This is a genomic window from Ascidiimonas aurantiaca (genome assembly GCF_037646345.1).
GTDB classification, from domain to species: domain Bacteria; phylum Bacteroidota; class Bacteroidia; order Flavobacteriales; family Flavobacteriaceae; genus Ascidiimonas; species Ascidiimonas aurantiaca.
Genome location: NZ_JBBEWR010000006.1, coordinates 1 through 57,671, shown reverse-complemented (window position 1 = coordinate 57,671; position 57,671 = coordinate 1). Strand labels below are relative to the sequence as shown.

Annotated in this window: 42 protein-coding genes, 1 tRNA gene and 1 pseudogene (1 of these 44 running past the window's edge); 8 read left to right on the top strand and 36 right to left on the bottom strand. The window is 39.0% G+C overall.

All coding sequences use genetic code 11. The annotated features are described in order from the left end of the window. The 9 genes from WAO84_RS07850 to WAO84_RS07810 form a co-directional block, all read right to left on the bottom strand. A protein-coding gene (locus tag WAO84_RS07850; protein ID WP_340064938.1) for a sulfite exporter TauE/SafE family protein crosses the window boundary here: on the bottom strand, positions 1–460 show its 5' end (the start). The gene continues 527 nt to the left of window position 1, outside the view; the window shows 460 of its 987 coding nt (coding positions 1–460); it begins with the start codon at positions 458–460; its stop codon lies off the left edge, out of view. A gap of 192 nt (positions 461–652) precedes the next feature. Continuing rightward, positions 653–1,840: a pyridoxal-dependent decarboxylase gene (locus tag WAO84_RS07845; RefSeq protein WP_340064937.1), complete on the bottom strand. Its 1,188-nt coding sequence runs from the start codon at positions 1,838–1,840 to the stop codon at positions 653–655. Positions 1,841–2,116: 276 nt separating this feature from the next. Further along, positions 2,117–2,686, bottom strand: a complete 570-nt coding sequence (locus WAO84_RS07840; protein WP_340064935.1) for an SRPBCC family protein — start codon at positions 2,684–2,686, stop codon at positions 2,117–2,119. A gap of 72 nt (positions 2,687–2,758) precedes the next feature. Next, entirely contained in the window at positions 2,759–3,211 is a 453-nt protein-coding gene (locus tag WAO84_RS07835) for a DUF1569 domain-containing protein (protein ID WP_340064934.1), read from the bottom strand. Positions 3,212–3,364: 153 nt separating this feature from the next. Beyond that, a complete protein-coding gene (locus tag WAO84_RS07830; protein ID WP_340064933.1) occupies positions 3,365–3,805 on the bottom strand; it encodes a YciI family protein in 441 nt (146 codons plus the stop codon). 7 nt (positions 3,806–3,812) lie between these two features. Continuing rightward, on the bottom strand, positions 3,813–4,160 hold the full coding sequence (locus WAO84_RS07825) for a YciI family protein (protein ID WP_340064931.1): 348 nt from the start codon (positions 4,158–4,160) through the stop codon (positions 3,813–3,815). A gap of 51 nt (positions 4,161–4,211) precedes the next feature. Continuing rightward, positions 4,212–4,565 (bottom strand): YciI family protein, encoded by a 354-nt coding sequence (locus tag WAO84_RS07820; protein WP_340064929.1) that lies wholly within the window; start codon positions 4,563–4,565, stop codon positions 4,212–4,214. Between the two features lie 205 nt (positions 4,566–4,770). Beyond that, positions 4,771–6,498: an MBL fold metallo-hydrolase gene (locus WAO84_RS07815; protein ID WP_340064927.1), complete on the bottom strand. Its 1,728-nt coding sequence runs from the start codon at positions 6,496–6,498 to the stop codon at positions 4,771–4,773. A gap of 176 nt (positions 6,499–6,674) precedes the next feature. Further along, entirely contained in the window at positions 6,675–7,214 is a 540-nt protein-coding gene (locus tag WAO84_RS07810; RefSeq protein ID WP_340064926.1) for a UpxY family transcription antiterminator, read from the bottom strand. Positions 7,215–8,694: 1,480 nt separating this feature from the next. Here WAO84_RS07810 and WAO84_RS07805 point away from each other — a divergent pair. The 4 genes from WAO84_RS07805 to WAO84_RS07790 are packed head-to-tail and all read left to right on the top strand — an operon-like array spanning position 8,695 to position 11,940. Continuing rightward, a complete protein-coding gene (locus WAO84_RS07805) occupies positions 8,695–9,447 on the top strand; it encodes a Type 1 glutamine amidotransferase-like domain-containing protein (protein WP_340064925.1) in 753 nt (250 codons plus the stop codon). 31 nt (positions 9,448–9,478) lie between these two features. Further along, the gene (locus tag WAO84_RS07800; protein WP_340064924.1) at positions 9,479–9,961 is read left to right on the top strand and encodes a hypothetical protein; all 483 of its coding nucleotides are present in this window, start codon (positions 9,479–9,481) and stop codon (positions 9,959–9,961) included. Between the two features lie 4 nt (positions 9,962–9,965). After that, positions 9,966–10,157 carry a helix-turn-helix transcriptional regulator gene (locus WAO84_RS07795; protein WP_340064923.1) on the top strand — a complete coding sequence of 64 codons (192 nt, stop codon included), beginning with the start codon at positions 9,966–9,968 and terminating at the stop codon, positions 10,155–10,157. 25 nt (positions 10,158–10,182) lie between these two features. After that, positions 10,183–11,940: a serine hydrolase gene (locus WAO84_RS07790; RefSeq protein WP_340064921.1), complete on the top strand. Its 1,758-nt coding sequence runs from the start codon at positions 10,183–10,185 to the stop codon at positions 11,938–11,940. Between the two features lie 306 nt (positions 11,941–12,246). Here WAO84_RS07790 and WAO84_RS07785 read toward each other — a convergent pair whose 3' ends face one another. The 11 genes and pseudogenes from WAO84_RS07785 to dnaE all read right to left on the bottom strand — a co-directional run bounded on the left by WAO84_RS07785 (position 12,247) and on the right by dnaE (position 23,288). Further along, on the bottom strand, positions 12,247–12,411 hold the full coding sequence (locus tag WAO84_RS07785; RefSeq protein ID WP_340064920.1) for a hypothetical protein: 165 nt from the start codon (positions 12,409–12,411) through the stop codon (positions 12,247–12,249). A 576-nt stretch (positions 12,412–12,987) separates the two neighbouring features. Next, positions 12,988–13,216: pseudogene (locus WAO84_RS07780) on the bottom strand (helix-turn-helix domain-containing protein); the annotation flags it as partial. 118 nt (positions 13,217–13,334) lie between these two features. Then, a complete protein-coding gene (locus WAO84_RS07775) occupies positions 13,335–13,946 on the bottom strand; it encodes an alpha-ketoglutarate-dependent dioxygenase AlkB family protein (RefSeq protein ID WP_340064918.1) in 612 nt (203 codons plus the stop codon). Further along, positions 13,933–14,178 (bottom strand): Ada metal-binding domain-containing protein, encoded by a 246-nt coding sequence (locus WAO84_RS07770; RefSeq protein WP_340064916.1) that lies wholly within the window; start codon positions 14,176–14,178, stop codon positions 13,933–13,935. The genes WAO84_RS07775 and WAO84_RS07770 overlap by 14 nt, the downstream gene beginning before the upstream one ends. Then, on the bottom strand, positions 14,178–14,885 hold the full coding sequence (locus tag WAO84_RS07765; protein ID WP_340064915.1) for a 2OG-Fe(II) oxygenase: 708 nt from the start codon (positions 14,883–14,885) through the stop codon (positions 14,178–14,180). Before WAO84_RS07765 ends, WAO84_RS07770 begins: the two co-directional genes overlap by 1 nt. Before the next feature lie 354 nt (positions 14,886–15,239). Beyond that, entirely contained in the window at positions 15,240–15,968 is a 729-nt protein-coding gene (locus WAO84_RS07760; RefSeq protein WP_340064914.1) for an alpha/beta fold hydrolase, read from the bottom strand. 42 nt (positions 15,969–16,010) lie between these two features. Then, on the bottom strand, positions 16,011–16,844 hold the full coding sequence (locus tag WAO84_RS07755) for a methylated-DNA--[protein]-cysteine S-methyltransferase (RefSeq protein WP_340064913.1): 834 nt from the start codon (positions 16,842–16,844) through the stop codon (positions 16,011–16,013). A gap of 368 nt (positions 16,845–17,212) precedes the next feature. Continuing rightward, positions 17,213–17,286 (bottom strand) — tRNA-Asp (locus WAO84_RS07750). A 108-nt stretch (positions 17,287–17,394) separates the two neighbouring features. Continuing rightward, positions 17,395–18,324, bottom strand: coding sequence for a DUF58 domain-containing protein (locus tag WAO84_RS07745; protein ID WP_340064911.1), 930 nt, complete (start codon positions 18,322–18,324; stop codon positions 17,395–17,397). An 87-nt stretch (positions 18,325–18,411) separates the two neighbouring features. Then, positions 18,412–18,732 carry a thioredoxin gene (trxA, locus tag WAO84_RS07740; RefSeq protein WP_340064910.1) on the bottom strand — a complete coding sequence of 107 codons (321 nt, stop codon included), beginning with the start codon at positions 18,730–18,732 and terminating at the stop codon, positions 18,412–18,414. Positions 18,733–18,905: 173 nt separating this feature from the next. Then, positions 18,906–23,288 carry a DNA polymerase III subunit alpha gene (gene dnaE / locus WAO84_RS07735; RefSeq protein ID WP_340064908.1) on the bottom strand — a complete coding sequence of 1,461 codons (4,383 nt, stop codon included), beginning with the start codon at positions 23,286–23,288 and terminating at the stop codon, positions 18,906–18,908. Between the two features lie 349 nt (positions 23,289–23,637). On the opposite strand from dnaE, the gene WAO84_RS07730 reads away from it, so the two are divergent. The 4 genes from WAO84_RS07730 to WAO84_RS07715 all read left to right on the top strand — a co-directional run bounded on the left by WAO84_RS07730 (position 23,638) and on the right by WAO84_RS07715 (position 26,776). Then, positions 23,638–24,207 (top strand): 30S ribosomal protein S16, encoded by a 570-nt coding sequence (locus WAO84_RS07730; RefSeq protein WP_340064906.1) that lies wholly within the window; start codon positions 23,638–23,640, stop codon positions 24,205–24,207. Between the two features lie 9 nt (positions 24,208–24,216). Further along, the gene (gene rimM / locus WAO84_RS07725; RefSeq protein WP_340064905.1) at positions 24,217–24,747 is read left to right on the top strand and encodes a ribosome maturation factor RimM; all 531 of its coding nucleotides are present in this window, start codon (positions 24,217–24,219) and stop codon (positions 24,745–24,747) included. A gap of 77 nt (positions 24,748–24,824) precedes the next feature. Then, positions 24,825–25,538 carry a tRNA1(Val) (adenine(37)-N6)-methyltransferase gene (locus WAO84_RS07720; RefSeq protein WP_340064904.1) on the top strand — a complete coding sequence of 238 codons (714 nt, stop codon included), beginning with the start codon at positions 24,825–24,827 and terminating at the stop codon, positions 25,536–25,538. A 59-nt stretch (positions 25,539–25,597) separates the two neighbouring features. After that, positions 25,598–26,776 carry an acyl-CoA dehydrogenase family protein gene (locus WAO84_RS07715; RefSeq protein ID WP_340064902.1) on the top strand — a complete coding sequence of 393 codons (1,179 nt, stop codon included), beginning with the start codon at positions 25,598–25,600 and terminating at the stop codon, positions 26,774–26,776. A gap of 14 nt (positions 26,777–26,790) precedes the next feature. On the opposite strand, the gene WAO84_RS07710 is transcribed toward WAO84_RS07715, so the two are convergent. The 16 genes from WAO84_RS07710 to WAO84_RS07635 form a co-directional block, all read right to left on the bottom strand. Continuing rightward, entirely contained in the window at positions 26,791–27,066 is a 276-nt protein-coding gene (locus WAO84_RS07710) for a hypothetical protein (protein ID WP_340064901.1), read from the bottom strand. Then, positions 27,063–30,065, bottom strand: coding sequence for a DNA polymerase III subunit alpha (locus tag WAO84_RS07705; protein ID WP_340064900.1), 3,003 nt, complete (start codon positions 30,063–30,065; stop codon positions 27,063–27,065). Before WAO84_RS07705 ends, WAO84_RS07710 begins: the two co-directional genes overlap by 4 nt. Positions 30,066–30,073: 8 nt before the next feature. Then, positions 30,074–31,288 (bottom strand): DNA polymerase IV, encoded by a 1,215-nt coding sequence (gene dinB / locus WAO84_RS07700; protein WP_340064899.1) that lies wholly within the window; start codon positions 31,286–31,288, stop codon positions 30,074–30,076. A 202-nt stretch (positions 31,289–31,490) separates the two neighbouring features. Continuing rightward, positions 31,491–32,660 carry an efflux RND transporter periplasmic adaptor subunit gene (locus tag WAO84_RS07695; RefSeq protein WP_340064898.1) on the bottom strand — a complete coding sequence of 390 codons (1,170 nt, stop codon included), beginning with the start codon at positions 32,658–32,660 and terminating at the stop codon, positions 31,491–31,493. 10 nt (positions 32,661–32,670) lie between these two features. Next, complete coding sequence (locus WAO84_RS07690) at positions 32,671–37,011, bottom strand: CusA/CzcA family heavy metal efflux RND transporter (RefSeq protein WP_340064897.1); 4,341 nt, start codon at positions 37,009–37,011, stop codon at positions 32,671–32,673. Between the two features lie 71 nt (positions 37,012–37,082). After that, positions 37,083–37,481 (bottom strand): hypothetical protein, encoded by a 399-nt coding sequence (locus tag WAO84_RS07685; protein WP_340064896.1) that lies wholly within the window; start codon positions 37,479–37,481, stop codon positions 37,083–37,085. A gap of 302 nt (positions 37,482–37,783) precedes the next feature. Further along, complete coding sequence (locus tag WAO84_RS07680; RefSeq protein ID WP_340064894.1) at positions 37,784–40,246, bottom strand: TonB-dependent receptor; 2,463 nt, start codon at positions 40,244–40,246, stop codon at positions 37,784–37,786. 107 nt (positions 40,247–40,353) lie between these two features. Continuing rightward, positions 40,354–40,755, bottom strand: coding sequence for a hypothetical protein (locus WAO84_RS07675; protein WP_340064893.1), 402 nt, complete (start codon positions 40,753–40,755; stop codon positions 40,354–40,356). 38 nt (positions 40,756–40,793) lie between these two features. Beyond that, positions 40,794–42,164 carry a M56 family metallopeptidase gene (locus WAO84_RS07670; protein WP_340064891.1) on the bottom strand — a complete coding sequence of 457 codons (1,371 nt, stop codon included), beginning with the start codon at positions 42,162–42,164 and terminating at the stop codon, positions 40,794–40,796. A gap of 23 nt (positions 42,165–42,187) precedes the next feature. Next, positions 42,188–42,592 (bottom strand): BlaI/MecI/CopY family transcriptional regulator, encoded by a 405-nt coding sequence (locus WAO84_RS07665; RefSeq protein WP_340064889.1) that lies wholly within the window; start codon positions 42,590–42,592, stop codon positions 42,188–42,190. A 236-nt stretch (positions 42,593–42,828) separates the two neighbouring features. Continuing rightward, complete coding sequence (locus WAO84_RS07660) at positions 42,829–43,536, bottom strand: thioesterase II family protein (protein WP_340064887.1); 708 nt, start codon at positions 43,534–43,536, stop codon at positions 42,829–42,831. Between the two features lie 46 nt (positions 43,537–43,582). Next, positions 43,583–45,250, bottom strand: coding sequence for a cyclic peptide export ABC transporter (locus WAO84_RS07655; protein ID WP_340064885.1), 1,668 nt, complete (start codon positions 45,248–45,250; stop codon positions 43,583–43,585). Positions 45,251–45,343: 93 nt separating this feature from the next. Then, positions 45,344–46,993 carry an MBL fold metallo-hydrolase gene (locus tag WAO84_RS07650; RefSeq protein WP_340064883.1) on the bottom strand — a complete coding sequence of 550 codons (1,650 nt, stop codon included), beginning with the start codon at positions 46,991–46,993 and terminating at the stop codon, positions 45,344–45,346. Positions 46,994–47,068: 75 nt separating this feature from the next. Then, positions 47,069–47,443, bottom strand: a complete 375-nt coding sequence (locus WAO84_RS07645) for a hypothetical protein (RefSeq protein WP_340064881.1) — start codon at positions 47,441–47,443, stop codon at positions 47,069–47,071. Between the two features lie 17 nt (positions 47,444–47,460). Then, positions 47,461–49,893 (bottom strand): penicillin acylase family protein, encoded by a 2,433-nt coding sequence (locus tag WAO84_RS07640; RefSeq protein ID WP_340064880.1) that lies wholly within the window; start codon positions 49,891–49,893, stop codon positions 47,461–47,463. 50 nt (positions 49,894–49,943) lie between these two features. Continuing rightward, a partial coding sequence (locus tag WAO84_RS07635) for an amino acid adenylation domain-containing protein (protein ID WP_340064879.1) occupies positions 49,944–57,671 on the bottom strand: 7,728 nt, incomplete at its 5' end.

Sequence of the window (57,671 nt, the reverse complement as noted above, 5' to 3'; positions counted from 1 at the left end):
TTCGGTTTAAAAGAAATAAAGCAAACCCAAAGCTCATCCATAGAGATACAAAGAACATTTTGGTCATAGGTCCGGAGAGATGCTGTACCATAAAGAAGGTACCAAGTATTAACCCTGCCACCCCTCCTAAAGTTGCATAAGTGACTGTTTTTTTCTCTATAGGTATCTTAAGTCCTATGATAAGGAGACTGGCAGCTGTCATCCCTACACTTTGTATGGCAAATGAGAAATTACGTGCTACCTCAGGAGCAATTTTTAACAACAGGGTAAAAACGGGATAGGCTACTGCTCCCCCTCCTTCTGAACTGGCTCCGGCAATAAATGAGCCAAAAACCATGGTAAGTGTAACAGGCCAATGTTTCCCAAATAAATGGAACTGTTGATAAGCCAGCATATACCAAAACCAGCTACTTATTACCAGTAAAAAAAAGACAATATACGCCTTAGGTAACTTTTTCATGATACCTTAAAATCAATTAAAATTTGATATTCAAGCAATACTTTCCATACAATAACTCACAGACAGTGAGTGCTTTTTCCATACAGAAAAAGTATGTGTTGCGAAAGCCGGCTTTTACTTAAAAAGGGAGGGAGGCGCTTATGGGCCGAAAGACCCTAAGGTGATAAAATTAACGATTGTGTACGTTTCCGGCTATCCGGCTGATTTGTGTAGCATAGCCAGCCTCGAGCTCAGCATTCTGGAAAGAAATACCTCAAGGGCTTCTTCCGTAACGTGTTCCATGGTGAAAATATGAGTATATCTGAAACCATCTTTATGCAGATAGAGCGGCAGATGGTATTCCTTAAGTATATTATCATCAGGTGCTTCAAAATACACACAGGGAGAATACGGGTTCTTTATGACTTTTATACCTTCTTCCTGAAGCCTGTTAGCAAAAGAAGTTGCTTTTTTCAATACTTTCTCCGTACGATCTGCCATACCTTCATACCCAATTTTCTTTAGCTTCATTAAGGTGATAAAAGGGGAAAGACCATCACGGGAACCTGGTACAGTGGTATCATGTGATTTATAGTCTTCAATAAAAGGGGCTGACTGCGAAAAATCAAAGCTCGATTTTCTCAGGAGGAATAAAGATCCTGGAACCGGTATGCCCAGTCTTTTATGAAAACTTACCGAAAGGCTGTCTATTTCCGGGATACTAAAATCCAGTTTTAAAGGAGTATTTTCAAGAAAAGGAGTGATCATCCCTCCCAGTGCAGCATCCAGATGAATAAAGCAATTATCTGCTTTAATACCTTTTTCTTTTAGAATGCGTATCAACTCGGGAACATTATCATAGGCTCCTTTAGCAACCGTACCGGAGCAGAAACAAAAAATGAATTTTTCATTGTTATTTCTGCTTTCCAGAAAATGGGAAAAAGCATTCGTATCTATATCTCCGTTTTCTGTAGTTTCAATTTCTTTAAATGCTTTAACGCGGGTAATGGCCCCTGCTTTACAAATACTGTTATGCGCTCCTACAGAAGTTACCAGAGTCACATCCTGGCTCAGTTTTTTAACGCCTAAATGTACTGCCTGTAAATTGGAAACACTGGAGCCACCCGTGTAATAACCCCAAGAATTTTGAGGCGAAAGATGCAATAAGCCAGCCATTAAAGATACCAGTTCCCGCTCGTATTTAAAGGTTTCCAGGTGCCCTCCTTTTCCGGAAAAAGGGTCTCCAAGGTTATTAAGTGTGTGTTTTAGAAAGGGAGCAAAATCCAAACAATCGTCGGCATCCTGGTTAATTTGAATACCTAAACATTTACTTTTCTCATTGTTGAGGTAGCTGAGAAAGCTATTGAGTTCCTCATGATAGGCTTCTTTAGTTATTTTCATGGATGTTGTTTTTATCGGTCAGGTAAAAAAAAGTTGTATAACAAGTAAAAAATGGTTTGTTTTTCAAGGCCTGAATATGGAAAAACAGAAGAGGCCTTTAGAAAAAATAACTTGTTTACAAATTTGCTTTAAGGTAGCAGAATTGTTTAAAATCAATTCTAAAACTTGTAGTTTGTTTTGTGGTAGCTGTAATTCTTTTGGGAAATATAAAGCCAAAATAAAAGCTATTTTGGCTTTATGAAATGGTTTGGTTTATGTATTAACAGGGTGTTTTTACTATGGACGAAGTGAAACCTGTTGTTGTTTGCCTTCTGCCAGTTCTTTAAGAAGATCGAGGCCTTGTTGGTTAGTGGCCCTCATTTCATCTCTCAACCCCAAAAGGTAGGCTATGATGTTTGATGGAAACTTCATCTCAATATCGAAATCAAGTGTAACTTCAGTGCCGCCGTTTTTTGCATCTAAACGATACACGAACTGCGGGTTGGCCTGAAACGGAACTGTAATATCACAATTGACTTTCACTAATTTATTTTTCTTTAATTCGGTAATGGTTTGTGAACCCTTACTTTCTTCAGCTACGCCTTCCCAGTGAAAGGTAGCCCCTACCTGACCATCCTGGCCGGTGACTTTATGTTTCTGCTCGGGATCCTGAACTTTAAAAGGAGACCAGTTAGGATAATTCTCCAGATAACGTATTTCATCGTAAACAACGTCCACCGGTGCATTTACAAATTGTGTGGAAGAGATACTGATATTCTTCTCGTCTTTGGCCAGCAGGGACAAAATACCTACCAGGGCTACCAGTACGATAACCAGGCCCAATACTATTTTTAAAAGTTTTTTCATTTTCATCAATGTTATGTGATTGGTTTTAGTTTTTGAACAGTATGTGGTATAAACTTGTAAAAGAACAGATTTTTACACGCCAAACTGTCTCAGGTGATGATCAGTATGTTTATATACCATTTGCCCTATCTGCTCTTTACTCATAGGACCAAAAAACGGATGTACAAAACCATTAAAAGCACCATTACTCTTGGAAGGGTATGATTCTAAAAGTGATATCCATTTTTCTTTAACTTCTTCAAGATCACCACTACCTGTTATTTTAAAAGTAGAATGTGTAGGCTCGTTCTTCTTAAGGGGAGCTTCGTCTTTTAAGGTAGATTTTAATGCCATTTTTCCAAAAAGCTTTCCTATAAACAGCCTTTTGTATTTAGTTTCGCCCTGGTACATCTCTTCACTGAGTACACAGTGCCTTACCATTTGAAAAGGGGTCATTTTTCCCCATTGGCGTTCTGAGTTATCATTTAAGAGCTGTACTCTCTCTATAAGCGAATTTGTGGTTTCTTTGTTGAAAATACTTTTCATGGGAGTATAGTTTTGTTTGATTATTGTAAATAAATGATGCCTGTTGTTACCGCTGTTCCAGCTTAGGTGGTTTTTTAAGGTTTTTTTCAGGATAACCTGCTTCGCCTAAATACGCCGAAGCAGGTTATTGATTCTTAAAAAAGTAACCGTGGGTTATCCTTCGTGCGGTACTACATTTCGTATCTCTACGGTACCACCCATTAAAAGGATGGGGCAATCACCTGCCATTTTCACAGCTTCTTCCATAGATGCTGCCTTTATGATCATATACCCGCCCACTACGTTCTTTTCAGATACGAAAGGGCCATTTTGAACAGCTTTATCGGCTTTCACTACAGAAGCTTCAAAGCCAAGCTCATTGGTTCTTACCAATTTCCCCTGAGCCGCTACTTTGCCTATAAATCCACCCCATTGTTCAAGCATTTGCTGAACTTCTTCCGGGGTAGGATTATAATCTTCAGACATCTCCATACGGAAAATGAGCATATACTCCTTATCGTCTGAAGAAGGGTTTTCATTACTATTCATTGCAGATGCCGTGAACATAACGGAACCCATCAATACAAAAGCGAATACAAATTTTACAAGACGCATATCTTTCTTAATTAAGGTTAATTTCTACAATATCACGAACTTCTACCTGCCCGCCAATCTCGAATATTGGGCACCCTTTAGCCAATTCTACAGCATTGTCCAGTGTCTCGTCTTTTACGATCATATAGCCACCTACCATCTCTTTTACCTCGGTAAAAGGACCATCTACGATAGAGTTGTCTGCTTTTATTACTTTACCTTCTTCGCCCAACTGGTTGGTACTTACAAACTTTCCCTGGGCGGCAATATTACCGATCCAGTCTTGCCATTGCTTCATGGCTGCAGCCATTTCTTCTTCACTAGGCTGATAATTCCCCATGTCGGGAGCTCTGAAAATCATAAGAAATTCTTTCATGGTTTGAATAGATTAAAAATTAATATTAAGAGATTTTAAAATGTTTACAGATTAGGCCGGTTGTTCATCATATACCATGATGTCTCGTATCTCTACTTCACCGTTTATAAGAAGTATTGGGCAACCGGCTGCGATTTTGGCAGCTTCTTCTGAAGAACTGGCTTTAATAAGCATGTACCCCTGTACAATTTCATCAACTTTATCGAAAGCTTTGTTAAGCACTTCTCCGTTTGATTTTACAACTTTGGCGTCAAAGCCTACCTGATCGGTACGTACAAGTTTTCCTTCTCCTGCAATTCCACCAATCCAATTGGTCCATTGTTCAGTAGTTTCGGCTATTTCCTGCTCTGTGGGCTGGTACTCTCCCATATCGGGGGCTCTAAAAATCATAAGGAATTCTTTCATTTTTTTAAGTTTTTAATTGTTTTTTTGTTTTTAAATTATGACGATCACCAGGACTTATTTTGGACATTTTTTTTAAGAAAAATGAAAACAAATTTTTAAGTGTTTGAAATTCAGGTTTTTACAAAAGAATATAAAAAAATGGTTAGGTTTTTGTGTAAGCGGTTTACCAAAATAAGCCCGGTAATACGAAGGAGATATTAAATGATTATTGTGCCGCATTGGCGGTTAGTTCCAGATCTGAGATAGGCCCTAAGCCTCCATGGGTAGCAATGATCTTGCTTACTTTAAGTTCTTTTTCTTCAATATAATCAAGCAGGTATTTTGCATTGTTTATGATCTCAGGCCTGGCTTCCTGGGTGAATGGCCTGAAAGCAAATCCGTTCCAAACCTGAGTAAAGGTACCGTTCCAGTATTGATCTGACTGGATAAGTACTTCGTATTCGGGTATGTATATTACCAACATATCATCAGAGTGTGGTACGGCAGAGGTATTGGTGGGCTTAAGGCGGTGAATCTCAATGGCGCCATTGTCAAGATAGGTAACATCAGTTACTGCTTCTACATCAACATTTCTGGGGTTATTGGCAAAATTATCGGGTAAAAGTGTATGTGAGCCGTTTAACACCTGATTTACACGACCTACGCTTTCTTCGGCTATATATATTTTACCGGTTTCATAAGCAGCTTCTCGAATTCCTGCAAAGTGGTCATGGTGATGGTGTGTTGCTATAACCGCTTTAATGTCTTCTCCGGGAAAAGCATTCTTAGTACCATTAATAAGACTCCTTGTCCACTTTTGGTTAAGAGGTGCATCTACAATTACAACACCGTCTGAAGTTTTGATAGCTACATTCCAAAGTCTGTTATCTGGCCTGCCTATTATTTTTACCTTTTCCCCAACAAATTGACTTGCCAGCCCAAACTGAGATACATCGAAGCTGCCTAGGTCCAGGGCACCGTCATTTACAGGTTCGGGCCAACCTATGTTCCAGGCATTCCATCTGTGATAGAACTGGGTATGATATATGGCAAAAGATGCCTGCTCTTCGTTATAAGCTATCTGTTTTTCCGGAGGAAACGCTTCTGGTGTGAACGTATTGGCAGCCAATTCAGGATTAACTTTAATATTGGTTAGCTCTTCGCGCTTAAACAATTCATTGTCCAGCATATAGTCAAGGGTTGAAGGATACATGATCCCCCCTACTTCTACCCAGTCTTTGTAATATACTTCAAAAAACACATCTCCTTTAAGGAAATCTGCTTCTACAATTCTGGACTTCTGAGGCATTTTTGTTCTTGAATCAATTACGAGTTCAATATCCAGGTTAGCTACTCTGGTGGGAATACGGTAGCTGTCGTTAATCGTATTTTGATCAAGTCCGCCAGTATTGAGTACTTCTTTTAGAAGTTCAATGGGATTGGCCATTTTTTGGTTTTTGAGATTAAATTCTATCTCTGTGGCATATACGCCTCTTGGGTCGGTAACCCCAAAGTAGTATGAACGCCAGCTAAAATCTTTAGATATAGAACCTTGTTTTCCATTAATAATTAATAATGGCCCACGCGTGTTGTAAGGTGCCGGGTGGTTAAAATAAATGGAATCGTAATCCATTCTTATTTTCCTTTGATTTAGCTCTGTATAAAAATCATACTCATAATAATTACTGGTGAGCGGACTTGAGAGATGCGGAATATCCTGCTCATATTCATATGAGTTTCCTTTAGCAGTGTAGGATATGGTTTTTATATCCTGTAAAACCTGAGTACTGCCCATAACTTCAATCACTTCACTCAGACTAATCCCATCTCCATTATTTATGGGTGAACCATCATCATCGTTTTTACATGACGATACGGCAAAAACGGTATAGGCGGCTAAAAATGTGATTCCCGCCTTTCGCAGCATTGTGCTGAATAATTTTAAATTTTTCATTGGTTTTTAAAAGTTTAATAAATGTTAGATTACTTACATTGGTAATATATTGGTTACGTTTACGTATGGTACGCAACTAATACCGCTTGTTAAAAAGTACTTTGAAAATGTTGAATTGCTGTTTTTCCGGGTATATCGGAAAGGAATTAAGAATTACAAACAGATGAGATCTGCATTCATAAAAGTACAGGTTCTGCCTGCCTGCTCATAGTTAAATACGATTGTGGTAAAGTTACCAGCAAGCTTTGTTTAATAGTGTCTAGCCTTACCAGTATTTTTTGCCGGCAATCTGCTCTTAACACCTCGCATTTGAGGCCTTGTAAAGGCCCCTCTCCTATTTCATAAATACCACCGGGCGCAGGTGGTGGAGTTACTGTTAATTCTATCTGGTAAACATCTTCGCAGTTGAGTAAAAGTTTTATCCTTTCTATTTCCTCATCCCTGGCCTTTAAGTATGTATTTCCCAAATTAATAAAAAAGCAAACGCCGCAAATGTTTTGAACCCGATAAAACTCTTTTCGGCATTTAGGGTTCACAAAGACATACGATTTGAATAGCGGTTCCAGTACCACTTTTTTCCTATCGCTCCATTTGCGCTCCTTTCGAACTAATGGGAGGAATGATTCAATGTTGTGTTCAGATAGGGTTTCATGAACTTTTTTCTCGCAACGCGACCTGACGTAGACCACATACCACCCTTTCTCAAAATCTTTCATAAGAAACATATTGTTTTGGTTAATATTTAAATTAATACTAAAAAAAAGGGGAATTTTGATGTGATAATATAGCTTCGCTTCCTTGACTTACAAGCTTTTATTCCTTTGTAAATCAGCACAAAAACACGCATATTTTAATACGTAAAAACTGATAGCAATTACTTTATTTTTTTTTGAAAATACAAGAAAGAAATTAAGACTTAATATTTTCAAAAAAGAATTTTTGAAATAAAAAATGATATTTGTCATCTTTAAAAAATTGATTTTCAATTAGGTAGCGTCTCTTCCTTTTAAAAAAAATTTGTACTTGTGTTTTTAAATTAACTTTTTCTTAACGGGAAATAACTTGTTCGAACTGAAGGGTGTTTAATTTTTTTAAAAAAACGATTAAACAAAGTATTGATATTTGTTTACCCTAATAGGTTATAAAAGTTAAACAACTTATGCCGGCCTTCTTCAATAATGAATACAAAAGCCATTAAAAAACAGGCAGAAGTAGGTTTTTAAGTTAAAAATTGGTGTAAACAGAACTGCTTAAAACCCATAAATTCTTATTTGAACTTACAGTGTATAAGCATTTTAGTAATATACAATACTCAGTAAAAGGGAGATGGAAAAAGAAAACATTCTAACGGGCAGGAAGTAACGAATGTACAGAATACATTACATAGATAAATAAAAAAGCCCTCCAAATCCCTTAGGTTCGGGAGGAAAGCTTTTCATTGGTTTAACTACTAAACCGCGATGAACATATGTTCATCTAACAACACAACTAAACTTTGCAAAAAAGCTTCCTTGACGAGGAAACTTTTTTTGTGCGGTTTGCATAGAATCCAAACCTTATGCTTGTAAATCATATAACAGTTGATGTTCAACCCGTTTCACAAATTATGTATTAACTTTTGTGAATTTTTATATGATTCTTAGAACGTCAAAATAACTTCAGTCGGCAAATATATAATTTGTAATGTGTCAAAGCAACATAAATCTGTATAAATAGTCAAAAATATATGGTACTTCATATATCTCTAAAAATGAAACTATTCAGGCAATTTTAGTTACTAAATTGTAAGAACTCCATAAGGTTAAAAATCTAACTTAACTTACTCTCCTGATTTCGGGCGAATTATTAAAAATAGTATTCATTTGTTGTCAATGCTAGTGCAGCAGATTATCCATATCCATTGAAATCATTACAAGGTAACTCGAAAGTTGACAAAATTTCAAGTAATAAAACTGACATCACTATGGTATTTGAGTTTGAGTACAAAAAGGCTATAAAGAATGTTTTGGCGTATCCTTTAATGAAATATAAATTCACTAAAAACATATAAAGAGCTTTTGGTAACTGGCAAAAAATGATAGAAGCATCTTAGAGAAATAAATATTCGAATGATTACGCTTACAATAATATAAAATGTAAAATATTTTATACATTTTGTAAAATATTTTATACATTTGATTTAAATAATGAGTTCTCATGAAAAAACTAATGTCGATACTTATCCTTTGCAGTTTTTCATTTTCAGCCTACAGCCAATCAGACAAAATGATTTTTGCCTTTGGCGGTGAGGTGACAGAGGCATTTGTTAAGTACACCATAAAACTTACTAATAAAGAAAATCCCAAAATTTGTTTTCTGCCTACGGCTTTGGCAGACAGCCCATACTATATTAATTATTGGTATGAGATAACCGCAGATTTAAAAATGATACCTAGGGTGATTAGAACTTGGAATGTTTCAAACAGACAAGATAAATCGTTTGAAGAGTTATTTTTAGATATGGATGCCATAATTATTGGTGGTGGCAATGTAGTTAATATGTTATCTATTTGGAAAGGGCAGGAAATAGATAAAGCTCTCAGAAAGGCTTACGACAATGGTATTGTACTGGCTGGAGGTAGTGCAGGCTCTTTGTGTTGGTTCAATAGGGGAATAACAGATTCAAGACCCAAAGAATTGAGCATAGTGGAAGGTCTTGGTTTTTTGGATTATAGCAATAATGTCCATCATGATTCGGGTAATGGCGAAAGAAAAACATTATATCACAATTATATTTTGTCCCAGAAATTAAATAATGGTTATGCAAGTGACGAAAGGTCTGGAATAGTTTTCAAAAATGGTAAAGCACAAGCTAGTGTTTCAATGAATGCTAATTCTTTTTCTTATCATGTTTATGAAAAGAATGGGATCATAGTAGAAGATAAATTAGATACAGAAATTATAAATTAATTCTATTTACAACATATAATAAAAATCAATAATGAAACTACTATTTAACAATAAATACAAGAAAGTATCAGGGTGGATATTCTACTTGTCCCTACCCATTGCATTGTATTCGTTTTTAACAGGTAAATTTAATGACTACCTGGTTTTTCATGTCTTTACCTTGTTTTCTTATGAAAAGACAATTAAAACGGCTGATACTGAAAACGTCATAGGCTCTGAGGGTTTCCGTTGGATTGAGAATGGATTGGTAGATGAAATTTTGATAGCTATCATAATTATAGCTGGTATTGTCAATTCCTTCTCTAAAGAGAAATTTGAAGATGAACTCATCGGTAAGCTTAGAACCGAAAGCTTAACACTATCACTTTACGTAAATTATACGTTAATTCTGCTGGCTACTTTTTTAATTTATGAGCTAACGTTTCTTTATGTAATGGTATTTAATCTTTTTACTATTCTATTGATTTTTAATTTAATTTTTAAATACAGGTTGCGCAAACATTATAACAGTTAAAAAAATGAAGAACAACCTAAAATTACAACGCATTAAACATGGATATACACAGGACGATTTGGCTAAAAAGCTTGAAGCTTCAAGGCAAACCATAAACGCTATTGAGAATAATAAATATTTTCCTTCTCTGGAATTAGGGTTAAAACTGGCAAAAATATTAGAATGTAAGGTTGACGACCTCTTTAGTTTAGACTAACTAAACTTATTAAATTTTAATATATATGAAAAGCATACTAATAATATTAATGACTGTTTTGATTGTCTTACAGGGTTGCAAAAACAACGAAGATACTGAGAGTCTTGATAACACGTTACCTGAAGTGTCCCTGGTTGCCAAAAACATTAACAATTATCTCAGGTATATGGAGTCTTTAGGTTTTTCAGGTGCGATAGTAGTTAATCATAAAGGCGAAAAAATTCTGAGTGAAGGTTATGGATTTGCAGACCGAAAGAATAAGATCCGATTTACACCCCAAACAGTGCAATCTAATGGTTCTAACACAAAACAATTTACAGGAGCTTCAATCTTATTACTAGAAAGTCAAAATAAACTTTCTGTAAATGATAGCCTGCCTGTATATTTTGATAATATACCAAAAGACAAACAGCAAATTACGCTGCACCAACTTCTAACACATTCATCGGGATTAATACAGGGTGTGGGTGATGATAAAGAGCCAATGGAATTTGAGACTTTCTTTAATAAATTGATGTCTGAGCCATTAAGATTTGAACCTGGTAATGCGTATAACTATTCGAATGCCGGATATTCTATTTTGGGAAGAATCGTAGAAAAAGTATCTGGCAAGAATTATGAATCTTTTTTAAAAGAATTTCTTCTTGAACCGTTAGGGATGAACAAAACAGGTTATATTTTACCTAAGTGGGAATCTGAAGAGATGGCGATAGGGTATGAAAAAGGTAAACAATGGGGAAAAGTATATAAAAGAGGTTGGATTGATGATGGTCCTAATTGGCATTTACGAGCCAATGGTGGACTACACACAACAGCAGAAGATATGCATAAATGGTTGCAAAACGTAAAAGGAAATGGTGTTCTTAATAGCGAAGCCGTCGAAAAATGGACCACTGGTTATATTACTGAAGATAATAGCTATTCTAAATATGGTTATGGTTTAGTAAGTTACGTTGATGATAAGTGGGGAAAAGTAATTTCTCACAGTGGAAGCAATGGTATTTTTACTTCACATTTTTTCTGGTTGCCAAATAGTGATTTCTTCTTTTATATTCATGGTAATACTTCCATTTTTCCCACTTATAAACTGGAGTATGATATTCTACGTGCCGGATTTGACAAAACTTTTAACTTTCCCCCAGTCATAAAAACCTATAGCCCTGATAATAAGACGATACTCGAACGAAAAGAAGGAGTTTATAAATCTAAGATTGGAACCATTGAATTAATGACAGATGGCCCAAGGCTTATCGCTAAATTTTCTGGTCAAAAAACACTAGACCTTATGTTCAATTATAATGATGAGCAAAAAGAAAAGGTTTCAAAACTAAATGCCACCGCTAAGAAAATAATGAAAAAACTTGAAAATGGCGATGAAGATGCTTTCGAAAGGATTCGTACTGAGAAATCAGACTCAAAGTCAGTTACACAATCTTTTCTCAATCGAATAATCAATATGAGAAGAAATCTAGAGTCGCTTAATGTTATCGGGACTTTTGAAAACTCACCAGGTTCTCAATTTTATGAATACGGTGCTTACACCACTTTTGTACATGCCAGATTTGAAAACTGGAATCAATATTGGAATTTAATATGGAAAGAAGATGGCACCTACAGCGGAATGTCTGGTGGCCCCTGGCCGGAACTTACTTTGGTACCTGTTGGTAAAAACCAATATAAAGGCTTAAGAGGAACTCAACCTTGGATTACAGTAGATGTGAAATATGATAATGATTGTTTAATAATTGAAAATGAAAAGTTCTGTTTTTTACCAACGGAATGAAAGAAAATATAATATGCTTATAGTATGAAAAAATATCTTACCATAAAATTTATTGCTCTTTGCTTATTTATTTCCTGCTAATATGCATCAGCTCAAGGCTGGAATTTAGAGCCAGGAATAGGGTTAGGCCTTAAATTACCTTCTTATTGGGACAATAGAAGAGGTGGTTTTGGACTTGATTTGGGGTTGGCAAATAGCCTCGATTCTCTAGTTATGACCGGTACCTAAATATGGGAGGAGGTCACGGACAACAAAATTAAAACACAAGCAACAGCATAAGTTAACAAAGTAATACCTTTTTCAGGTTTAGCAACTTGTATGCTGGTCACCTGGCCTTTTAATATCTTTATCAATTCCAAAAGTTTCCCTTTCATAAGGTTCATCATCTACTGAATTTGGTGAACAACCTATGAATGTTGTAGTAGTTAAAAATAATAAAATAATTAACAAGAAAAGTGATTTCGTTTTCATGATCTTTTTTTTTAATGTTCAATATTCTTTTTAAAATTAAATAATTATCACAACTTACTGATAATCAGATTAAAACTACTGATTTTTAATTTTAAAAAATATACCAAAATTCAATTATTTTAACAGTAATTTTGCTCTCTTTTTAATTAAAATAAGCTACTCTTTAGGTAAATAATTATCTGATTTTTAATGAAAAACGTCAGCCTTAAAGAAAAATCCTAAAAAAATCATATATATCTTTAAAAATCAATATGTTAAACCCATTATCAACATGTGGTTTTACCGTAAAAACTATTTTTAATTGTAAGAAAGAGTAAGTTGATTTTAGGAACTAACTTTTATCTCCATAATTTTTATTATTTCTGATAATCAAAAAAGAGACATAAGTGAAAAAATGATCAAGAACCAGAATAAAATTTAGTTAAAAAAGAACTAAATAACTTGAATAATGTGAATTTATATTTTATTTCAAAGCTTATAGGCTAATGTAGCTAACAAGATACGAGGCAAAATAAAAGTACTTTGTTCACTTATCGTAAACTCTGTAAAGCTATTTTGATTTTTTATTTCATTATTTAGAAAATTAGACGCTCTGAGTTGACCATAATAAGCAGGGTATTCAATAGCAATAGCCACTACTACACACTCTACTTCTTCATTAATTTTATTTTTTTAAAACAGGTTTTTTTCTAGAAATTTCCTGGAGAGCCAGCTCTCCGCTCTATTTATAAAGTTCTTTGAATCTATAGAAACTATATCCCATTACTTCACAAGCTTGAGGTACATTGCCTGATTGTTTGGCTAATTATAATAACCCTAACTTATGGTTTATTTATTTTTCTTCTGTGTTCATTTGACAAGTCCTATTTAATAATTAAACTAATTTATTGAAATTGTCAAATTAAGTCTTAACTATTACAATTTTATGTCTCGATAATAGTTCTAAAGGTCAAATTTACTCTAGGGTTACATACGGTTTTAGTTGGAGGTAAACGATGTAACCAATGACTCTGGGTTTCATCTTTCATAACCAATAAACTACCGTGTTCAAGTATCAGGTCAATTTTTTTCTTGGTCCTTTTATGTTTAAAAGCGAATTTTCGTTCTGCCCCAAAACTTAGGGATGCGATGGCGCCATTGCGTTTCAGGTCTTTTTCGGCATCGCTGTGCCAAGCCATGCCCTCTTGACCGTTATGGTATAGGTTAAGCAAACAGGAATTGAAGATTTCTCCGGTAAGTTGTTCCACTTGGTCTTTGAGAAGCAGCAGTTCGTTTGTCCATGGCAGTGCTGTTTTTGTGGTCTTTGAATAGGTGTACGAAAATGGCTTTTCGCCGTACCAAGCCACCTTTCGTTTGGTGATGACCTTTTTTCCAAAAATGATGGCCTCGTCATTGCGCCACGCAATTGTTTTTAAAAGAATCCCACGAAAGGAATCGGCATCGGCCGTACTGAAAATTTTGCCGTAATAATTTACTGTTCCGTCTTGCGGCAGCCAGTTTTTTGTGGGGTTATAAGGAATATCAAACAACTTCATTCTTCCATTTTAAATATTCTGACCGCATGCAATGACCACAGGGCCTAAAGCCGTTTTCCTTTGCCTGCTTTTCGTTTGTAAAAAACACACGGGTATGCATTTTCATTCTTTTGCCAGATTTACAATTTAGTGCACCGTAAATCTTTAACTTTCTATTGCCACCCAAGGTGATTGATCTCGTTTTGATTCCATCTCGAAGCTGTTTCGAAGTTAATTCGGAATGCCGTATCATTAGCTTACGGCATCATGAAAAATTATTCCCATTGTCCAGCGTCTGCCATGACAGACCTCGCTGACACCGTGGCGCATGTTGGCACGGTAATATCCCCGAGTTCCGTGAACAGGCCTAAAATTGGTTGCGAAAAGAACCATGTCGCCTTTTTTGGGGTTGAGCACGATGGCCTTTGATTGCGCCCTTGGCACCTGTTGGGTGAGAACGAACTGTCCGCCCGTATAATCTTTTTCCGGTTCGGTCAGGTTAAAAACCCCCTGTATGGGAAAATATACTTCACCATAAATATCTTGGTGCAAGGTATTGAATCCGCCCACTCCATATTTTAAGAGAAGGGGCGTTGGTTTGTTTTGCCCGTTATCTGAACATTTCTTTTGTAATTCACGATGGGACTCTGGATAGGTCACGTCAATTTTTAAGGCCTTCATCCATGTATTGGCAATTGTGCAGAGCTTTGGATAAAGCGATGTGCGCAATTCTTGTATAATTGGGGGCAAGGGGTAATCGAAATATTTGTATTCCCCCTTGCCGAAACGATGCCGCTCCATGACTACCGTTTTTCTGAATAAATTGGGCTGTTCATATAATGCAATGTGTTCCTCACATTCGATGTCATCCAGAATTTTTGGTACCTGACAGTATCCTTTTGAATGGAGCTCGCCGGTTATGGCATCCCAGTCTAATGCTTTTATTTTGTCTGTAATCATAATTTTTTGTTTTCCATTAATGTTGCGGGGTCATCAACAATAGATGAATTTTGTTTTTTTAGTACTCTGATAATATTTTGAAAATGAGTTGTATTACTATTCTGATCCAACCTGAAAATTCCTTCCATCTTATGTACGGTCACTTTTATACCAGCTATACCCTTCATCAATTTTTGAACTCTGGGCGGCAAATGTTCCAAATTAACAGATGACTGGTTCATTGCCTCATACTTTTAGGTCAGTCGTGCAGTAGTTTCCTATACTTCTTCCCAGGTCATTATTCTCGCTTGGCCCTGCACCTGAACCGAAATATAATTCCATGCCGGAGTGTTGGGGTGAACATAATACTCTTTTCTAAAGTCGTGCGATTTCCATAAAAATGTCAACCAGCTCATTAGGCTTGCTAAAAAAGGGGGAATGGCTGGCAGCCATTTTATACACTTTTAAGCAAGGGGTTTCACTGTACATTTTTTGCTGGATGAAGGGAGTTACCGCCCGGTCATCGGTACATTCGATGTAATATCGGGGTACGCTTCCAAAATTTTCATCGGTCAAATGCAAAGGGGCCACACCAGATTCAATAGGCTCATGGCTTAAGATAACGTTGGCCATTTCGGTAATCTCATCATCGCAATCATGGTACAATCCTTCCTTGAAAATCTCGGTCTGTAGGGTATGTGACTTGGACTCTTCATGAATGTCAACATAACCTTTTAACCATCCCCCGGTGTCTTGAACGGAGTATTCCTTTTGGGTTTTTCCATGGGGAATGAGATAGGCCGCTAAGTAAATTAACTTTTCAATTTTTTCTGGCCGGTATTCCGCCACCTGTGAAATCATAATACCATTTTTACTATGGCCGACCAAAATGACTTTGCCTTCGAGACTATCAATGAGCTCACATAACTTTTGAACAGTGCCTTTAAAGGTGACCTCTTTAATAGGGCTTTTATCCCTTCCCATGCCTGGCAGATCGATGGCGTGGACCGTATGCCCCTGCTGTTCCAAAATTGGGGTCACTTTGTACCAGTTCCAGGCACTGTGCCATGAACCATGGATAAGAATAAACGTCTTTTTTTCCATAGGGTTTGCCTTTACCAATGATGTGATTAAAATGAAGATAACTTATTGGGCGGCCTCCCAACCAATCATGGCGGTTTTACGGGTATTGCCCCAAGCATAGCCCCCAATATTGCCCGAAGCCTGAATTACCCTATGACAGGGTATCAAAAAAGCGACAGGATTGTTGCCAATCGCCGTACCCACCGCCCGAGATGCTCTTGGGGCTTCTATTTGTTTGGCTATGGCCCCGTAGGTGGTCAATTGTCCCTGTGGAATTTTTAACAGCGCTTCCCAAACCTTTAATTGAAAGGGCGTGGCATTCAAATGTAGTTTTATTTGGTTCAGCTTGCTCCAATCGTTTTGGAAAATGAACAATGCGTCTTGTTGCAATTTGTCAACAACCTGATTGTAAGAAGCGTTTGCAAAACGATTTTTTAAGGCTTCCAATGCCTTTGCTTTCTCCTGGATAAAAGCCATATGGCAGATACCTTTTTGGGTAGAGGCTACGATGAGGTTGCCAAACGGACTTTCGGCAAAACTGTAGTTGATGCACAAGCTTTCTCCTGCATTTTTAAATTCTCCGGGGGTCATGCCCTCAATATTGATAAAGAGGTCATGCAACCTACCCGTGCCCGACAATCCCGTTTCATGAGCCGCATCAAACAAGGTGACCTGTTGCTCCTTAAGCAATTGCTTGGCATATTCCACACTTATGTATTGCATGAACTTTTTTGGGCTCACCCCTGCCCAATCACTGAACAGACGCTGAAAATGATACGGACTGAGATGTACACTTTCGGCGATATCGTTCAGTGAGGGCTGTTCCTTGAAATTTTCTTTGATATACTTGATAGCTTCTGCTATGCGACTATAGTTCAATTGTTGCTGTGTATTCATGATGCTTGAATTTACAAGACAAAAGTATGTTGAGATACCAGCCTTAAAACCCGATTCTTGCTAATTTAATTTAAGCCCAACTAAAAATTAGATATTATTGCCCAGAAATACAAGTAAGGGCAAAGAGATAACAATGATTTTCTTCCCCTCACTTTTATTCAAGGAATGATAAAAGCTTTCTTTTTTCTTTAGAAACTTGTAAAAGAACTTTTTAATGGCCTCTATAACTCACTTCATTTTAATGAAAATCACAAGATTAACTTGGAGGTAAACAAAAGAAATTATCTTTGGAAAGTGTTGTACTTATGTTATACCCAAGGGAAAGAAAAAAGGCTCCCGATTTCTCGGAAGCCTCGTGTTTACTGGTGCGGTCTGGACGGGACTCGAACCCGCGACCCCCTGCGTGACAGGCAGGTATTCTAACCAACTGAACTACCAGACCTCTGCTATAACGCGGATGCAAATATACACCGCATTTTCATTTCTACAAACATTTTGAAAAGTTTTTTAGATTCATTTTTTTAAGTGATCAATTATGAATTTTCTGCGCTTATAAGAATTTCTGTCGTTCTATTAGATACGTTAATAGTATTCGGTTTATTCCACCCGCAATATCGGCCTCTACATACTTAATACCGTATTGGGCACACGTAAGGTGTAATTCTTCAAAGAAGCGTTTGGTGGCCTGCTGATATTCACTTTTTATACTATGGGCATATAAATTTACATGCTCTCCGGTTTCAATATCAACAAAACGTTTGGGACGATCATCAAAGTCAAAGTGAAATTCCTTTTCTTTATCCATTACATGAAAGAAGATCACTTCATGTTTATTATATTTTAGGTGACGTAAGGCTTCAAAAAGCTCTTTTTCCCCGGTTTCAGACTGAAGCATATCAGTAAAAAGAAAAATGAGGCTTCTTCGATGTATTTTCTCGGCTATCTGATGCAGATAGGTAAACGTTTTGGTTGTTTTTTCCCGGTTAGATGATACAAGGTTTTTTTCAAGCCTGTTCAACAACATTCTGTGATGTCGTTCACTTCCTTTTTCCGGTGCGTAATACTCATACGTATTTGAATACACGCTCAAACCTACAGCATCTCTTTGTCTTTTTAATAAGTTCATTAAAGCGGCCGCTGCCAGGCTGGCAAAACCAATTTTGTTAAGATGATCAATATCCTGGGCTTTTATGGGCGGATAATACATGGAAGAGGAGTTATCAATGATAAGATGGCATCTTAAATTGGTTTCTTCCTCATATCGTTTTACATAAAGTCGGTCGGTTTTGGCAAATAGTCTCCAGTCTATATATCTGGTACTCTCTCCCGGGTTATATATTTTGTGCTCTGCAAATTCTGAAGAGAAACCATGAAAAGGACTCTTATGCATACCATTTATAAAACCTTCTACCACCTGGCCCGCTAATAACTCAAGGTTTTTAAAAAGTTGAATTTTGTGAACGTTTTCCTGTAGTTTCATTGTGAAAGATTTCCGCTTCGGGTATGCCTAAAATAAAAAAGGTTTGACTATACGCCAAACCCTTAACGATTTATTATAATTAAATGGTTAAACCAAAAGCGTGTCAAGTGCTTCTTTATAAGTATCTTTTGGAGCAACCCCTACTTGTCTTCCTACGATCTCACCGTTTTGAAAAACAAGTACGGTAGGAATGTTACGTACACCATATTTAGCTGCAAACTCCTGGTTGGCATCTACATCTACCTTCCCTACAACTGCTTTTCCATCATATTCCTGACTGATCTCATCAATAATAGGACCTACCATTCTACAGGGACCGCACCATGCTGCCCAGAAGTCAACCATTACCGGTTTGTCACTTTTTAAAACTACTTCTTCGAAAGTAGCATCTGTAATTTCTAATGCCATTGTATTAAGATTTAAATTCACTTCTTTCGTTAACATGCAAATTTAGTCAAATATTTTTCCAAACCTTACAATGCCCGAATTAGTTTTCATTATTTGACAATCAAGAATATCGATAGCATTTTTAAAAAGTTCTGCTATTGAAATCACGGTGTACATACTTGCTTATCAAATGGTTAATTAAGCTTATAATACACTGCTTCTTCATCTAGCAGGTTTAAAAGAGAGCTTGTTATTTTCACTTTCTGTTTACGGCTTGGCATGGTAAGCTTAATCTCGTCTTCCATTTCATATACTACAAAATTAAGACTATGATCTCCTTTATGGCCACTTAGAAGTTCTTTAAGCTTTGTAATATTTTCAGTATTCAGAGAGTTTACGTCTAATTGTATTGTGAGTTTTTTAGCATAGCTTTCCAATACATCCTGTAGCATTTGTAAATGGTTAAATTGCAGGCGCGGATCTCCCTTTTTACCGGTTTCCCGATTTTCCCAACCCTCCCTGACAAATGTTTTTATGTACACAAAAGCATTAGGTATGAGAAAATGCCTGAACTTTAGATACTCTTCACCAAAAATTTTAAATTCAAAAGAATCTGTGTAATCTTCCATAGTGAAAGCGGCCCATCCTTTTCCGTTCTTGGAAACCCGGTGTTGCACATCGGTAATAACCCCGGCAAAAGAAAGTTCTCTGTTTACATAATTCTCCAGTTCGGTAAACATACTTATACCGGCATTACAGAAATATTTCATCTCTACTTTAAAGTCATCAAGCGGGTGCCCGGAAATGTAAATGCCTACTACTTCTTTTTCTCTTCTCAGTTTTTCCATGGTTCCCCATGACTCACAGGAAGGCACTATGGGTTCTGGTATTTGCACTTCGCTGCTTTCTCCAAAAAGGCTTACCTGGGCCGAATTGAGGTTTTCCTGATGTTTTGCACCATAGCGAATGGCCTTTTCCAAAAATGAAATACTGTCTCCGTCTTCAAAAAAATATTGTGCTCTGTGTGTATCGGTAAAAGAATCAAACCCTCCGGCCAGAGCGAGATTTTCAAAGGCTTTTTTATTAGCTGCCCTGAGGTCTATTCTTTTGGCAAGATCAAAAACAGATCTGTATTTGCCATCTTTTCGAAATTCTACTATCGTATCGACCGCACCTCGTCCTACGCCTTTAATGGCACCCATTCCAAAACGAATAGCATTATCCTGGTTTACGGCAAACTTATAGAAAGATTCGTTTACATCGGGGCCCAGTACTTTTAGCCCCATACGTTTACACTCTTCCAGAAAGAAAGATACCTGCTTGATATCATTCATATTATTAGATAGTACGGCCGCCATATATTCTGCTGGATAGTTGGCTTTTAAGTATGCGGTCTGATATCCTATCCAGGCATAACAGGTAGAATGCGATTTGTTAAAAGCATAAGAGGCAAAAGCCTCCCAGTCTTTCCATATTTTCTCCAGTTTTTCGGGATCATGGCCGTTAGACGCTCCTCTTTCAAGAAATGCGGGTCGCATTTTATCAAGTACGTCTTTTTGCTTTTTACCCATCGCTTTTCGAAGTACGTCTGCCTCACCTTTACTAAACCCGGCCAGTTTTTGGGATAAAAGCATCACCTGCTCCTGATATACCGTTATCCCATAGGTTTCTTTAAGGTATTCTTCCATCGCCGGTAAATCATACGTGATGGCCTCTTCTCCATGTTTGCGGCGAATAAAACTGGGAATATATTCAAGAGGGCCGGGACGGTACAGAGCATTCATGGCAATAAGATCGGCAAATACGGTAGGTTTAAGCTCTTTCATATATTTCTGCATCCCGGCAGATTCATACTGGAATATCCCTACGGTCTCGCCTCGCTGAAAAAGCTCATATGTTTTTTCATCATCAAGCGGGAACAGGTCAGGGTCAAGCTCTTTGCCATGCTGGTATTTAATGATCTTAACGGTATCCTTAATAAGGGTCAGGGTTTTAAGCCCCAGAAAGTCCATTTTAAGTAATCCGGCACTTTCTACAACCGAGTTGTCAAACTGGGTTACGTACAAATCAGAATCCTTTGCAGTGGCTACCGGCACAAAATTGGTAATATCATCCGGAGTAATAATTACTCCACACGCATGGATCCCTGTGTTTCGCAAAGATCCTTCGAGTATTCGTGCCTGATTAATGGTTTGTGCCTCAAGATCTGTGCCCTCTGCCAGATTTTTCAATTCGTTTACTTTCAGCAATTCGTCTGAACGTAATTTTTCTTTTAATTCACGGTCATCCAGGTTAAATATTTTTCCCAGTTTCATATTGGGAATGAGCTTGGCAATTCGGTCGGCCTCGCCCAGAGGCAGATCCAGTACTCTGGCGGTATCTCGTATAGAAGATTTGGCTGCCATAGTACCATAGGTAATGATCTGTGCTACCTGGTTGGCCCCGTATTTTTTAATTACATAATCCATTACCTTACTACGGCCTTCATCGTCAAAATCAATATCGATATCGGGCATACTTACCCTGTCTGGATTTAAAAAGCGCTCAAAAAGAAGATCGTACGAAATAGGATCCAGATTGGTAATTCCCAGACAATAGGCCACAGCTGAACCGGCCGCCGAACCCCGTCCGGGCCCTACGGATACTCCCATATCCCTTGCTGCGGCAATAAAATCCTGAACAATAAGAAAATACCCGGGATAACCGGTTCTTTCTATTACTTCCAGTTCAAAATCGAGCCGTTCTTCTATTTCAGGGGTAATTTCATTATACCTCTTGCGGGCACCTTCATACGTAAGGTACCTTAAATACTTGTTCTCACCACGTTTCCCCCCGTCTATATCATCTTCAGCCACCTGAAAGGCCTCCGGAATATCAAATTTTGGCAGTAATACTTCCCTTGCCAATTCAAAAGGTGTGACTTTATCAATTATTTCCTGAATATTATATATGGCTTCCGGAATATCTTTAAAAAGCTCCTTCATCTGGCTGGCACTTTTAAAGTAATATTCCTGGTTGGGAAGCCCGTACCGATACCCCCGACCGCGACCAATAGGGGTAGCCTGCTTTTCACCATCTTTTACACATAAAAGAATGTCATGTGCATTGGCATTATCTTTTTCAAGGTAATAGGTATTATTGGTAGCCACTGTTTTAATACTGTGTTCCTTTGCAAAACGAAGCAGCACATTATTTACACGGTCTTCTTCTTCCTGACCGTGGCGCATCAGTTCTATATACAGATCTTCGCCAAACTGCTTTTTCCACCATAACAAGGCTTCTTCTGCCTGTTTTTCACCAACATTGAGTATTTTAGACGGTACTTCACCATATAAGTTGCCTGTTAAAACAATGAGATCATCTTTGTATTCTTTTATTACCTCACGGTCTATTCTGGGAACATAGTAAAACCCTTCTGTATAGGCTATAGAAGACATTTTTGCCAGATTGTGATAACCTCTTTTGTTTTTCGCCAGAAAAACCACCATGTATCCATTGTCTTTCCGGCTGCGATCTTTATGATTTTCACAAACGTAAAACTCACATCCCACTATGGGTTTAAGAAGTGCTGCCTCAGGGATTTCTCCTTTGGCCTGTGCCTCTTCTATTTGTGCTTTTGCTTTTTTGTTATGGGTATTTACTTCATGTACAAAAAGAAAAGCTGCCATCATATTGGCCACATCGGTAATAGCCACTGCAGGCATTTTTTCACGTACCGCTGCGGCCACCAGTGCCGGAATAGCCGAGGTAGCCTGTAAAACAGAGAACTGTGTATGGTTATGCAAATGCGCAAAACCGGCATCCTCCAGATCTTTTATATTTTGCTTCAGTTCTTCACTCGAAGGTTCATCCGCTACTTGTTCTTTACGTTGTTGTTCACGTATTCTTTCAGAAGCTGCTTTTAGATTAATATGTTTTAACCCTATGAGCTGAATGGTAGCCGGATTCTCCCGGTCAAACTTTTCAAAGAAATCAGGAGACGCATCCAGTTCTTCAACCGTATAAATGCGTTTTCGAATAAGTTCAAAAAAGCAACGGGTAGTAGCTTCTACATCAGCCGTAGCATTATGTGCTTCCTCAAATCCATCTCCAAAAAGGTGTGCATGCAGTTCGGTAAGTGTTGGTAGTTTATATTTACCACCTCTACCGCCGGGAAGCTGGCACAGTTCTGCAGTGGTCTCGGTACACGTATCCAATACTGGAAGTGAAGTGAGTACCGTACCCATACCTTTTCTGAAAAACTCAGCCCCCATTATGTTTACATCAAAACCCACATTTTGCCCGACAATGAATTTTGTACTTGTAAGTAGCTTATTGAACTTTTGCAAAACCTCATCAAGGGAGACCCCTTCCTCCTCCGCAAGCTCTGTAGAAATACCATGTACTTTCTCTGCATCAAAAGGCACATTAAACCCTTCGGGACGAATAAGGTAGTCCTGTTGATCTATCAGTTTTCCTGTTTCATCGTGAAGCTGCCAGGCTATTTGTACGGCTCTTGGCCAGTTATCAGTATCGCTTATGGGTGCATCCCAACGTTTGGGCAAACCTGTGGTTTCGGTATCAAAAACTAAAAACATGTGTAGAGAAAAAGTATTAAAAAACTATATCGATCCTTTAAAAAGTAAGGGGTTATTAAAGCAACTAACAGGAGTTAAAAATACATATTATTAAAGGCTTTCAGGATAACAATTATCAAGAGTTATTAACTGTGATCTGAAAACATTTTTATCCGGCCCGCATACAGGCTTAAGCAATATATACAGATGCGGTTCATTTTTTTATCTGATTTACAGATTAGTTACTCTAAAATAATGGCAAAAAACCGTTTATCAACAGAAAATATATTTTATATTTGCACCCGCCTTTACCAGAGTGGTATGGGGAAATTAATAACCGGGGTCGAGAACCCCACTAATTAATAGTTATATGCCAGTTAGAATACGACTACAAAGACACGGACGCAAAGGAAAACCTTTTTATTGGATCGTGGCTGCAGATTCCCGTTCAAAAAGAGATGGAAAATTTCTTGAAAAGTTAGGCACCTATAATCCTAACACAGACCCTGCACAAATTGATCTTAACATAGACAATTCAGTAAAGTGGCTGCAAAACGGAGCACAACCGTCTGATACCGCCAAAAGGATACTTTCATACAAAGGTGTACTGCTAAAGCATCATTTATTGGGTGGTGTGTCTAAAGGAGCATTAACCGAGGAGCAGGCAGAAGAAAAATTTACTGCCTGGTTAGAAGAAAAAGAAGGTAAAGTAGCTTCTAAGCAAGATACCCTTACCAAAGCTAAAGAAGAGGCAAAAGCGAAACAACTGGAAGCAGAAAAAGCAATAAGCGATAAGCGCAAAGCCGAAGGAACTGTTGTAGAGGAAGAGCAGGAAGGAGCCGAAGCAGCTACTGAGGCCGCTGAAGAAACCGTAGCCGAAGCGGAAGCAACTCCTGAAGAAGCTCCCGAAACAGAAGAGAATAAGGACGCGGAAGCATAACTTCAGACTATGAGAAAGGAAGATTGCTTCTATCTCGGAAAAATAGTAAAGAAGTTTAGTTTTAAAGGAGAGGTTCTGGCAAAGCTAGATACCGACGACCCTGAAGAGTATGAAAATTTGGAATCAGTATTCATCGAATTAGGTGAAACACTGGTTCCATTTTTTATTACAGAGTCTTCGTTACACAAATCGCAGCTCTTAAGACTGCGACTGGAAGATGTAGATACAGAAGCTAAAGCAGATGCGCTTTTAAAACAAGATCTTTATCTACCAAAAAGTATGCTTCCTACGCTCTCAGGTAATAAGTTTTACTTTCATGAAGTAATTGGTTTTACCGTTGTAGATAAAAGTTTTGGAAAAGTAGGGACCATCACCGCTATTAACGACAGTACTGCGCAATCTCTTTTTGAAATAGATCGCGATGGTATTGAGATCTTTATCCCAATGAATGATGAATTTATTGTAAAAGTAGATCGTGACTCTAAAGAAATACAGGTACAAACACCCGAGGGTCTCATTGATCTTTACTTGTCTGAATAGTTTTTAGTAAAGCGTCTTTATCGTATTCCTTACAACCAATCCCGCACTTTTTCATCACTTTTGACATCCTTGTTTTTATGAATGCTCCCTTTGTTTTTAAACAATTTAGTGTACATCAGGATAGGTGTGCCATGAAAATAGGTACCGATGGGGTGCTGCTGGGCGCATGGGTCTCCATACAAGAAGGCCCACAATCTATTTTAGATATAGGGGCAGGCACCGGACTTATTGCAATCATGCTTGCACAACGCAGCAATGCAGATCTTATTGATGCGATAGAGATCGATGCTCAGGCTTATGAGCAATGCGTTGAAAATTTTGAGGCATCTCCCTGGAATGATCGTCTTTTTTGTTACCACGCCTCTCTCGAAGAATTTGCTGCAGAAATAGACGACACCTATGACCTTATTGTCGCCAATCCTCCTTTTTATTCAGAAAATGTAACCTCAGGAGACACCTCTCGAAACAGGGCCCGCCAAAACCATTATCTGCCATTTCATACCCTGATTGAAGCAGTTGGTAAACTATTATCAACATATGGCAGTTTTGCACTTGTTATACCCTTTAAAGAAGAGCAAACCGTTATCTCTCTCGCCAAAGAGAAAAACCTTTTTCCCAGGCGTATTACTCATGTTAAAGGGACCCCTGAAGCTCCAGTAAAAAGAAGTCTTATAGAGTTTGTATTTCAAAACGAAGTTCCTGAAAGAGACACATTGGTTATTGAAAAATCACGCCATGAATATACCGATACCTACAGGTTACTCACACAAGATTTTTATTTAAAAATGTAACTCTACGGCTTTGTTTTGTTACATTTCATTGGTTACCTTTGGGCTTTAATTTTATGTACATGAAACCTGATCTGTTTGAAGCTCCTGATTATTACCAGTTAGATGATCTGCTTACTGATGAACACAAACTGGTAAGAGATGCCGCAAGGCAATGGGTTAAGCGGGAAGTATCTCCTATTATTGAAACCTATGCGCAAAATGCCGAGTTTCCCAAACAAATTATTTCCGGCCTTGCCGAAATAGGTGCTTTTGGCCCTTATATTCCGGTTGAATACGGCGGTGCAGGAATGGACCAGACTGCTTATGGGCTTATCATGCAGGAAATAGAAAGGGGTGACAGTGGGGTACGATCTACCGCCTCGGTACAATCGTCCCTGGTCATGTATCCCATATGGAAATACGGAAGCGAAGAACAGCGAAAAAAGTACCTTCCTAAACTCGCAACCGGAGAATACATGGGCTGTTTTGGACTAACCGAACCCGACTTCGGGTCAAATCCTGCGGGAATGGTAACCCATTTTAAAGATAAAGGAGATCACTTTTTACTAAACGGAGCAAAACTCTGGATCTCTAATGCTCCTTTTGCTGATATTGCGGTAGTCTGGGCCAAAAATGAGGAAGGTCGCATTCATGGGCTCATAGTAGAAAGAGGTATGGAAGGTTTCTCTACCCCGGAGACCCATAACAAATGGTCATTACGGGCCTCAGCCACCGGAGAACTTATTTTTGATAATGTAAAGGTTCCCAAAGAAAACTTACTTCCGAGAAAAAGTGGCCTGGGTGCTCCCCTGGGATGTCTGGATTCGGCACGTTACGGAATTGCATGGGGCGCCATAGGTGCCGCGATGGATTGTTATGATACGGCATTGCGATATGCAAAAGAACGGGTTCAATTTGACAAACCTATAGCCGCTACACAATTACAACAGAAAAAACTGGCCGAAATGGTTACCGAGATCACTAAAGCACAGCTACTCGCCTGGCGACTGGGCGTACTCAGAGAAGAAGGAAAAGCTACGTCTGCACAAATATCTATGGCAAAACGCAATAATGTAGATATGGCACTTACCATAGCCCGGGAAGCAAGACAGGTGCTGGGAGGTATGGGTATTACCGGAGAGTACAGCATTATGCGGCATATGATGAATCTCGAATCTGTAATTACATACGAGGGCACACACGATATTCACCTGTTAATAACCGGAATGGATATTACGGGAATGGCTGCTTTTAAGTAAAATAGAAATGTTTTCTAAGCGGCTGCTTTTTTAAGAAGATCATACATGGGGCATCGTTTACAGCGATTGCCCTTTTTATATTTTTTACAACACCTCGTTTTACAGTTTGGAAGCGGTTGCAGACTTGTGAAAGTAACCTTTTTAGATGTACTTGCCTTCTTTTCGGCTTTCTTCAGTTTTTTCTTGTCCTTTTCCTTACCTTTCTTTTTGGCTTTGTCCTTTCCCATCAAAACAAAATTAAACGATGCAAAAATACACTCTATTTTGATTTGATCTAAATTAAAGATCATAAAGTTTTCAACATATGTCTGTAAGAACCCGAATTTCCTTCACTATAACGCGGGTCCTGTATATAGTCTTCTTTTTGCATTTTAAGTACTTCTATACTTAAAAAACCAAATTCACTAACTACTTTTCCGTAAAAGCGATAAATACCCCTCCCTCTAAATCTGTATTTAAAGGCCACCTGCGGAAATAAGACGGTATCAAAAACTTCTCCGTGCTGGTCTGTCAGAGTTGCGAAATGCATCCTTTTCCCATCGTGAGTAGCTGTATTTTTTACGGTAACCAGATATCCGTATATGTCTATGTATCGATCTAAATAGCGGGAAAGGTCACGACTCCCCAAACTGTTTTTAGGTGGGTGTAACAATAATTCGAACGGGCTGCATAGAGGAAAGCCCAATAGTTCCATTTGGTCAAAAGCTGTTTCCAATACATTTGTTTGTAACTCAGGCAGGACAAAAGATCGCTGTGACGGCCTGAACAGCTTCGGGATATCCGGTTTTTTCTTCTTTCCCGCCAGTTTCATATGCGCCTGCCATAATAAATGATACCGGTTTTGAGTAGTAAACCTGAAAGCATCCATACGCACAAGAATACTTATTTGTTCTACAGATATGGGAACACGTTCCAGAAAATCATCAAAAGAAAGGAATGAGCCTCGTATCAACCTTTCGTTAATGATCTTGTTCACTACTTTTTTTTCCAGATCTTTAAGATATCCAAACCCCAGGTAAATATCTGTCCCGCTTATACGGTTTATTTCCAGACTCTTATTAACACAGGGCTGGTGTACAGTTGCCCCTAACATTCTTGCCTCGTGTATATAAAATTCCGGACCGTAAAACCCTCCTCCATTATTAAGTACGGCCACAATAAATTCAAGTGGGTAGTATGTTTTTAAAAACAGTGTCTGGTAGCTCTCTACGGCATACGAAGCCGAGTGCCCCTTAGCAAAGGCATACCCCGCAAAGCTGGCAATTTGTTCCCAGATCTCAAAGATCAGTTTTTCATCGTAGCCTTTCTCTCTGCAATTGGTAATAAACTTTGCTTTTACCTTGGCAAATTCATCGCGGGAGCGAAACTTACCGCTCATACCTCTTCGAAGCACATCGGCCTCTCCCAAAGTAAGATCTGCAAAATAATGGGCTACTTTTATAACATCTTCCTGATATACCATTACTCCATACGTATCAGGCATGATATCCAGCATAACAGGATGTGCATTTTTTAACCGCTCGGGATTTCTGTGGCGTAGAATATATTCTCTCATCATACCACTTTTGGCCACTCCAGGGCGAATAATGGAACTGGCCGCTACCAAACCGAGGTAATTATCTACTTCCAGCTTTTTTAGCAGCATGCGCATAGCCGGTGATTCTACATAAAAACACCCCATACACTGTGCTTTTTTAATAAGGGCATTAATACGCGGGTCCTTTTTAAAAGAGGCTATGGCATGAATGTCTATAGACGCTGCTTTCTCCGGGTAATTGGTCTTTATGATTGTCATGGCATCTTTTATCTTTGCCAGGCCCCTCTGCCCCAGAATATCAAACTTATACAACCCTACATCTTCGGCAATTACCATATCAAACTGTGTAGTGGGAAAGCCTTTGGGAGGCAGGTTGGTAGCCGAGAAGCAGTGTAAAGGTTTCTCACTTATAAGAATACCCCCGGCATGAATGCTTACATAATTGGGAAAGCCTTCTATAAGTTTTCCGTATTTCATAACAAGTGAAGAAACCTCATCAAGTAGTACTGAGTGATATTTACCATCTGCCAACAGATCGATCTCTCCTTTTGGCAACCCAAAAACTTTTCCCAGTTCTCTCACTACACCCCGATACCTAAAGGTAACATACGTGCCCAACAAAGCCACATGGTCAAAACGTTTAAATATATATTGTGTGACATCCTGGCGGTCTTTCCAGGAAAAATCAATATCAAAATCAGGCGGGTTGGCCCGGTACAGGTTAATAAAACGTTCGAAATACAGATCCAGATCTACCGGATCTACATCTGTAATACGTAAAAGATAGGCTACTATGCTATTGGCGCCACTGCCCCTTCCCACATAAAAATATCCTTTTCGCCTGGCATAACATACAATGTCCCAGTTAATAAGAAAATAAGATACAAAATCCATTTTCTTAATAAGTTCCAGTTCTTTATCAAGTCGCTCCAGAATGCTGGCACCTCCTTCCGGATATCGGTAAGAGAGACCCTGCCTGCACAGTTTTTCAAGCAGTTCTTCATCAGATGCGCGGTTACCGGTATAGGTTTTGAGGTTTTGAGGTTTACGACCCTGCGAAAAATCAAAATGAATATGGCATTGCTTCATAAGCTTCTCGGTATTTTCCAGAATAAAAGAGTATTCTGAAAAGGCGGTGGCCAGATTGGCAATTGGGAACATTTTCTCATCAGCATCGGCCTCTTCACTGGTGGGGAGCCTGCTTAACAACACATTTTTATCGATGGCCCGCAGTAACCGGTGGGCATTAAAGTCACGCTTGTTCCTAAAAGTTACAGGCTGCAATACTACCAGCTTATCTTTCATATGCACATAGGAAGAAAAAGGCAGCTTTCTAAGGTTTTTTATTGATACTCCTATATATTCATACTCTGTAAATTCCTGCTTTTCAGTTAGCAATACTTTTTCAAACGGGTAAATAGTAAATACGTGCTCAAATTTTGGAGGGGTTTCCGGAAAAGGTTTTTGCTGATGAAGGTGTAACGATAAAAAATCATTCAACTCTTTATAACCTTCATTATTAGCTGCTATTCCCACATACATCTGTTCTGTGCCGTTCCGGAAATCTATACCTGCTATGGGAGTAATGCCAAATTCTGCAGATTTCCGTACAAAATTCATACAGGCCGATGTATTATTGATATCGGTTAATGCCAAACGGGTGATATGATTTTCTTTGGCCAGTTCCAGCAGCTTCACTTCTGAAAAAGTGCCGAAGCGCAGGCTGTAATACGTATGACAATTAAGGTACATATCTGTCTTTATTGTTTTCTGTGAGCCAATACTACGGGAGGCTCGCCATTAAACGGATTATGCATGCGCCCTATAGTAGCCGCTTCCATACCTGAGGCCCGTACCACACTGCGCTCCCCATAACGGTTCCTTATACGATCCAGAGCATTGTACAAACTAAGGCGTTCACAGGTATCTTCAAACAAATGGATCTGATAATTCCCTTCTGCCAGGTGGGTGAATTTTACTCCTATAAGCCTTACTAAAAGTCGCTGGTTATAAAGGCGGTTAAACAGATCCAGTACTTTTGGTATAAGAATATGGTCTGCGCTGGTATGTGGTATTTTTACCTGTTTGTTATATGTGTTGAAATCTGAATACCTTATTTTTACTGATACGCAGGCCGTGAGTTTATTACCTCTTCGCAACTGATATGCCAGATTTTCACTCATAGCTAACAGGATGCTTTTAAGTTTTGTCACATCGGTAGTATCTTTATCAAATGTACGTTCTGTAGAAATAGATTTACGGTCGTGAAAAGGTATTACCGGCGTATTGTCTATTCCGTTAGCTCTTTCCCATATAGTGAGCCCGTTGGCACCCAGAACATTATACATCATATCTGGTGGCATTTCCTGAATGGTTTTCACTTTTCTGAGCCCCAGATTTCGTAATGCCTGATATGTTTTCTCGCCAATCATGGGAATCTTACTTATAGAAAGTGGGGCCAGAAAGGATCTTTCAAAACCAAAGTCTATTTTCATCTGATTATTGGGTTTTGCTTCGTTCGTAGCTACTTTTGAAACTACTTTGTTCACGGAAAGTCCGAAAGAAATAGGCAAACCGGTTTCTCTTATAATTGTGTTGCGCAGCTCTGAAGCATACTGATAGCACCCAAAAAAACGATCCATTCCGGTGAGGTCTGCATAAAACTCATCGATACTCGATTTCTCAAATATGGGAACCTTTTCTTTAATGATGTCTGTCACGGTATCTGAATATTTACTGTAAGTACCGGCATTGCCCTTTATAACTACTGCTTCAGGGCAAAGTTCTTTAGCCAGCTTCATAGACATCCCGGAGTGTACTCCAAACCTGCGGGTCTCATAACTACAGGCAGCTACAACACCTCTCCTGCTGGTGCCTCCTACCAATAAGGGCCTGCTTTTTAACCTGCTGTCTATAAGCCGCTCTACTGAAACATAAAATGTATCAAGATCCAGATGAAGTACTGTTTTATTCATAGAAAAGGAAATAACTACCCGAACAAAAGTATGGATTTTTTCCTTTTTTATGGAATTATTCCACTAAAATATTTATTTTTTTATGATAGCTATCTCTCTAAAAAACAATACACTACACGTATTGATAGAATCTACTTAATTATTAGAAAAGGGTTTTATTATACTATTTATTCCATACCCACCTGTTCCTGTATTCTGGAATCTAATGGGAGTGGCCGCTTCCCGAATCACTTTTCCCTATCAGATTAAAGCCTCCTTTAGTCAAAAATCGGTCTTCCGGTGAAAATACACTGTCAATAGAAACAAAACCCTTATATGAAGATCCTGGCTGAATTTCCTTTTTGGAAAACACATACAGGGAATCATTTTCTGAAATAAGTTGCCATACATAATAAGAATTGTCTGCCATTATTACCGCTTCTTCCGGAAGTGCCGGTCGTTTATCAGTACGAGTCACTATAGCTGCTTCTACAAACATGCCCGTAGCAAAATTCTCGGCGAGTTCTTCTTCAATATGAGCATGTACTTTTACAGTTCGGTCTTTTTCATGAATAGAGGTACCTATAAGATATACATGAGCGCGATATGTGGTTCCTGAAGTTTCCGGTACTTTGAATATGATATCCTGCTTTTCTTTAACCCTCATGATATCACTTTCAAAAACACTAAGTTCCAGATGAATGTGACTTTTGTCTATGACCTCCATAATCACATCTGCCGGAGAAACATAAGCCCCTTTATTTACATATAGTTCTGTTATGTTACCACTGATAGGCGAATACACGACAACCTCGGCCGTAAGTTTGCCACTTTCAACTATTTTCGGATCAATATGTAACATTTCCATTTTTTTTCTCAAACCCTGATAAGCAGCCACAGCTCTTTTATACGCACTTTCTGCCTGTAGCTGGTTTTTAAGAGAGGTGATTTTCTCTTCCAGGAGTGTTGTTTGCCTTTCATACTCAGCTTTCAGGTAGTGTAACTGTGCCTTTACATCGAGATATTCCTGTTGAAGGGTTATAAATTCGGGGTTTTCCAAAGTTACGAGGGCCTGCCCTTTTGTAACCTTGTCCCCGATAAGCAAAGGGGTTTCTTTGATGTACCCACCGGCTATGGTATTGATAACAGCTTTATTCTCAGGAGGCACATCGATCATTCCGGTAGCTTCCACCAACTCTGGAAAAGGCTTGCTAAACAGTTTCCCTATTTGCATATTGCCTGTTTTAAACTGATGTTTACTTACTACTATTTTATGATCCTTACGGGTTTCCAAAGGAGCGATTTCCTGTGCTCCATTCTTCACTTTGGTTTCACACCCTACTATAAAAAGAAGTGCTCCTATGTTCAGAATATATAATTTTATACGTTTCATAACGTGTATTTTACAAGGTTAGATAATTAATGGTGATTACGGTCTGGTTGTATGCATGAAGGCTCTCCAGATAAGAAAGCGTTATGGTATAAGCATTCTCCAGACTGTTTATGTACTGAAAAAAATCGATCTCTCCGCTTTGATAGCTCCTGGAGGCTGTTTTGAGAAGTTCTTGTGACAATTCTTCACCTTCATTTTCATAGTACAAAAGGGCTTCATTGTGTTTAGTCAGTTGGGCATTCAGCTTTTTATATCTTGCTTCGAGCATGAATGTATATTCTTTTGCTTCTTCGGTTACCATCTGGGCGGCAATTCGCGAAGCTTTTATTTTGGAAGTATTCCCTCCGAAAAGCAAAGGGATCTTAAGGCCTATTTGATAACCGTACAATTGATCATTAAGAGTGGCATTAGATCCGGTGAAATAGTTCAAGGTGATATCAGGTAACAAAGATTGCTTTTCATACCTGTTTTTTGCCTGATAAAGTGATTTTTTGTTTTTGTAATAAGTAATCCCTTCATGATCTGCTATTGTTTTGGACCAAAGACTTAATTTACCGGGAGGTTGCTTCACAATCACAAGAGTATCATCATGCTGTACTACTTTTTGAATACGTGCATAGGCCTGGGCAATGTCTTGTTCTGCCTGTCGATATTGCGTTTGCAACTGTTTGCGTTTGGCTTTTGCCGTTATCTTTTCCAGGTAATTGGTTTCCCCTAATTCAAATTTTCGTTGGGCAGCATAGGCAAATTTTGCATAAAGGCTATCCAGATACTGATACACCTCTTTTTTCTGCATTTCGTACTGAAGTTGATAATACGCAGATTCTACCTCACGTTCAACTGCCAGTTTTTTCAATATGTAACTGCTTTTTTCCATTTCATGTTCCAGTTCATTCACCTTTTTTCCCGCAAAATATACGGTTGGAAAAAGAAAGCTCTGCTGTACTCCAACTACGTAAATGGGCTTTTCATTAATGGCCAGGTTGTTTTCGTCATAACCGTAATATACCTCTGTTTTATCAAAACTAAAAGCAGTGCCTATCATGGCATTGGTTTCTTCTACTCTAAGAGAAGAAGCCTTTAATGCTGCATTGCTTTCCATGGCCATTTCTTTTAGCTGTTCACAATGCAGTGCCGGAGTTTCCTGAGCATATATACCTGATAAAAACAATACGGCCAGTATGGTAAGGCTGTTTTTGGGTACTGATGTATTTTTTGGGGTTTTTTGGGGTTTTTCCCCGTTTGAACCGAAAAGTGCATAGAGTACGGGCAATACAATAAGGGTAAGAAGTGTAGCAGTTACCAGCCCCCCGATAACCACTGTAGCCAATGGCCTTTGTACTTCTGCCCCTGCACTGGTAGATACCGCCATAGGCAGAAACCCGAGAGCAGCAGCGGTAGCTGTTAGCAATACAGCACGCAATCGGTTTTTAGCTCCCGTAAGGATGTATTCTTCTTTTGTTTTCATCCCTTTGCTTTTTAATTCTTTAAAATGTTCTATAAGTACTATTCCATTTAAAACGGCAATTCCGAACAGAGCAATAAATCCCACTCCTGCCGAAATGCTGAAAGGCATACCCCGAAGCCAGAGTAATAATACCCCGCCAAATGCTGCCAGCGGGATCGCTGAGAACACTATAAGTGCCTCTCTTATCGATTTAAAAGCAAAATACAACAAGACGAAAATGAGAATAAGCGCTACAGGTACTGCTATCTTAAGGCGGTTCCTGGCGCTTTTAAGGTTTTCAAACTGTCCTCCATACGTAATGCTGTACCCCACAGGAAGTTGTAGCTGTTTTTCCAGACGCTGCCGAATATCATCTACTACTGATTGTAAATCGCGATTACGCACATTGATTCCTACTACTATTCGGCGTTTGGTATCATCTCTGGATATTTTAGCGGCTCCTTTTTCATACGAGATACGGGCCAGTTCTTTTAAAGGCACCTTACCTCCGGAAGGAATATCTACATACATGTTTTTAAGATTTGTTATGCTTTCCCTATGCTGTTCATCAAGACGAATAACCAGATCAAAACGTTTTTCACCTTCAAAAACACTGCCTGTTACATAACCGCCAAACCCCATAGATACTAGCCGGTTAACCTCGGCAATGTGCAAACCGTACCGGGCAAGTCTGGCACGATCATACGTTACTTTCATTTGTGGCAGCCCGGCTATTTTTTCAACTACCACATCGGCTGCGCCTTCTATGTCTTTTATATACTCTTTAACTTCATTGGCTTTTTTCTGCAGAACTTCCAGGTCGTCACCAAAAATTTTAATGGCAATATCGGCCCTTACTCCGGTTATCAATTCGTTAAAACGCATTTCTATAGGTTGGGTAAACTCAAGATCGATACCCGGTAATACTGACAGGGCTTCTTTAAAACGGTCGGCCAGTTCATCTTTTGAAGATGCGGATACCCATGTATTTCCCGGTTTAAGCGTTATAATAACATCACTTTCCTCCATAGACATGGGATCGGTAGGTATTTCTGCAGCCCCTATGCGGGTTACCACCTGTTCCACTTCGGGAAATTTGAGGAGTATTTTTTCGATTTGGGTAGTAGTTTCAATGGTTTTACTCAGTGATGTTCCGGTTTTAAGTACCGGTTGTATAACAAAATCACCCTCATCTAACGTAGGTACAAATTCTGCTCCCATCCTGCTAAAAAGAAAAAAGGCCGCCCCTATAAAAACCAAAGCCAGGGCCAATACTATTTTTTTATGGTAAAGGGCCCATGAAATTACAGGTTCATATTTTTTCTGGAGCCAGTTCATAAAACGGACAGATATATTTTTTGAGGATGGTGCCGAAGGTTTTATAAAAAGAGCTGCCACTACGGGCACATAGGTAAAACAAAGTAACATGGCTCCTATGAGTGCAAAACTAAATGTGAGTGCCATAGGGGTAAACATTTTTCCTTCTACACCACTTAATGATAATATGGGTATAAAGACGATGAGTATAATAAGCTGCCCGAATACTGCCGAGTTCATCATTTCGGAGGCACTCCGGTAAACCAGTTCATTTGTTTTTTCCTGCCTTTGTGTGTGATTGGAGGTAGTTAACTCATCTTTTTGTGAAGTAATACGAAAAGCCACAAACTCTACAATTATCACGGCACCATCTATAATAATGCCAAAGTCTATGGCGCCCAGACTCATGAGGTTGGCATCAATATCAAAAAGATACATTAGCGATAGGGCAAAGAGAAGACTGATAGGTATTACTGAAGCCACTACGAGGCCCGAACGCATATTTCCAAGAATAAGTACTACTACAAAAATGACGATCAGGCATCCTAAAATGAGATTCTCTGCAACGGTAAAGGTGGTTTTCTCTATGAGTTTACTTCGATCAAGAAATGCATTGATATATACACCTTCAGGAAGTGATCCGGAAACAGAAGCTACTCTTTCCTTTACGGCATCGATCACTTTCTTAGAGTTTGAGTTTTTAAGCATCATTACCTGGCCCAACACTTTTTCTCCTTCGCCATTGGCTGTTACAGCCCCAAATCGGGTAGCCTTCCCAAAGCCTACCTTCCCAATATCCTTAATAAATATTGGGACACCCTTTCTGTTTACAACAACGGTATTTTCAATATCTGCAAGTGTGCTTACAAGTCCCTCTCCTCTTATAAAATAGGCCTGATTTACTTTTTCAATATAACCTCCTCCGGCAACACTATTATTTTGCTCGAGTGCGGTGAATATCTCTGCCATAGTAATATTCATGGCATTAAGTTTGGTGGTGTTCACAGCTACTTCATACTGTTTGAGATATCCTCCCCAACTATTCACTTCAACTACCCCTGGAATACCGGAAAGCTGGCGTTTAATGATCCAATCCTGTATCGTGCGTAGATCGGTGGCAGTATATCTTGATTCATACCCCGGTTTGACATCCAGAATGTACTGGTATATCTCTCCCAATCCTGTAGTAATCGGGCCCATTTCGGGAGTACCAAAATCCCTGGGGATCTTTTCTGAAGCTGATCTTATTTTTTCAGCAATGAGCTGCCTGGGCAAATAAGTGCCCATGCTATCGTCAAAAACAATGGTAACTACTGACAGTCCAAATTTTGACACAGAGCGTATTTCAGTTACTCCGGGTAAGTTGGCCATTTCCAGTTCTACCGGATAGGTAATAAACTGCTCTATGTCCTGAGTGGAAAGGTTACGGGAAGTGGTAATAACCTGTACCTGATTATTTGTTATATCCGGAACGGCCCCAATAGGTATTTGGGTGAGCGAATACAAACCGAAAATAACTATGCACGATGTAAAAAATACAACAGTCCCTTTGTTGTAAAGGCTAAACTTTATAATTTTTGAAAGCATGTTTTAAGAATATAAAATGGAATACTACCGCGCGGTCAAAAATAACAGAGCGGCCTCAATACTTCTTAAAATTATGCGTGTTTTGGAGGTTGAAATACTTTAGACCAGTTCATGAAGGAGTAATGATCCCCGTAAAAGAAGTTAACATCTGTGTCTGTAAGCGGTTCCAGCTTTTTTAGAGGGATCTCGTGGCGGTTTACCACGAAAAAGGTAATGGCATGTGCAGAGAAAGAATGATTGAAAGGAAGTCTTTCATGATCCTTTTGCTCTTCCTTATGGTGTTGTTCATGGTCCTTTTTTAAGGAACCATAGTGTTTAGAGAGAAAAGTAAAAAAACTGTCTCCGTATTGATGAGAATGAAACCTGGCATGTTCTATTAATTCTCCCATACGCAATACATCATACAGTCCAAAATTTCCACTTTGGAAGAGTAAGGTAAGACATAACCATATGGAGATAATACGGATCATACTCTGTAAAATTATTAAAAACCTGTTACTTAAACTAAAACGGAAAGCTTTTTTATGATTCTGCTCAGTCAGAAATTCTTATAGAATATGTTTACCTCCTCCCATAAACCTTCTTCCCGAAGCTTTCTATGGGCCCTGGGTTTATTTTCATTAAAAAGAAAAACCGGCTCAAGGCCGGTTTTTCCGTGTTTGCAAGGAGATCAAAACCTGCAAACCAAAACCCGTTTATAATACATCACAGACTTTTTAATACCCCTCATTAACCCCATCTGTGTTTAGTATTATTTAATAAATGGGTTTTCTTAATTTCCTGCTCTCCGTTTTTCACTTTCTGCCCCGGTTTGCTCACGTTTCCTGAGATTTGAAGCCATTTTTCCAAAGTTATAAGTGAAGGTAAGTGTTACCTGTCGTGAATCGTACACATTACGAAAGTTAGCACTGGTCTGGTCAAGATTTAATATTTGCCCGCTATTGACAATGGTTTCAAATATATCATTGGCAGCCAGCTTTAAGGTGCTGTTATTGGATAGCTTTTTTTGAATACCCAGATTCACAAAACCGAAAGGATCTGTAATTAACTGTGCATCATATACTTTTCCTATATAACTTCCGCTGATCTCTCCACTCCAGTCATTACCAAATTTGAGTTGTAATACGGGATCAAAACTCAAAAAGGTACCGCTTACATCCAGATCTCTCATAAAAAGTTCTGCCCTCGATCTTTTATGGGTAATGGCAAAGTAGTTGGTGAAGGTGAGCCATTCAAATATATCTATATTGGTGTTTACTGTGAAGTTCCAGACTTCGGCCTTCCCTATGTTCCCGGGTCTGCTGAAATAGATCTCATCTACAATCTCTATAGTTTCGTTTACCTCATCTGAAGTATTGCTGTAACTAAGGGTAAGGGTCAACAGGTTTTTATAATTATAAAACAACTCTACACTATGGGTAAATGAAGGCCTTAAAAAAGGGTTTCCTTCATAAAAAGTAAATCGGTTTAAAGGAAAAATAATGGGGTTGAGATCTCTGAAATTTGGGCGATTTATTCGTTTTCCGTAATTAATCCCTATAGTATTATCTGCCAAAGAATCAAGTTTGTAAGACACATACAGGGTTGGAAAAAGGCTGGTATAATCGCGGTTAAAATCTCTTTGCGGAATCACTTCATTTCCTAACTGATTCCCGTCTGAAATAGTATTTTCAAATCTAAGGCCTGCTTGAACAGACAATCGTTTGCCTTCATAGTTTGTGTTTACATACACGGCATTTATCATTTCTTCATAGAGAAACTGATTACTTTTTTCGAAGTCGGGGCGTGATACATTATTAATGGTCTCAATATAATCGGCTATGTTATCGGTATCAATAAAGCTGGTTTTAACTCCGGTCGCCAGTTTCCAGGATTCGCCAAGATCTTTTGAGTAATCTGCTTTTGCAGAATAAATATTAATACTGGAAGGAAGGTCACCATCCAGAAAATCCTCACTGGTAGTATTGTCTGAGGGATTAATCACGCGGTTTCTAAAATCCTGGGTATCGTCATTGGTATAACGCAAATAATCCAGATCAAACGAAAGGTTTTCTCCTTCGTTAATTTTATATTGATAGTAAAGATTTACGCCAAAGTTCCTGAATTGCGTTTGGGTTATGTTTCTTGCCAATACGAGTGAATCTACTTCTCGGGATGCATTTAACAGATCGGTTTCCGAATCATCAACATTTTCTCCGTCCCAGTCCAATCCGTTAAAAACTAATCCCCATGTTTGTTTTTCGGTGGCATAAAAATCTAGTCCGGTTTTAAAGTTAATAACGCGGCCGCTACCTTCTGAATAGGTATTTTGGTTATTAAAAGCCAATATTTCATTGTTTTCATCCAGAGTTCTACGGTTAATATCCAGGTCTTGGAAACGTTTACGATATCCACCACTTAAATTTCCAAAAAAATTGAATTTACCTTTGCGATAATTAAAGTTAAGCCCTGTGTTGGTTTTGGTAAATACAGATCTGGTAACACTTTGTGTAAGGTTCCCGTTAAAGCCATCGGCACGGTTCTTCTTCATGATAATATTAATAACACCTGCATTACCTGCCGCATCATATTTAGCAGGTGGATTGGTCATTATTTCAATTTTGTCTATAGCAGAAGAAGGAATGGCATTGAGGTAATTTTCCAGATCGTTACCAGACAGGAAGGTGGGTTTGTCATTTACAAAAACCACTACTCCGGCTTTCCCTCTTAGACTTATCACACCTTCGGGGGTAACATTTACTCCGGGTGATTTTCCTAAAAGCTCAAAAGCGGTTGTTCCTGTATTGGAGATCAATGCATCTACATTGAGAACGGTTCGATCTATTTTACGCTCTACAAAAGATTTTTTAAAAGTGACCACTACTTCATCTAATGCTTGTTCCTGAAAAGCCGGAATAAGCTTTATTTCTGGTAACTCTTCTTTTAGATTACTTTCACTTATGGCAATCTGTCCTGTATCAAGCTCTGAGTACCCATCCATAATAATGGTGATGAAATAGGTATTGTTTTTTAAGTTGTTAAATATAAACGTTCCGTCTTCCTCGGTTAATTCTGTTTTTACCAGTACAGAGTCTTTTGCATTTTTTAATACGATAGTTGCAAAAACTACTGGTTCCTTCGTTTTTGCGTCTACCACAAACCCGGAAATTTCACCTCCGGGTGTTTGTGAGTAGACTGGAAAAAAGCAAAAAAAAGCCATTACGACCAAAAATGCCGTAGTTTTATATGATCTCATAAAGAATTTCCTGAATTAAAAACTTTAACAGGCGTATAGCCTTTATAAACAATAAAGAGTTGTTTTTTTAGGTGACTGCTTTTAAACGACCGCTCTTTTTTAGTTACTTATTTAGGTGTTACTGTTTTAGTATCTAGTTTATAGTTATAACTAATGATCCAACTTTTCTTTTGCAGAAATTCCCTTTTATATTTTTGATGAATTTCCGGTAATTGCTTTTGATTATTCACAATAAACGCATTAGTGTCCAGCCTGTAATTCACCACTTTTTCTCCATTGGTTAGTTGATCTTTTTTTATTTTTTCATTGATCTTTTTAATAAGATCATTTCCGTGGCTTACATCCAGATCTCCGGCATCAGTACCCGTAATACCTGTGAAAGTGATCTCTTTCTTTTTCATTTTCTCTATATCTGCCTTGGTAGGGGGTTCGGCAGATTGAGAATGCACCTGATAAGATGACATAGATATCCCTATAGCCAATAAGGCCAGTATTTTCTTTGTGCCCATAAATTATTGTTTTAAAAGGTTATAAAACTTTGTAGTTGTTAGTGTTTTAAAAGATAATTATAACATAACGTCCAATCAGAACGTTTTAAATATTTTGCTTCATATCGCACTTGAATATGAGAAGCAATTTTTTCGCCATTTATAATAAATTGTTCTTTATTCAACATAAATGATAATGCATTTTCAGATACTAAAAGTCCTTCATTCTTCATGTCCAATATCATACTGCTCAATATACTCTCTATATCTTCACTCTGCTGCTCATCCAGATATTCTGCTGTAAGACCCGTAAGCAGGTAAGTTCGTTCGGGTTCTTCTTCAAAACCGTTTTCCTGCTTATCCTGAACATTGGTAGGGGTTGAGGCTAAATCGTTTTTTGATGCTACTGGTGTACTTTTTGTAAATGCCAGACTGGTTAACATGACAATGGCTAACAGAATGGACAAAATACCTTTTTCAAAACTATTATGCTTTCTTTCTTTTTTATTAAGCATTCGGTTAACACGCTTTAAAAGGTGGCCGTCATTACCGGAAAGACGCATGGCATACGAAGGTTTAGCCTGATTTGCTTCTACACATGAAATTAATGCTTTGATATAATCTACCCGGTTTTCTATTTTTTTGACTACCAGATCATCACAGCAGTTTTCTCTTTCTGTTCTTATCAAACCGGATATCCATAGTACTGCCGGATTGAAGAAGAATACTATTTCCAATATGCTTTGTAATATGTTTATCAGGTAATCTTTTCTTTTTATGTGTGCTAGTTCATGGAGTATAACCGATTCTACCTGTTCTGCAGGCATCTGGGTTAATAAGCCTAAGGGCACCAGAATAACAGGTTTAAAATATCCAAATACCACGGGAGCTTTTACCATAGCAGACTGAACGATACTTACATTTTCTTTAATACGTAGCACAATGGCCAGTTCTTTAATACGGTTTTCCCAATAAACACCGGCTGGTAAAATATTTTTGGTCTTTAATCCCTGCATTTTTTTCAGACCCAGAGCCATTATTGTCCCTTTGTAGAGAACAATGCCTACCCATAGCAGCATAATGGTTTGCGAATGGTTCATTAATAAAGAAAAGAATTGGTTTATAAAACCTATGTATGCTTTTCCTGTTTCTAAGTTATGTTCCGGTTGCCCGGCCAGATATATCTCTGTAATATGGCTCCATTCGGGCAAAGAAATCATATAACTTTTTGTATTAGTACCCAAAAAAGCTTCTACAAATACATACCCTATTGCTATTACAAATGCCAACATACCACCCACAAGCACATTATAACGAAGCGCTGCATTATTTCTGGGCATAAGGGCCATAAGCAAATACACTGCAAGAAACATGACTCCTCCTATCCATAAGGAGTTTAAAAATGTCATTACTATCACTTCAGGTTCCATGATCTGTATTTTCTGTTTTATTCTTACTGGTCAGACTCCATTTCGTCCAGCATTTTCTTAATTTTCTCAATATCTTCTTTAGAAGCTTTGTCATCACCCAACAACTGCATAATAAGTTTGCCTGCAGAACCGCTATAAATTCTATCTACAAATCTGTTGAGTAAAAAACTCTTGGTTTTTTCTTCCTCCTCTAATATATGATAAATATGAGTCATTTTACTTACATCCCTATCCAAAATACTCTTATCTGCCATAATTTGCATCTGTTTTAGAGTAGAGGTATATTTAACAGGCTTATGCTCATTGAGTTTTTCATTTACAAAACGAACAGTAGAGGGCCCGTATTTCCAAAGTACCTGCAGTATCTCTAACTCTGCATTGGTGGGTTCTGTAAAACCGGATTTTGATTTTGTTCTCTTTGATTTCATATTCCAAAGGTACGAAAAAAATCGTACGAAAAAATACATTACCTACTTTTCTTATAAAAAAGTAGCTTTTTATAACTATTGAGTACTGTTAAAAAGAAGGTTTTTTGGGAAAAGGGTTTGCGTTACACATCTTAAAATATGTTATGTCTTCATATTTTCATGTGCTAACCACATACTCATTTTTGGTACTACAGTATGGCTATACCTGAATAGGAAAACGGAAGGATTGCTGTTTTTCAGGTTTGCTGAAAAAGAGCTATTTTCTTGAATTGATCCTCTATAAGTTGTGCTACTTTTTGAGGGGCATCATTTAGAAAGAAATGCCCGCCTGGTAAAATCTCTGATTGGAAATTGGCTGTTGTAAACCTTTTCCAGTTATTGATTGCTCCTGATTTTTCTTCCTGATCTCCCATCATAGCAAAAACAGGTGTGTTTACGGGAGGGTACTCGTTCAGGTTGTTTCTTTCGGCCAGCTCAAAATCTGCTCTTAAAACCGGAATAACAAAATCTAGGAGCTCATCATTTTCAAGTACTTCCTGGGGGAGGCCGCCCAGATCTTTAAGTACTTCTATGAATTTTTCACGGTCATACAGATAGCGTTTCCTATCCGCATATATTCCCGGACCTGCGTTACCGCTTACAAACAGGCAGGAAGGAGGTATTCCTTCTTTTTCTAACATACTGCATACTTTAAATGCCATATAGGCGCCCATACTATGGCCAAACAGCATATAAGATTCATGATCCAGACGCTGTGTTATCTGTTTATAAATATCTGCGGCAGCAATATCAAATTCTGTAATAAGGTCTTCTCGTATTCGCTTACCTCTTCCGGGTAATTCTAAGCTTATTACCTCAAAATTAGTGAGGTAAGGTACTAAGAAGTCAAAAGAATATCGGTTTCCTCCTGCAAAATGTAATAAAAACAATTTTGGCTTTTTCACTGATTCGTTTTTTAAGTTTTAAAATTTGGCAAATTCTCATCAGCTCTTATGAGCCTTCCTGAATGTAGTTGAGCTTGTATTGGGCTATATTTTCCTGAACGAGCATTCCCTCTTCCATTTTATACAAGGCATCTGCGCAATGGTAGTACTTATCATCATGCGTTACTGCAAGAATTGTAAGGCCTTCTTCTTTAAGTTCGGGCAGTATATGGGTATAGAATTTTTTACGGAAGTAGGGATCCTGATCTGCCGCCCATTCATCAATAACCAATACCGGTTTGTTTTCCATTAAAGCCGCTATTAATGCCAGTCTTTTGCGTTGTCCCATGGAAAGGCTCGTAGTAGAAAAAGAACGCCCTTCCAGGCTCACTTTATCTTCCATTTCAAACAGCTTGAGATAATGATCCCATTTTTTAATATCTACCGTATTTACTGCCAGTAGATTGTCAAACAAATAGTAATCGCTAAAAACTACAGAGAAGATAGCTTTATAATCAGAGTAACTGTCATTAGTCACGAGTTCGTCATTGAGGTAAATCTGACCTTCATCCGGAACAAGAAGGCCCAGTAATGCCTGTATAAAAGTTGTTTTTCCACTCCCGTTACCCCCATAAATAAATACGATCTCTCCCTTGGGTACCGTAAGATCTATGGGGCCTATACCAAACCCGTTTTTGGCTTCTTTATATTTAAATTCCAGATCACGTATCTGTATATGGTTAAATGTGTTCTTGGAAAGATACGTTTTTGCCAACGGATTACTAAAGTTGGCTTCTTCAAGTTCTGTTTTTAATCGAAACACATGGCCTGAAGATACTCTGGCCCTTGCCAATGCAGGTAGCACGACCATAATGGTTTCAATAGCTCCCAGCAAATATAATAAAGTAAATACATAATTAACTGTATCTGAGGTTTCGATACCCAACATTACACTAAAAAACAGCAGGATACTGGAAATAAGCACGTAAAACAATACCTGTCCTGTAATCTGGCTGTTCAGAAAACCGGTATAGGCCGATGTATTATTGGTATAGGCTTCATTGGCAATGTTTTTTATCTTATGATTAAAGATTGCCTGTCCTTTTCTGGGATCCATGAAGATCTCCTTAAATCCGTCCAGGATAGAGTTAAAATGCGTAATGAAATCATCTTCCAGATTTCTGGCATTCTGAAAATTCTCCATATCTTTTCTCGATCTGAAATGATAGATCATCATACCTGTGAATGCGATCCCCAATGTAACCAGAAAAAGTACTTTAGAGATCATTACCAAATATACCAGGCAGGAAAGAGCCAGGATAACGGATGTAAAGAAATCTATAATACTGAGAGAGGCCTGTGTGAGAATATTAACATCGTTAACTATGGCCGAATGTATTTTATCTTTTCGCTCTTCCAGCTGTTTATAATTTGCTTCGAGTACTAACGCAATGATCTGCTTTCTAAGCTTCCAGAACAATCTTTGAGAGAGTTTAATAATGGCTAATGACAGTGTTCTGCGGGTCCAGATAAAGAATAAAATAATAAAGGCAAAAAGTACGGTATATTCTTTTGTGTACGCAGTAGCATTACCATTGATAAGCAAAGAGTTCATTCTGGTAACTGTATTGATAAACAAAAAGCTAAAGAGGCCGGAAAGCATTCCCAGAAGGGTGTATTTCAGGAGCCCACCTTTGCCCATGAGCGGTAGTACTATTTTCAGGAACTGTTTCAATGATTTAAAATTTATAACTGTTAAAAAGTAAATGCAATCACGGTAGGGAACGACCTGGAAAGCCAGGTAGTTCCCTTCTGGTGACTATATATCCTAACCTGCTATTTCGGCAGATTCTTTTTCTTGCCCTTTTTTTGATTTTTCATAATCGTAAAGAAGTTCCTTTTCACCATAAAGCCTTTCGGCAATGATTCCTCTTTTAGAACACTCGTCCAGCAGACGATTGGATTCTATGATGGCAGGAGATTCATCTGTGTATTTAATACTACTTATAAATTCAAGCCAGGGTTCCATTCCCATAGCATATACATAGGCTTCTTTAGGCTTAAAGATATCTACCAGTGACATGCCTTTATTGCAGTCACAACCGGCCAGCCTTCTGGACTGATCATGCTCTCTGGAAATAGATTCTGTTAAGAGCGGGCCATAAAGCCAGGTTAAAGGCGCTCCGGCACATTCCATCCCCAAGAACAGTACATCTACATTTCCTTTTACTTTTTGAATATGTTCGTAGATCTTAGGCTCCATAACTCTGGAGTCTGCTACAAACAAAAAGCTCAACTCGTTAATGGCAATATGGAAACAGGATTTTGCACGTATGTTCAGGTCACTGTGCTCACCGGTAAAAGGCAATCCGGTGATGGTACAATTCTCAAATTTAATTTCCTGCATCTCATCGATCTCAATGACATTGGTAAACCCTATATTTTCAAATGCCAGTTTAACGCTCGGGTCCTGAAGAGCACCACTGGTCGTGGTAGGTACAATAATGTTTTTCACCTTGTGACGTAAAGGCATTAAGGTTTCAAGAACAATATGATCCTGGTGATTATGGGTTATCAAAACATAATCAATTACATCGGGGAGGTCTATATCAGAAAAGTGCTCTACACTAGATTCATATCCATAATAACTAATAAGAGGATCGACCAGAATACTTACGTCTTTGGTTTCTATAAGGATACAGGCATGGCCAAAGTAACGCATTCTCGCTTTTTCTCCGTTGTACTTTTTATATGTAGGATGCTCTTTGGTGGTAAAGAACGAATTAAATAATTCGCGTTGTTCTTCTTTTACCCCCAGTAAAGTAGCTATCTCATCTATAGAACCGGGTGTTCTTTTCATTTTACTAAGGGCATCTATTCCTTCATGATCAAAAGGAATATCAAGATGTAACACTTCTTTATCATCCAGTTGTGGGGTACTCAGGCAAAACGGCCTTTCATCATTGTTAGTTTCCCATAAAGCGATACTCTGTGAATCTTTAGAATAAAATTCGCTGTGATACAATAATGATTCAAAGAAACGGTATGAAGGGTTGTTATTTAAATCGTAAACCAGTTCTACATACCCTTTAAGTAGTTCGGGTACTTCTTCGTAAAGAGGTTCCAGCGAGGCACCTTTTGCTTTACTTTTGAGCATGGCATCCAACTCTTTTACTGCCGTCGCAAAGGCAATGGCATTGGCTTGTTTATCATGAATTTCTTCTTTAAGCGCTTTTATGTCATCTACTCTTCTGGGATGATAATCCATGAAGGGGCCTCCCAACATTTTCGGGTTCTTTACGGCGGCCTCATGAATGGTTGGCGACTGTATATAAGAGTTCATGATCTTAAGGTGCCTTTCTACAACGTTCATTGCTCCGGTGGCCGGTGATATAAGGTGTGTCCATGCATACCATCGGTCAACAAGAGGGCCAATAATTACGTTGGGTTTGAAATAATAATTTTCCTGCGTTGTCATAATTTTAAATTTTTACAAGGGTTATAACAAATATGTTTTTGAAAAGAATTGTATTTGGTGATTTTGGACGACTTTCTAGCCGTCAACTGTATCGATTTCATTTTTAAGAAACAAAGAAGCACCGGCATACATGGCCAGGCCACTCAGCAATCCCCCCATAAGAGAAGACAGAAGGATCACGATGGTTTTATGCATCCCAATAAAGGTTCCTATTATACTAAGAATATCTCCCAGATATATATAATTGTACCACGAAGTGAGCAAGAGCCATACGAGCATCCCTGCTAAAAACCCAATCCTGAAAAAGGCCGCTTTGTACCTGTTAAAAGAGGTTAGGGCCCCCAATAAAAAAAGAGGTACCACAAAACTCCACCAGGGAAGTTGATGCCATAATCCGGAGATGATTATAAGTAAACAGGCCAAAAGAAACAGTAAACTATTTGTTTTCATGTAAATGCTTATTAAGTTTATTTGGAAAGAGACCATTTTGAGGAAGTACGCTTTTCTGCATCTTGCTCTGAGGTGAAAAATAAAAGTTCATAGTACTTTCCTTTTTGCCAGTCATCCAGAAAGTTATCATAGTAAGGGCTTCCTATTTTACCTGACTGTCCTCCGGCATGAATGCCATAGGCTTTGGGAGGGGTTCCTATTTCTACAACCATTCGCCATACCGGCCCCCAGTTGGGTGACATGGCATTTATAGCGTCAGGATGTCCGGAAGTCGCTATACCACTTCTTCCGAAAAAAGGTATCCCTGTTAAATGCGGAAGTGAAACCTGATTAAAAGCGTCCCATGTATGTGTATTTTCTTCAGCAAGCTCCTCATATACCTCAGTAGCTTTTACAAATGCTCGGGTAAGTAGCTGAGAGGCATCTTCTTTTACTTCGGTAGCTATTACATCAAAAAAACGATGTTGAGCCTGATTTTCTAAAAGATTGGCAAGTACGTAATTATCCGGGGGTCTTAAATAAAAGTCATATTGTTTGAGCTCATCCCAGGTAAGGGATCGGAAAGCATCCCACCATAATTCGAACAATCGTGCCATTTCATCATTCAAAGTATATGTACCTTTCCACTTTTCAATGGCATTCAAATACTGTAGAGCCTTTTCATCCAGTTCATCCCTGATAATCATATCCACCATGTGGGTTAGTGTTTCTGTCGCGAACAAATTGGTAGCATCCAGTTGAATTTGCTGGGTTTTAAGGATGTCAAATTGGTTTTCATTGTTTAACAGTTCATTAATCCTTCGAGCACGCGTTTCTGAAAAATAGCCGCTATAATTGTATTTTCCATTTGAAAAAGCCGGAGTCTGATTGGCGGAAAGCACATATTGAGAATCGGGATTTTTTATTTGCGGAAGACTATCAAATGGAATGTATTCTTTCACGATATATTTTTCGGAAGTACCATCCAGTATAAACCTTCCATGACCTCTTTCTCTTTTAGCTATTTTACCCTGGTGGTGTATGGCTATGGTTTGATCTTTTCCTGCATATGTAAAATTTTGTGAAGGACACACATACGTGGCAATGGCCTCTTTAAAATCAGCATAGTTTTTTGCTTTATTAAGCCTGATAAATGTTCTGAATTCGTTAGAAGGGGTATGCAGTTCCCATTTAAGTGCATAATTAATTACCTCTTCTCCCAGCACTTCATGAAACTTTTTATCTGCTACCAGCGGGCCATGTACACTGTGATATACTGTATCTATTACGGGGCTTCCTCCTTTTCGTTTTATGGTTTCTATTCTGGACTCAAGAGGATACCATTTCCCATCCATCATATATTGTTTATAATCTTCTGAAACGATGAGTTTATACCAGTCCTTAACATCATCGGCACCATTGGTAACTCCCCAGGCAATGTCTTCATTAAAACCAATAATGATTGCAGGCGCACCCGGTATGGAAACTCCATACACATTCATTCCAGGAGCAGATAATTGCATCTCGAGCCAGATGTTGGGCAGGCTAAAGTTAAGATGAGGGTCACAGGCCAGGATAGGGTTTCCCGATGTGGTCTTCGCTCCGGATACGGCCCAGCTGTTACTACCCAGTCTTGGGTTATACTCTTTACTTTGTACGGTTCCTGATTTTAAAAAGGCATAGTCCAGATACGCTGGTTTTTTAAAAGCTGCTTGCAGTGAATCTCCTCCTGCATACAGATCACCAGGCATGACGGGTACGGCCTTCGGGTTAACATCTGGGAACAAGAGATTGAAGTCTTTTTCTCCCAGGGCCAACAACATTTTAGATTGAAAAACATCTTCTCCGTAACCGGTCATTTTATCGGCAAAGCCTTTCAGGATCAAAACACTTTTAAGATTGGTCCAGGGTTCCGGTTCATATCCAAGTATTTTGTATTCCAAAGGCATATTTTTATAGCTCAAACGCTTAATAAATGCATTTACACCTTTGGTATATGCATGTAAGGCTTCCATGGTTTCCGGATCTTTCTCCATCACGGCCAGTGATCGTTTGGCAGCTTCCAGAATACCTAATCGCCTTTGGGCACGATCCATATTGAGTATTCTTTCTCCTTCAAACAATTCTGCCAGGCGCCCTCCTGATGCGTAGGTCATAAATTCCATTTGCCATAATCGCAGGCTCGCCGTTACATAGCCTTGGGCCATATACAGGTCATTAAGATTACGGGCATAGATATGCGGCACCTTTCTATCGTCTAAGAATACGGTAACGCTATCTTCCAGACCTATTTCTTTAAACACTTGTTTCGGCTCGGTAAGCTCTGAGATATCTCCATTGTGTACCACTCCGCTAAACGGGTTCAATACTTGCCCTAAAGGAAAAATATTGAACATTTGGCTGGACAGTAGAAAAATCAAAATAACCAGTGCCAGCAGAGGGAACAAAAAGTTTATATTAATTTTCTTCATTGTTTTTACAGACTTCTTTATTTGTTGTTTAATGAATTAAAAAGGCAGACTTAAGAGCCTGAAAAAATAGCAGTAAGCAATTCACGATATACGTATGTATTCTGATCATTAAACGCTTCCCAGTGACTCCCGTTTACCATGCGCTTGTCAAAAGCCCCTTCGGTAAAGGGTTTCCACGCTTCCATACGGCTGGGTATTTTGTTGTCTGATGCTTCCAGTGCATATATATCTACCTGTACTTTTCCGGTTTGGATATAATTAGTACTTATGGAGATATTATTGGCTAAAAATGCTTTGAGCTTTTCTTTATCTGATGGTTGGAAATACGCTTCAAACTTTTCTGCCAGCCAGTTGAGTTCTTTTTTGCTTACAGATTTTTGCTTCAGATCGTTAAAATACTGTTGCACAGGCCTGTCCACCAGTATTAATTTTACTGAGTTAAACCGTTTTTCAAGAATTTTAGTCATCTCGAAGGCAATGGGTGCTCCCATAGAGTATCCAACAATGGCAAAATCACCTTCGGATTGTCTGGCCAGGATCTCTTTGCTAAACTCCTGTGCAGCTTCTTCAACTGATTTGAAAAACTGCTCTCCTTCTTCCAGTCCGCGATACTGAAAACCGTAACAGTTAAACGTATCACTCAGGGTTTCTGAAAGCTTTCTATAAAGCATGGGGTTTCCTAAAACCGGAGGTATAAAATATACGTTGGCACGGGCTTCATACCTGTTTTCATTAAGTGTAACCAAATGCGAATCTGAAAAGGTTTGAGAAGCCATCTGCCTAATGGTCGGGTGATTGTAAATATCGCGTAATTTGATATTAAAGTTGTGATTTTTATTAAGCAGGGTCTGTAGTTTTACAGCTTTCAAACTATGCCCGCCTATGTGGAAAAAGTTATCATCTATACCTACTTTTTTCACTTGCAACAGTTCCTTCCAGACACGCACTAACAATTTCTCTGCTTCGGTTGCGGGCGGAGTATATGGTTGTGTATTGGTGACTGAAGTTTCTGGAGCAGGCAACTTGCTTTTATCCAGTTTTCCATTGGCGGTAAGTGGCAATTCAGGGATTTGTATAATGAAAGTCGGGATCATATAGGCAGGCAGCCTTTGTGTAAGATAGGTGCGTAACCCTTCTATTTTAAGATCAGTTTCTCCTGTGACATATGCTGCTAACTGAATTTCATTCTGCACACCCGGAACGGTCACTACAACTGCTTCATTTACAACTTTCTGTTCTTTAAGGCTTGCTTCAATTTCACCAGGCTCAATTCGGTACCCCCTAACTTTTACCTGCTCGTCTTTTCTGCCTATGATTTCCATATTACCATCCGGTAACCAGCGTACCAGATCACCTGTTAAATACATACGCTCTTTATTACCAAAAGATGCGGTAATAAATTTGCGGGCAGTAAGCTCTTCCCGGTTAAGGTAGCCTTTTGCCACACCGTCACCACTTATCCCTAATTCGCCTATAGCGCCAAAAGGTAATAATTCGCCACTTTCAGACAATACGTAAAACCGGGTATTAGGTAATGGTTTACCAATAGGAACTGATTTTTTGAACAGTGTATTTATTCGATAACAACTGCTATATGTGGTGTCTTCCGAGGGCCCATAGAGATTCCTTACTTCCATAGTATCCAGCGGTAACTGGGTAAGTAACGATACGGGAACATGTTCTCCGGCCATATTAAGGGCTTTTACCTTATGCCAGTTCACTCTTTTTTCAACTAACATTTTCACTACCGAAGGCACTGTGTTTATCAATACATCTGATTCTTTATTGAGATAATGGGGTATCTCAATGGCATCGCGTAATATTCTAAGCTGTTTGCCGGTGGTTAACGGATAGAAAAACTCGAAAACGGAAAGGTCAAAGCTATGTGAGGTTGCTGCATAGAGGGTTTGGAAAGGTGTTTCTTCAAATTCTTTCCCGGCCCAGTTAATAAGAGAACTCACATTGTTATGAGTGATCATAACGCCTTTGGGCGTACCCGTAGATCCTGAAGTATAGATAATATACGCTATATCTTCAGGGCGATGCTCCACTTCGGGAGGGGTTACGGCGAAGGCTTGTTTTTCTTTACGATAGTTGTTTAGGAAAGAACTATCTACAGACAACCGGCACTTGCTGTCCTCTTCAATAAGACGAACACGATCTTCAGGATAAGAAGTATCTACCGGAACATAGGCCGCACCGGTTTTCAGTACTGCCAGTAGGGCTGTAAGCAACTGTGTATCTCTGTCGAGTTTTACGGCAATCAGGTCTCCCGGGCCAATTCCATACCGGTCTATAAGAAAATGTGCCAGTTGGTTAGCTTCCTCATGTAGCTGCGAATAGGATAAAGCGGTACCTTCAAACAATACGGCTGTAGCATCTGCACTGGTTATCGCCTGTTGCTCAAGAAGCCTCATTAGGGTATTCTCAGGCAGGTAGCCGGTGTCTGTTATAGTAAGTTCGTTTACCAGTTTATGTCGCTCATCATCATTTAACAGCGAAAGTGTATGAATAGCAGATTCTGGTGAACTCACTACAGATCGCAATAATTGTTCCAGGTGGGTAAGTAACCTTTCTGCAGTATTCTTTGTATAGATGTCACTATTGTATGTTAGATGGGCATGTAGTATGCCTTCGATCTTTACAAAATCAAATTGTAAATCGAACTTGCTGGTGGTATCTGTACCGCCCTCTACCGGACTCACTTTTAGTTTCTCGAAAGTGCCGGATATTTCAGGCTGCTCATTGTTCTGAAGTACCATCATAATATCAAATAAGGCATTACGACTGGTATCCCGTTGCAACGGCAACATATCTACCAATTCATCGAAAGGGAACACCTGATGTTCAAAAGCACCCAATACTACTTCACGGGTATTTTTTAGAATACTCGTAAACGGATCACTGCTGTTAAATGTATTTCGAAGTGCCAGGGTATTCACATACAATCCTATCTGGTTTTCCAGATCGGAATGTTCTCTTCCTGCTACAGGGCTTCCAATAATGATATCGGTTTGCGAAGTGTATTTATAGATCAATACGTTTACTACTGAAAGAAGCCCCATGAAAAGAGTGGCATCATTATCTCTGCACAGCTTTTCAAAACCGGAAGTCAGGTCAGTATTTAAACTTTTCTGAACAGCCCCTCCATGATAGGTCTTAACCGGCGGACGAACAAAATCTCCGGGAATATCTACTACAGGGAGTTCTCCTTCAAACTGCTGTAACCAGTATTCTTTATGAGAAGTAAGGGCCTCATCGGCAAGTTCTTCTTTGAGCCATACTGCATAATCTTTATAATGGATGCGTAAAGGCGGTAACGGATTTTTTCTGTTTTGTACAAATGCCTGATACAGTTGCATCAATTCTTTTGCAAAAACACTTATGGACCAGCCATCACTAATGATGTGATGCATCACGTAAATAAACATCCATTTTTCATCACTGTATCTAAACAGACCTGCCCTGATAAGAGGCCCCTGCGCAAGATTAAATGATGCGGTTACTTCTCTAAAAGCCAGTTGGGTGGCAGCTTCTTTCGGGTCTTCTAAAGAGCGGAGATCTTTTACATCTATATTAAAGCCCAGATCTTCAGGGGTCTTTACAGTTTGACGTACATTGCCTTCACTATCTGTAAAGAAGATGGTGCGCAAACTTTCATGACGTTCTATAACTACTGCAAATGCCATAGAGAGGGCTTCGGTATCTAAGTTGCCTTCAAACTGATACAGACCCGGTATGTTATAGGCTCTGTTACCTTCTTCAAACTGACTTAGCATCCACATTCTTCGCTGTGCGGAAGATAGCGGATAGTCATGCTGCAATTGTACCTGCGGGATCTCTTTATAGAAAGACCGGGAAGACGTTGCTATAAGCGAAGCCATATGGGCCAATACAGGCGTCCTAAATATGTTTTTAAGCGGAAGATTCACTTCAAATTCCCGACGTATTTTGTTGGCAAGCTGTACAGCTTTGAGGCTGTGCCCTCCCAGTTCAAAAAAGTTATCAGTCGCTCCTATAGGTTCTCTATGCAGCAGTTCCTGCCATATAGCCACCAGTTTTTCTTCGGTTTCATTGGCTGGCTTCACATAGGTATTCTCTATTGAACTGCCTGAATTATCAGGTTCCGGCAGTGCTTTTCTGTCAATCTTGCCATTGGCTGTTAACGGCATTTGGTCAAGATATACATATTGGGAAGGGATCATGTACTCGGGTACTATGGATGCCAGTTTAGTTCTAACTTCAGATATCTCCGGTTGTTGTTCAGCACTTACCATATAAGCTACCAGTTGCTGATCTTCTCCTGAATCGGGCTTTACCACTACTACAGCTTCATTAATACCTGTAACTTTGGTAAGGGCATGTGCTATTTCACCCAGTTCTATACGGAAACCTCTAAGTTTTATCTGGTTATCCATACGGCCTATATACAGCACATTGCCATCGGGAAGCCATTTTCCTACATCACCGGTACGATACATTTTTTCACCGGGTTTAAATGGATTATCAACAAACTTCTCTGAAGTAAGTGTCTCCCGGTTCAGATATCCGTAAGCCAGGCCGTCACCTCCTATACATATTTCTCCCAAACAGCCCACGGGTACCGGGTTTTGATCATTATCCAGTATATAAATACTGGTATTCCAAATGGGTTTCCCAATAGGTATTTGTGTATCCTCAATCCCGGTTTGGTAATAGGTAACATCTATAGACGCTTCTGTTGGCCCGTAAAGGTTATGAATAGGGGTGTCCAGATGTGCATACCACTGCTGTACAGTATTTGCCGGCAAGGCCTCCCCGCTGGTAATTACCAGACGAAGACTCTTGAGTTTTTCTGTAAAACCGGTAGTATCAAATAATGATCCTATAAACACATTTAGCATACTGGGCACAAAATGAAGACAGGTCACTTTATGTCTGGAAATAAGCGCTGCTATGTTTTCAGGAGCTCCTACATCGTCACGGGTACAAAGCACCATTTGAGCACCCCAGCAAAGAGGCATAAATATTTCCCAGACCGATACGTCAAACGTGTAAGTGGTTTTTTGAAGTATTACATCTTCACTGCTAAATCTATAGTGTTTCCACATCCACTCCAGTCTATTGACCACTCCTTTGTGAGAAAGTATACATCCTTTGGGATTACCTGTAGAACCGGATGTATAAATTACATATGCTACATCGGATGAAGTTATTTGCAAAGGAGAATTTTCATCACGGTATGTATCTGAATGCTTTTTAAAGTTATCAATTTCTGTACTATCTAAAAGCACTTTGCTGTTGCTGTCCTCATGTATGTATTGTATTCTCTCTTGAGGATACTGAGGATCTACGGGTACATAAACGGCACCGAGTTTTTGAATGGCAAGCAGCGAGATAATCATCCATTCGCTACGCTCAAGACATACGGTTATAAATTTTCCTTTTCCTGCCTTATGTTCTTTTTTCAGATAGTCTGCCAGTTGGTTAGCCTTCTTATTGAGCTCTTTAAAGGTGAATGACCGGCCTTCAAAGATCAAGGCTACGGCATCCGGTTGCTGTGCCACCTGATTTTCGAACAGCTCGGGCAGTGTAGCTTCTTCGGGATATGCGGCTCTGGTCTCATTAAATGTGTATAATACTTTTTCTCTTTCGTCATCGCTGAGGAAATCATAGTCTTTAAGCAAACTATCGGGCCGTGCTATTAAATAATCCAGAACGCGGTAAAACAAATCGGCCAGTTGTTCTGCCTGCATACCAGTTTTTAGCTTTCTTAACAATACAAAACCTATTTGATAAAAATCACCTGTGGTGCTTACGGTAAAATCTAAAAAGGTATTGGTATTGTTACTACCTCTTAATTCCATAACCTCCTGCTCTTCAAAACTATTTTGGCCGGTGTCCTGTTCCTGTATTTCCCGGTAACTATGAAAATCAACATAGTTAAAATAGGTATCAAAGAACGGATTTCCTTTGAATTGCCCCTGAGTATGCAAGCCGGCTATTTCCAGAAGGCTGAGGCGTTCGTTTGGCTTTTGCCGAATGAGTTTTTCCTGTATCTCTTTTACAAAATCTAAATTACTTTGGGCACTTTCTATAGTTACTCTAAAAGGCACTGTATTGAGGAAACAACCCAGTATTTTATCACCATCTTCACTTGATGGCCTTGTATTAGTTACTAAACCGGCAAGCACTTCATTGTCTGAATTCAGTATTCTCAGCATATACAGATATGCGGCAAAGGAGACTTCTTTAACACTTATACCATGATTCTGAGTAAACGTGCGGAACTCATTGAGTTTTTCTGCAGAGATGGCTCTGGAAAAGAACTGATGATCTGGTTCTTCTGTAAAAATATCAAGGCGCTTATGAGCTTCCAGTTCTTCTTTCCAAAAGTCTTTGATATCGGTATTCTGCTTATCCAGTTCATGTTGCAGAATAAAATCTCTGTAGGTGGATTTCAGTTTTTCAGGAACGTATTCGGCATCTTCCAGCAACCTTAGGTAGAGATTATTGATCTCAGTAAGCAGTAATGAATCACTCCAGCCGTCTATAATTGCATGGTGACACTGAGAAACGAAGATCATTTGATCATTCCCAACATGAAAAACGGCCATACGGTACAAAGGTGCCTGTTGCAGGTTGAACGGATTGTTCAGTTCGGAAGCCAGATAATCCCTGATGATCTCTTCTTTCTCTTTTACAGATGTTATTTCAGAAAGATCGTGATACGTTACCGGAATCTCTACTTCTTTATACACTATCTGAACCTCTGTTTCATAATCCTGTACATTAAAACCGGTTCGCAGTATTTCGTGTTTTGCTGCCAGTAGCTGTACGGCTTTTGAAAAAATATCAAAATCAAAATTCTCAAATGTACGCTGGTTGACCATTTGATCGTGATACAAATGCTGCCCTTCATTAACAATGGTCTCAAACACCATTCCTTTTTCTATATCACTCATAGGGTAAATATCTTCGACATTTTCCCGTTCATGAGGAGGCATTTGTTCCAATACGTATTTGCGAAGCTGGGCAAATTCTTTTTCCAGTACGGCCTCTTTTTCTTTTACCAGGCTATCTTTCAGGCTGGTGTCTCCACCCTCTGAATGCATATGCTTTACCAGAGTCTCTACGGTGTCATAAGTATATACGTCTGCTACTGGTATTTCTATAGCCATCTGCTTTCGCACTTCACTTACCATTCTGAGTATTCTTATAGAATCGCCGCCAAGATCAAAAAACTTATCTTTAATCCCTACGCGTTCTATTTTTAGAACGTCCTGCCATATCTCTGCCATTTTCACTTCTTCAGGAGTAACCGGCGCCACATACTCGGCACCTCTTTGTAAGCCTTCACCTCCAGAGGTAGCCAGCGCTTTCTTGTCTATCTTGCCATTTGGGGTTAACGGGAAAGACTCCATCTGTACATAGCGTGAAGGTACCGCATAGCCCGGTACACGATCCCGCAGGTACTCCTGTAACGAAACCGAATCTAACCCCTCTTCACCCGTTAAATATACCACCAGTTCCAGATCACCCTGCGCTCCGGCCTCGGCCAACACTACCACACCACTCACACCCGGGTAACCACTCAATGCACTCTCCAACTCGCCCAACTCTATTCGATACCCACGTATCTTCACCTGATCATCCTTCCTCCCTAAAAACTCTATACTCCCATCAGGCAACCAGCGTGCCAGATCGCCCGTGCGATACATACGAGAACCTTCACTAAAAGGATCCGCCACAAACTTCTCCGAACTCAATACAGGCTGATTCAAATATCCCGTGGAAAC

Coding starts and splice junctions, on each gene's coding strand:
- WAO84_RS07845 (WP_340064937.1), bottom strand. CDS start 1,840: ATGAAAATAACTAAAGAAGCCTATCATGAGGAACTCAATAGCTTTCTC.
- WAO84_RS07840 (WP_340064935.1), bottom strand. CDS start 2,686: ATGAAAAAACTTTTAAAAATAGTATTGGGCCTGGTTATCGTACTGGTA.
- WAO84_RS07835 (WP_340064934.1), bottom strand. CDS start 3,211: ATGAAAAGTATTTTCAACAAAGAAACCACAAATTCGCTTATAGAGAGA.
- WAO84_RS07830 (WP_340064933.1), bottom strand. CDS start 3,805: ATGCGTCTTGTAAAATTTGTATTCGCTTTTGTATTGATGGGTTCCGTT.
- WAO84_RS07825 (WP_340064931.1), bottom strand. CDS start 4,160: ATGAAAGAATTTCTTATGATTTTCAGAGCTCCCGACATGGGGAATTAT.
- WAO84_RS07820 (WP_340064929.1), bottom strand. CDS start 4,565: ATGAAAGAATTCCTTATGATTTTTAGAGCCCCCGATATGGGAGAGTAC.
- WAO84_RS07815 (WP_340064927.1), bottom strand. CDS start 6,498: ATGAAAAATTTAAAATTATTCAGCACAATGCTGCGAAAGGCGGGAATC.
- WAO84_RS07810 (WP_340064926.1), bottom strand. CDS start 7,214: ATGAAAGATTTTGAGAAAGGGTGGTATGTGGTCTACGTCAGGTCGCGT.
- WAO84_RS07805 (WP_340064925.1), top strand. CDS start 8,695: ATGAAAAAACTAATGTCGATACTTATCCTTTGCAGTTTTTCATTTTCA.
- WAO84_RS07800 (WP_340064924.1), top strand. CDS start 9,479: ATGAAACTACTATTTAACAATAAATACAAGAAAGTATCAGGGTGGATA.
- WAO84_RS07795 (WP_340064923.1), top strand. CDS start 9,966: ATGAAGAACAACCTAAAATTACAACGCATTAAACATGGATATACACAG.
- WAO84_RS07790 (WP_340064921.1), top strand. CDS start 10,183: ATGAAAAGCATACTAATAATATTAATGACTGTTTTGATTGTCTTACAG.
- WAO84_RS07785 (WP_340064920.1), bottom strand. CDS start 12,411: ATGAAAACGAAATCACTTTTCTTGTTAATTATTTTATTATTTTTAACT.
- WAO84_RS07775 (WP_340064918.1), bottom strand. CDS start 13,946: ATGAAGTTGTTTGATATTCCTTATAACCCCACAAAAAACTGGCTGCCG.
- WAO84_RS07770 (WP_340064916.1), bottom strand. CDS start 14,178: ATGATACGGCATTCCGAATTAACTTCGAAACAGCTTCGAGATGGAATC.
- WAO84_RS07765 (WP_340064915.1), bottom strand. CDS start 14,885: ATGATTACAGACAAAATAAAAGCATTAGACTGGGATGCCATAACCGGC.
- WAO84_RS07760 (WP_340064914.1), bottom strand. CDS start 15,968: ATGGAAAAAAAGACGTTTATTCTTATCCATGGTTCATGGCACAGTGCC.
- WAO84_RS07755 (WP_340064913.1), bottom strand. CDS start 16,844: ATGAATACACAGCAACAATTGAACTATAGTCGCATAGCAGAAGCTATC.
- WAO84_RS07745 (WP_340064911.1), bottom strand. CDS start 18,324: ATGAAACTACAGGAAAACGTTCACAAAATTCAACTTTTTAAAAACCTT.
- trxA (WP_340064910.1), bottom strand. CDS start 18,732: ATGGCATTAGAAATTACAGATGCTACTTTCGAAGAAGTAGTTTTAAAA.
- dnaE (WP_340064908.1), bottom strand. CDS start 23,288: ATGTTTTTAGTTTTTGATACCGAAACCACAGGTTTGCCCAAACGTTGG.
- WAO84_RS07730 (WP_340064906.1), top strand. CDS start 23,638: ATGCCAGTTAGAATACGACTACAAAGACACGGACGCAAAGGAAAACCT.
- rimM (WP_340064905.1), top strand. CDS start 24,217: ATGAGAAAGGAAGATTGCTTCTATCTCGGAAAAATAGTAAAGAAGTTT.
- WAO84_RS07720 (WP_340064904.1), top strand. CDS start 24,825: ATGAATGCTCCCTTTGTTTTTAAACAATTTAGTGTACATCAGGATAGG.
- WAO84_RS07715 (WP_340064902.1), top strand. CDS start 25,598: ATGAAACCTGATCTGTTTGAAGCTCCTGATTATTACCAGTTAGATGAT.
- WAO84_RS07710 (WP_340064901.1), bottom strand. CDS start 27,066: ATGATCTTTAATTTAGATCAAATCAAAATAGAGTGTATTTTTGCATCG.
- WAO84_RS07705 (WP_340064900.1), bottom strand. CDS start 30,065: ATGTACCTTAATTGTCATACGTATTACAGCCTGCGCTTCGGCACTTTT.
- dinB (WP_340064899.1), bottom strand. CDS start 31,288: ATGAATAAAACAGTACTTCATCTGGATCTTGATACATTTTATGTTTCA.
- WAO84_RS07695 (WP_340064898.1), bottom strand. CDS start 32,660: ATGAAACGTATAAAATTATATATTCTGAACATAGGAGCACTTCTTTTT.
- WAO84_RS07690 (WP_340064897.1), bottom strand. CDS start 37,011: ATGCTTTCAAAAATTATAAAGTTTAGCCTTTACAACAAAGGGACTGTT.
- WAO84_RS07685 (WP_340064896.1), bottom strand. CDS start 37,481: ATGATCCGTATTATCTCCATATGGTTATGTCTTACCTTACTCTTCCAA.
- WAO84_RS07680 (WP_340064894.1), bottom strand. CDS start 40,246: ATGAGATCATATAAAACTACGGCATTTTTGGTCGTAATGGCTTTTTTT.
- WAO84_RS07675 (WP_340064893.1), bottom strand. CDS start 40,755: ATGGGCACAAAGAAAATACTGGCCTTATTGGCTATAGGGATATCTATG.
- WAO84_RS07670 (WP_340064891.1), bottom strand. CDS start 42,164: ATGGAACCTGAAGTGATAGTAATGACATTTTTAAACTCCTTATGGATA.
- WAO84_RS07665 (WP_340064889.1), bottom strand. CDS start 42,592: ATGAAATCAAAGAGAACAAAATCAAAATCCGGTTTTACAGAACCCACC.
- WAO84_RS07650 (WP_340064883.1), bottom strand. CDS start 46,993: ATGACAACGCAGGAAAATTATTATTTCAAACCCAACGTAATTATTGGC.
- WAO84_RS07645 (WP_340064881.1), bottom strand. CDS start 47,443: ATGAAAACAAATAGTTTACTGTTTCTTTTGGCCTGTTTACTTATAATC.
- WAO84_RS07640 (WP_340064880.1), bottom strand. CDS start 49,893: ATGAAGAAAATTAATATAAACTTTTTGTTCCCTCTGCTGGCACTGGTT.